The organism is Syntrophomonas erecta subsp. sporosyntropha, from assembly GCF_055395365.1.
The window spans coordinates 2,017,997-2,075,667 of record NZ_AP042459.1 but is presented as its reverse complement, the minus strand read 5'-3'; the positions used below and the strand labels follow the sequence as shown (position 1 = coordinate 2,075,667).

Annotated in this window: 65 protein-coding genes (2 of these 65 running past the window's edge); 4 read left to right on the top strand and 61 right to left on the bottom strand. The window is 44.3% G+C overall.

Going from position 1 to position 57,671, the window contains the following annotated elements:
- The 8 genes from spoIIP to cmk all read right to left on the bottom strand — a co-directional run.
- Positions 1 to 259, bottom strand: the start of a protein-coding gene (gene spoIIP, locus ACZ5Q0_RS10090) for a stage II sporulation protein P (protein WP_446818110.1). Its footprint begins 794 nt before the window's first position; 259 of the gene's 1,053 nt are visible here — the first part of the coding sequence; it begins with the start codon at positions 257 to 259; the stop codon falls past the left edge of the window.
- A complete protein-coding gene (locus ACZ5Q0_RS10085) occupies positions 252 to 974 on the bottom strand; it encodes a DUF1614 domain-containing protein (protein WP_464827131.1) in 723 nt (240 codons plus the stop codon). The genes spoIIP and ACZ5Q0_RS10085 overlap by 8 nt, the downstream gene beginning before the upstream one ends.
- A gap of 223 nt (positions 975 to 1,197) precedes the next feature.
- Entirely contained in the window at positions 1,198 to 2,247 is a 1,050-nt protein-coding gene (gene fni / locus ACZ5Q0_RS10080; RefSeq protein WP_446818114.1) for a type 2 isopentenyl-diphosphate Delta-isomerase, read from the bottom strand.
- A complete protein-coding gene (mobA, locus tag ACZ5Q0_RS10075; RefSeq protein WP_464827130.1) occupies positions 2,244 to 2,792 on the bottom strand; it encodes a molybdenum cofactor guanylyltransferase in 549 nt (182 codons plus the stop codon). Before mobA ends, fni begins: the two co-directional genes overlap by 4 nt.
- A gap of 151 nt (positions 2,793 to 2,943) precedes the next feature.
- Positions 2,944 to 3,153, bottom strand: a complete 210-nt coding sequence (locus tag ACZ5Q0_RS10070) for an FmdB family zinc ribbon protein (protein WP_446818118.1) — start codon at positions 3,151 to 3,153, stop codon at positions 2,944 to 2,946.
- 20 nt (positions 3,154 to 3,173) lie between these two features.
- On the bottom strand, positions 3,174 to 5,171 hold the full coding sequence (locus ACZ5Q0_RS10065; protein ID WP_446818120.1) for a bifunctional 4-hydroxy-3-methylbut-2-enyl diphosphate reductase/30S ribosomal protein S1: 1,998 nt from the start codon (positions 5,169 to 5,171) through the stop codon (positions 3,174 to 3,176).
- Between the two features lie 57 nt (positions 5,172 to 5,228).
- Positions 5,229 to 5,822: a lysophospholipid acyltransferase family protein gene (locus ACZ5Q0_RS10060; protein WP_446818122.1), complete on the bottom strand. Its 594-nt coding sequence runs from the start codon at positions 5,820 to 5,822 to the stop codon at positions 5,229 to 5,231.
- Entirely contained in the window at positions 5,823 to 6,479 is a 657-nt protein-coding gene (gene cmk, locus ACZ5Q0_RS10055; RefSeq protein WP_446818124.1) for a (d)CMP kinase, read from the bottom strand. It lies immediately after the preceding gene.
- Between the two features lie 331 nt (positions 6,480 to 6,810).
- Between cmk and ACZ5Q0_RS10050 the strand changes: the two genes are divergently transcribed.
- A complete protein-coding gene (locus ACZ5Q0_RS10050; RefSeq protein WP_446818126.1) occupies positions 6,811 to 8,541 on the top strand; it encodes a methyl-accepting chemotaxis protein in 1,731 nt (576 codons plus the stop codon).
- Between the two features lie 7 nt (positions 8,542 to 8,548).
- Here ACZ5Q0_RS10050 and aroA read toward each other — a convergent pair whose 3' ends face one another.
- The 6 genes from aroA to trpB form a co-directional block, all read right to left on the bottom strand.
- Positions 8,549 to 9,838, bottom strand: a complete 1,290-nt coding sequence (aroA, locus tag ACZ5Q0_RS10045; protein WP_446818128.1) for a 3-phosphoshikimate 1-carboxyvinyltransferase — start codon at positions 9,836 to 9,838, stop codon at positions 8,549 to 8,551.
- 9 nt (positions 9,839 to 9,847) lie between these two features.
- Entirely contained in the window at positions 9,848 to 10,927 is a 1,080-nt protein-coding gene (locus ACZ5Q0_RS10040) for a prephenate dehydrogenase/arogenate dehydrogenase family protein (RefSeq protein ID WP_447182508.1), read from the bottom strand.
- An 11-nt stretch (positions 10,928 to 10,938) separates the two neighbouring features.
- Positions 10,939 to 11,946, bottom strand: a complete 1,008-nt coding sequence (gene aroF, locus ACZ5Q0_RS10035; RefSeq protein ID WP_447182507.1) for a 3-deoxy-7-phosphoheptulonate synthase — start codon at positions 11,944 to 11,946, stop codon at positions 10,939 to 10,941.
- Between the two features lie 474 nt (positions 11,947 to 12,420).
- On the bottom strand, positions 12,421 to 12,933 hold the full coding sequence (locus ACZ5Q0_RS10030) for a hypothetical protein (RefSeq protein WP_446818134.1): 513 nt from the start codon (positions 12,931 to 12,933) through the stop codon (positions 12,421 to 12,423).
- 134 nt (positions 12,934 to 13,067) lie between these two features.
- Positions 13,068 to 13,898 (bottom strand): 3-deoxy-7-phosphoheptulonate synthase, encoded by an 831-nt coding sequence (aroF, locus tag ACZ5Q0_RS10025; protein ID WP_446818136.1) that lies wholly within the window; start codon positions 13,896 to 13,898, stop codon positions 13,068 to 13,070.
- Between the two features lie 67 nt (positions 13,899 to 13,965).
- Complete coding sequence (trpB, locus tag ACZ5Q0_RS10020; protein WP_446818137.1) at positions 13,966 to 15,138, bottom strand: tryptophan synthase subunit beta; 1,173 nt, start codon at positions 15,136 to 15,138, stop codon at positions 13,966 to 13,968.
- Between the two features lie 927 nt (positions 15,139 to 16,065).
- Here trpB and ACZ5Q0_RS10015 point away from each other — a divergent pair.
- Positions 16,066 to 16,902 carry a carbon-nitrogen hydrolase family protein gene (locus tag ACZ5Q0_RS10015; protein ID WP_446818138.1) on the top strand — a complete coding sequence of 279 codons (837 nt, stop codon included), beginning with the start codon at positions 16,066 to 16,068 and terminating at the stop codon, positions 16,900 to 16,902.
- Positions 16,903 to 17,052: 150 nt separating this feature from the next.
- On the opposite strand, the gene aroH is transcribed toward ACZ5Q0_RS10015, so the two are convergent.
- The 15 genes from aroH to ACZ5Q0_RS09940 form a co-directional block, all read right to left on the bottom strand.
- Positions 17,053 to 17,415 (bottom strand): chorismate mutase, encoded by a 363-nt coding sequence (gene aroH / locus ACZ5Q0_RS10010; protein ID WP_446820774.1) that lies wholly within the window; start codon positions 17,413 to 17,415, stop codon positions 17,053 to 17,055.
- Between the two features lie 27 nt (positions 17,416 to 17,442).
- Positions 17,443 to 17,862, bottom strand: coding sequence for a HutP family protein (locus ACZ5Q0_RS10005; RefSeq protein WP_446818139.1), 420 nt, complete (start codon positions 17,860 to 17,862; stop codon positions 17,443 to 17,445).
- 28 nt (positions 17,863 to 17,890) lie between these two features.
- A complete protein-coding gene (locus ACZ5Q0_RS10000; protein ID WP_446818141.1) occupies positions 17,891 to 18,373 on the bottom strand; it encodes a hypothetical protein in 483 nt (160 codons plus the stop codon).
- 58 nt (positions 18,374 to 18,431) lie between these two features.
- On the bottom strand, positions 18,432 to 19,184 hold the full coding sequence (gene larB / locus ACZ5Q0_RS09995) for a nickel pincer cofactor biosynthesis protein LarB (protein ID WP_446818142.1): 753 nt from the start codon (positions 19,182 to 19,184) through the stop codon (positions 18,432 to 18,434).
- Positions 19,185 to 19,403: 219 nt separating this feature from the next.
- Positions 19,404 to 20,201: an ATP-dependent sacrificial sulfur transferase LarE gene (gene larE / locus ACZ5Q0_RS09990; RefSeq protein WP_446818144.1), complete on the bottom strand. Its 798-nt coding sequence runs from the start codon at positions 20,199 to 20,201 to the stop codon at positions 19,404 to 19,406.
- Positions 20,179 to 20,739: a 2-oxoacid:acceptor oxidoreductase family protein gene (locus ACZ5Q0_RS09985; RefSeq protein ID WP_446818146.1), complete on the bottom strand. Its 561-nt coding sequence runs from the start codon at positions 20,737 to 20,739 to the stop codon at positions 20,179 to 20,181. Before ACZ5Q0_RS09985 ends, larE begins: the two co-directional genes overlap by 23 nt.
- A gap of 1 nt (position 20,740) precedes the next feature.
- Positions 20,741 to 21,484: a thiamine pyrophosphate-dependent enzyme gene (locus ACZ5Q0_RS09980; protein ID WP_446818148.1), complete on the bottom strand. Its 744-nt coding sequence runs from the start codon at positions 21,482 to 21,484 to the stop codon at positions 20,741 to 20,743.
- Positions 21,481 to 22,539, bottom strand: a complete 1,059-nt coding sequence (locus tag ACZ5Q0_RS09975; RefSeq protein ID WP_446818150.1) for a 3-methyl-2-oxobutanoate dehydrogenase subunit VorB — start codon at positions 22,537 to 22,539, stop codon at positions 21,481 to 21,483. Before ACZ5Q0_RS09975 ends, ACZ5Q0_RS09980 begins: the two co-directional genes overlap by 4 nt.
- A gap of 4 nt (positions 22,540 to 22,543) precedes the next feature.
- On the bottom strand, positions 22,544 to 22,759 hold the full coding sequence (locus tag ACZ5Q0_RS09970) for a 4Fe-4S binding protein (protein WP_446818152.1): 216 nt from the start codon (positions 22,757 to 22,759) through the stop codon (positions 22,544 to 22,546).
- 27 nt (positions 22,760 to 22,786) lie between these two features.
- A complete protein-coding gene (locus tag ACZ5Q0_RS09965; RefSeq protein ID WP_446818154.1) occupies positions 22,787 to 23,452 on the bottom strand; it encodes a hypothetical protein in 666 nt (221 codons plus the stop codon).
- 186 nt (positions 23,453 to 23,638) lie between these two features.
- On the bottom strand, positions 23,639 to 24,481 hold the full coding sequence (locus ACZ5Q0_RS09960) for an HDOD domain-containing protein (protein ID WP_446818156.1): 843 nt from the start codon (positions 24,479 to 24,481) through the stop codon (positions 23,639 to 23,641).
- Positions 24,482 to 24,492: 11 nt separating this feature from the next.
- A complete protein-coding gene (locus ACZ5Q0_RS09955; RefSeq protein WP_446818157.1) occupies positions 24,493 to 24,924 on the bottom strand; it encodes a hypothetical protein in 432 nt (143 codons plus the stop codon).
- Positions 24,925 to 25,015: 91 nt separating this feature from the next.
- Entirely contained in the window at positions 25,016 to 25,942 is a 927-nt protein-coding gene (locus ACZ5Q0_RS09950; RefSeq protein WP_446818159.1) for a nicotinate-nucleotide--dimethylbenzimidazole phosphoribosyltransferase, read from the bottom strand.
- Positions 25,942 to 26,499, bottom strand: a complete 558-nt coding sequence (locus ACZ5Q0_RS09945) for a cob(I)yrinic acid a,c-diamide adenosyltransferase (protein WP_446818161.1) — start codon at positions 26,497 to 26,499, stop codon at positions 25,942 to 25,944. Before ACZ5Q0_RS09945 ends, ACZ5Q0_RS09950 begins: the two co-directional genes overlap by 1 nt.
- A gap of 14 nt (positions 26,500 to 26,513) precedes the next feature.
- A complete protein-coding gene (locus ACZ5Q0_RS09940) occupies positions 26,514 to 27,227 on the bottom strand; it encodes a pseudouridine synthase (RefSeq protein WP_447182506.1) in 714 nt (237 codons plus the stop codon).
- 531 nt (positions 27,228 to 27,758) lie between these two features.
- Here ACZ5Q0_RS09940 and folE point away from each other — a divergent pair.
- A complete protein-coding gene (folE, locus tag ACZ5Q0_RS09935) occupies positions 27,759 to 28,331 on the top strand; it encodes a GTP cyclohydrolase I FolE (RefSeq protein WP_446818165.1) in 573 nt (190 codons plus the stop codon).
- Between the two features lie 57 nt (positions 28,332 to 28,388).
- Here folE and ACZ5Q0_RS09930 read toward each other — a convergent pair whose 3' ends face one another.
- The 20 genes from ACZ5Q0_RS09930 to ACZ5Q0_RS09835 all read right to left on the bottom strand — a co-directional run bounded on the left by ACZ5Q0_RS09930 (position 28,389) and on the right by ACZ5Q0_RS09835 (position 47,476).
- A complete protein-coding gene (locus tag ACZ5Q0_RS09930; RefSeq protein ID WP_446818167.1) occupies positions 28,389 to 30,056 on the bottom strand; it encodes a formate--tetrahydrofolate ligase in 1,668 nt (555 codons plus the stop codon).
- 113 nt (positions 30,057 to 30,169) lie between these two features.
- Entirely contained in the window at positions 30,170 to 31,312 is a 1,143-nt protein-coding gene (gene grdD / locus ACZ5Q0_RS09925; protein ID WP_446818169.1) for a glycine/sarcosine/betaine reductase complex component C subunit alpha, read from the bottom strand.
- A gap of 4 nt (positions 31,313 to 31,316) precedes the next feature.
- Positions 31,317 to 32,864, bottom strand: a complete 1,548-nt coding sequence (gene grdC, locus ACZ5Q0_RS09920; protein WP_446818170.1) for a glycine/sarcosine/betaine reductase complex component C subunit beta — start codon at positions 32,862 to 32,864, stop codon at positions 31,317 to 31,319.
- A 90-nt stretch (positions 32,865 to 32,954) separates the two neighbouring features.
- On the bottom strand, positions 32,955 to 34,262 hold the full coding sequence (gene grdB / locus ACZ5Q0_RS09915) for a glycine reductase complex selenoprotein B (protein WP_446818172.1): 1,308 nt from the start codon (positions 34,260 to 34,262) through the stop codon (positions 32,955 to 32,957).
- A gap of 24 nt (positions 34,263 to 34,286) precedes the next feature.
- Complete coding sequence (grdA, locus tag ACZ5Q0_RS09910; protein ID WP_446818174.1) at positions 34,287 to 34,757, bottom strand: glycine/sarcosine/betaine reductase complex selenoprotein A; 471 nt, start codon at positions 34,755 to 34,757, stop codon at positions 34,287 to 34,289.
- Positions 34,758 to 34,782: 25 nt separating this feature from the next.
- Complete coding sequence (locus ACZ5Q0_RS09905) at positions 34,783 to 36,066, bottom strand: glycine/sarcosine/betaine reductase component B subunit (RefSeq protein WP_446818176.1); 1,284 nt, start codon at positions 36,064 to 36,066, stop codon at positions 34,783 to 34,785.
- Positions 36,067 to 36,081: 15 nt separating this feature from the next.
- A complete protein-coding gene (gene trxA / locus ACZ5Q0_RS09900) occupies positions 36,082 to 36,402 on the bottom strand; it encodes a thioredoxin TrxA (RefSeq protein ID WP_446820775.1) in 321 nt (106 codons plus the stop codon).
- Positions 36,403 to 36,434: 32 nt separating this feature from the next.
- The gene (gene trxB / locus ACZ5Q0_RS09895) at positions 36,435 to 37,652 is read right to left on the bottom strand and encodes a thioredoxin-disulfide reductase (protein WP_446818178.1); all 1,218 of its coding nucleotides are present in this window, start codon (positions 37,650 to 37,652) and stop codon (positions 36,435 to 36,437) included.
- 17 nt (positions 37,653 to 37,669) lie between these two features.
- Positions 37,670 to 38,047 (bottom strand): GrdX family protein, encoded by a 378-nt coding sequence (locus tag ACZ5Q0_RS09890; protein ID WP_446818180.1) that lies wholly within the window; start codon positions 38,045 to 38,047, stop codon positions 37,670 to 37,672.
- A 180-nt stretch (positions 38,048 to 38,227) separates the two neighbouring features.
- Positions 38,228 to 38,857: a cyclodeaminase/cyclohydrolase family protein gene (locus ACZ5Q0_RS09885; protein WP_446818182.1), complete on the bottom strand. Its 630-nt coding sequence runs from the start codon at positions 38,855 to 38,857 to the stop codon at positions 38,228 to 38,230.
- Between the two features lie 10 nt (positions 38,858 to 38,867).
- Entirely contained in the window at positions 38,868 to 39,770 is a 903-nt protein-coding gene (gene ftcD, locus ACZ5Q0_RS09880) for a glutamate formimidoyltransferase (RefSeq protein ID WP_446818184.1), read from the bottom strand.
- Between the two features lie 271 nt (positions 39,771 to 40,041).
- A complete protein-coding gene (locus ACZ5Q0_RS09875; RefSeq protein WP_446818185.1) occupies positions 40,042 to 40,578 on the bottom strand; it encodes a spore maturation protein in 537 nt (178 codons plus the stop codon).
- A 1-nt stretch (position 40,579) separates the two neighbouring features.
- A complete protein-coding gene (locus tag ACZ5Q0_RS09870) occupies positions 40,580 to 41,173 on the bottom strand; it encodes a nucleoside recognition domain-containing protein (RefSeq protein WP_446818186.1) in 594 nt (197 codons plus the stop codon).
- Positions 41,174 to 41,274: 101 nt separating this feature from the next.
- The gene (gene ytfJ / locus ACZ5Q0_RS09865) at positions 41,275 to 41,703 is read right to left on the bottom strand and encodes a GerW family sporulation protein (protein ID WP_446818187.1); all 429 of its coding nucleotides are present in this window, start codon (positions 41,701 to 41,703) and stop codon (positions 41,275 to 41,277) included.
- Positions 41,615 to 42,328 (bottom strand): DUF2953 domain-containing protein, encoded by a 714-nt coding sequence (locus ACZ5Q0_RS09860; protein WP_446818188.1) that lies wholly within the window; start codon positions 42,326 to 42,328, stop codon positions 41,615 to 41,617. The genes ytfJ and ACZ5Q0_RS09860 overlap by 89 nt, the downstream gene beginning before the upstream one ends.
- A 48-nt stretch (positions 42,329 to 42,376) precedes the next feature.
- Positions 42,377 to 42,943, bottom strand: a complete 567-nt coding sequence (locus ACZ5Q0_RS09855; protein WP_446818189.1) for a DnaJ family domain-containing protein — start codon at positions 42,941 to 42,943, stop codon at positions 42,377 to 42,379.
- Positions 42,944 to 42,946: 3 nt separating this feature from the next.
- On the bottom strand, positions 42,947 to 43,459 hold the full coding sequence (scpB, locus tag ACZ5Q0_RS09850; protein WP_446818190.1) for an SMC-Scp complex subunit ScpB: 513 nt from the start codon (positions 43,457 to 43,459) through the stop codon (positions 42,947 to 42,949).
- 1 nt (position 43,460) lies between these two features.
- Complete coding sequence (locus ACZ5Q0_RS09845) at positions 43,461 to 44,180, bottom strand: segregation and condensation protein A (protein WP_446818191.1); 720 nt, start codon at positions 44,178 to 44,180, stop codon at positions 43,461 to 43,463.
- 55 nt (positions 44,181 to 44,235) lie between these two features.
- A complete protein-coding gene (locus ACZ5Q0_RS09840; RefSeq protein WP_446818192.1) occupies positions 44,236 to 44,856 on the bottom strand; it encodes a site-2 protease family protein in 621 nt (206 codons plus the stop codon).
- A complete protein-coding gene (locus ACZ5Q0_RS09835; RefSeq protein ID WP_447182505.1) occupies positions 44,840 to 47,476 on the bottom strand; it encodes a CBS domain-containing protein in 2,637 nt (878 codons plus the stop codon). Before ACZ5Q0_RS09835 ends, ACZ5Q0_RS09840 begins: the two co-directional genes overlap by 17 nt.
- Before the next feature lie 235 nt (positions 47,477 to 47,711).
- Here ACZ5Q0_RS09835 and ACZ5Q0_RS09830 point away from each other — a divergent pair, with 235 nt between their 5' ends.
- A complete protein-coding gene (locus tag ACZ5Q0_RS09830; protein WP_446818194.1) occupies positions 47,712 to 48,206 on the top strand; it encodes a DUF2889 domain-containing protein in 495 nt (164 codons plus the stop codon).
- Positions 48,207 to 48,231: 25 nt separating this feature from the next.
- On the opposite strand, the gene lysA is transcribed toward ACZ5Q0_RS09830, so the two are convergent.
- The 12 genes from lysA to ruvA all read right to left on the bottom strand — a co-directional run.
- A complete protein-coding gene (gene lysA / locus ACZ5Q0_RS09825) occupies positions 48,232 to 49,527 on the bottom strand; it encodes a diaminopimelate decarboxylase (RefSeq protein ID WP_446818195.1) in 1,296 nt (431 codons plus the stop codon).
- Between the two features lie 188 nt (positions 49,528 to 49,715).
- Complete coding sequence (locus ACZ5Q0_RS09820) at positions 49,716 to 50,015, bottom strand: LapA family protein (RefSeq protein ID WP_446818196.1); 300 nt, start codon at positions 50,013 to 50,015, stop codon at positions 49,716 to 49,718.
- A 263-nt stretch (positions 50,016 to 50,278) separates the two neighbouring features.
- Positions 50,279 to 51,118: a protein translocase subunit SecF gene (secF, locus tag ACZ5Q0_RS09815; protein WP_446818197.1), complete on the bottom strand. Its 840-nt coding sequence runs from the start codon at positions 51,116 to 51,118 to the stop codon at positions 50,279 to 50,281.
- Between the two features lie 12 nt (positions 51,119 to 51,130).
- Entirely contained in the window at positions 51,131 to 52,336 is a 1,206-nt protein-coding gene (gene secD / locus ACZ5Q0_RS09810) for a protein translocase subunit SecD (RefSeq protein WP_446818198.1), read from the bottom strand.
- Positions 52,337 to 52,363: 27 nt separating this feature from the next.
- Positions 52,364 to 53,023: an HD domain-containing protein gene (locus ACZ5Q0_RS09805; RefSeq protein ID WP_446818199.1), complete on the bottom strand. Its 660-nt coding sequence runs from the start codon at positions 53,021 to 53,023 to the stop codon at positions 52,364 to 52,366.
- Positions 53,023 to 53,298, bottom strand: a complete 276-nt coding sequence (gene yajC, locus ACZ5Q0_RS09800) for a preprotein translocase subunit YajC (protein ID WP_446818200.1) — start codon at positions 53,296 to 53,298, stop codon at positions 53,023 to 53,025. Before yajC ends, ACZ5Q0_RS09805 begins: the two co-directional genes overlap by 1 nt.
- Before the next feature lie 72 nt (positions 53,299 to 53,370).
- Complete coding sequence (tgt, locus tag ACZ5Q0_RS09795) at positions 53,371 to 54,477, bottom strand: tRNA guanosine(34) transglycosylase Tgt (protein ID WP_446818201.1); 1,107 nt, start codon at positions 54,475 to 54,477, stop codon at positions 53,371 to 53,373.
- Between the two features lie 191 nt (positions 54,478 to 54,668).
- Positions 54,669 to 55,715, bottom strand: coding sequence for a tRNA preQ1(34) S-adenosylmethionine ribosyltransferase-isomerase QueA (gene queA / locus ACZ5Q0_RS09790; protein WP_446818202.1), 1,047 nt, complete (start codon positions 55,713 to 55,715; stop codon positions 54,669 to 54,671).
- 12 nt (positions 55,716 to 55,727) lie between these two features.
- Complete coding sequence (locus tag ACZ5Q0_RS09785) at positions 55,728 to 55,955, bottom strand: DUF2905 domain-containing protein (protein WP_446818203.1); 228 nt, start codon at positions 55,953 to 55,955, stop codon at positions 55,728 to 55,730.
- A gap of 4 nt (positions 55,956 to 55,959) precedes the next feature.
- Positions 55,960 to 56,523, bottom strand: coding sequence for an epoxyqueuosine reductase QueH (locus ACZ5Q0_RS09780; RefSeq protein WP_446818204.1), 564 nt, complete (start codon positions 56,521 to 56,523; stop codon positions 55,960 to 55,962).
- 45 nt (positions 56,524 to 56,568) lie between these two features.
- The gene (gene ruvB, locus ACZ5Q0_RS09775) at positions 56,569 to 57,594 is read right to left on the bottom strand and encodes a Holliday junction branch migration DNA helicase RuvB (RefSeq protein ID WP_446818205.1); all 1,026 of its coding nucleotides are present in this window, start codon (positions 57,592 to 57,594) and stop codon (positions 56,569 to 56,571) included.
- 15 nt (positions 57,595 to 57,609) lie between these two features.
- On the bottom strand, positions 57,610 to 57,671 hold the end of the coding sequence (ruvA, locus tag ACZ5Q0_RS09770) for a Holliday junction branch migration protein RuvA (protein ID WP_446818206.1). The gene runs 535 nt beyond the window's last position; only the last 62 of its 597 coding nucleotides appear in the window; the start codon falls outside the window, past its right edge; its stop codon occupies positions 57,610 to 57,612.

Genomic DNA, 57,671 nt, shown 5'->3' with positions numbered 1-57,671 from the left:
GTAAACGCTCCTGCCCCTGGTATACACAACGGGCCGTATCACCAATAACCTCTACCACCTTATAGCGAGAATTATCCGTGCTTATATATTCATCACCTTCATAAACATGCATTCCCGTCTGATGTATTACATTACTGTTTTCATCTACCAGAGTGTAATATTTGCCCCCCGACATTTCTTCATGCCCGGCTAACCCCACCGAACAACTGGTGAAGAAGAATACTCCCGCTAATATTATAACCCATAGCTTTTTAATCACCCTGCTCACCTCCCTCTTCGGATTCCTCCTGAACCGGTTTTCTGGCTGGTTCTGGCTCTTGTAGATTTTTAATCAATTCCTCCGGCCTACCCTCGACAGCAGGACCACCCTGTATCCGTTCCAGGGTCTCACCGATTAACTCCGCTAATAATACGGCCAAAATTCCGGCTAGGATCAGAGAATCAAAAGCCCCGGCTCCTCCAACATGTACTGTTCCCCGTACCCCAGTTCGGACCAAGTAAATATATTGCCCGACATCAAGTGCAAGTACCCCCATAACCGCCGCAAAAAATGCCCCTCGTCGGGATCTCCCGGCCAGATAACCAACCACACCAGCTACCAGCGGATAAATATAAAGAGGATCAATAAATATTTCTTCTGGCTCCGCTCCCAGGAAACGCCCCGCTAAAAATAAGGCTAAAGCAGTTACAGCCGCTGCCAGTATAGCCCGTATCTTTTCATAAGCAGTACCTGCTCCCACCAGAAGATAGATAGCTAAACCTACTGCAATTAATCCCCCCAGATTTATGGTCACCCGTCCTCCCAGAGGGATATCAATAAAACTTCCTACAATTATTAACGCAATAATCCCCAGAGCAGCCCGGTCAGATAAGCGTAGACGGTCTAGAACTCTATGAGCAACGCCAAAATATATAAGTATAGAAACAATAACCAATGCAATCAAACCAAAAGGGAAATTTGCCACTTTATCCACCCTTCCATTCGGATATTTGACAATAGATTTCCCTTTTGATCATCAAATATGTAATTTATTCAAAACAAAATCACGAGGAAGCAGGGGTACGGTCCCTTTACTTCCCTCACCTGGCATCTTCACAAGATCACATCCAAAAACAAGGGACGGTCCTTTCGCTTTCTTCCTCCTTAAAACGGAAAAAGAAAGCAAAAGGACCGTCCCTGCGCTTCCCCCGTGCTTCCTAACGTCGGGCCCATTGGCTTCTATCTATGCCCCGAGCGGTTAACCAATCGGCGGTTTCTCCTAGTATTACCAGCGGTTTTTGCCTTATCTGGTGGATATTAAGGGCTCCGCTCATTAAAAATACGGCTTTAAGACGGTATATAAACTCCTCCATACTTTTTTCTAGTTTTACCGCCCCATCCTGCAGAAGTATCTTTAAAAAAAGCCCGGCAATGCCTACTAGATCAGCCCCCATAGCTAATGATTTAACTGCGTCCAGAGCAGTACGAATACCACCTGAAGCAATTACCTGTACTGGTAACTTAAGGTCTAGAACTTCGGCCAGACTAACTGCTGATGGTATACCCCATACATCAAGTTCATGCCCAAAGTTTCCATCCCGGTTATCTTCAATTACTACAAAATTTGTTCCGCCTTTTCCTCCGGTATCAAAGACCCGTACCCCGGCCTCATACAACACCTGGATAGCTTCCCGGGAAAAACCAAAACCAACCTCTTTGGCTATTATGGGTACTGACGATAGGTCTACAATTCGAGCTACATTATCTAATAAGCCTTTAAAACAGCGATCACCTTCGGGCATAGCCATTTCTTGAGGAATATTAAAATGAAGCTGTAAGGCATCCGCCTGTATCATATCCACCGCCCGGATAGCTTCCCCGGACAAAGTCCCGGCACTGACATTAGCAATAATTAATCCCTGGGGATTAACATCACGTACTACAGTAAAAGTACCCGTAAGCCCGGGATCATGTAATGCGATAGTTTGCGATCCCACTGCCATGCCCATGCCAAAACAGCCGGCCAGCTCTGCCAGTACCGCATTAATACGCTCAGCCTGAGGAGTTCCACCAGTAAGGGCATTAATAATTAAAGGTATCTGTAAAGGTTTACCGACAAAGCTGGTGCTTAAGTCTATATCCGCCAGATCCAATTCAGGAACCGAGCAGTTAATCATATGAATATCTTGAAAACCGCTAGATGATGGACCGTCCTGAAGGCGAGCCGCAATGGCAATGTGCTCCGCTTTACGCTGACTACGAATCACAACAACCTCCCTGCCATTTTTTGGGCATCAAGCAAGGCATCTGGATCGTTAACATTAAAAAACAATTCCTGGATAGACCCAAATTGTTGTATTTGTTCTTTTTCTATAAGTACTAAATCCAATTCCTCTATTAAAAGGATAAGTTTAAGTTTGTCCTCTTCCAAACTCCTGGTAAAGGACGGCAGCGCCTTTTTACTGTATACCGCTGCTGTCGGTTGTAAACAGCCGTCAATTTTCGGAATAGCGCATTCATGGGTTCCTAATTGCCCTAGCATATAACGTATTAAGGATGGATTTATAAAAGGCATATCACAGGCTAAAATAAAAATTTTCGAATAAAGGGCATGGTGTAGACCTGCATGGATTCCGGCTACCGGTCCACGCCTAGGGTATACATCAGTTACCACCTTTAACCCTAAATGCTCATATTCTTCAGGATCATTACTTACGATTAAAATCTCGGCAAATAAAGCCTGGAATTTTTCAATAATAATTTCTATGGCGGTACTGCTACCAATGGGAGCAAAAGCCTTGTTAAATTTCATCCGGGAGCTCTTTCCCCCTGCCAATATTACTCCGCTTGCTCTCATTTTTACCTCTTTTCCTCTTATTAGGTTTTGTCTTTTACTTAAAGCTTATCCCACGCCTTTATAGGTATAAAAAAAGCTGCCCCCGGCAGCTTTAAAAACTCAGTCCTCATCCACCGCTACCACTGGCCCCGCATCCCGGGCGAGCACATGCTGGAGCAGGGCTTTTGGATCCCCCAGTGGTGCTAAACATAGACAAAAGCTGTTTTACATTAGATGCGCCACACTTCGGGCACCTAACCTTATCCTTATCTTTATTGGCAATCATAAGGTCAAATTTTTCCCCACATTCCCGGCAAGAAAAATCAAAAATAGGCATACCTTCACACTCCTAATAGACTATTCTTGATTTTGTATAAATTCATCCACTTCTTGCTGTTCAGCTTCTTTTTGAGCTTCACGGATAGATAACCCAATCCGTTTTGCTTCCGGATCCATTTTTAGAATTTTAACCTTAATCTGTTCCCCTACCTGCACGACATCCTCAGGTTTTTCTACCCGGCGATCAGCTAATTGGGATATATGAACCAGTCCATCCACACCCGGTTCTAATTCAACGAATGCTCCAAAGGGAGCTAAACGTACAACCGTCCCTTCAATAATGTCACCTTCATGGCACTGTTCCAAGACAATCTCCCAGGGACTCTTAAGCAGTTTTTTACGACTAAGTGAAACCCGTTCTTTCTCCCGATCAAGCCCCAAAACATATACATCCAGCTCTTGCCCTTCATGGAGGATATCAGAAGGATGTTCTACCCGACGATGATCCAGTTCTGACACATGCAACAGGCCCTCATATCCGCCTAAATCAATAAACGCACCATAATCTACTATACGCTTAACCTCACCCTTACGAGTTTGCCCCTCTTCAATACCAGACCAGAACTCCTCTTTCTTACGGGCTTTTTCCTGAGCCACCAATTCTTTACGAGATACCACAATTTGCGATCCCCGTCTCTTATTCCGGTTAAACTCTAAAATCTTGAACTGAAAGGTCTTTCCAATATATTCGTCCAAGTTTCTCACATAACCATCTTCGACATGGGAGGCCGGCAGGAATGCAACTACCCCTACATCTACCAGCAAGCCACCTTTGACACTGCCGGTTACGGTCCCTTCCACCAGTCTATCCTGGTTGAAGTCTTCCTCTAGCTGGTCGAGCATCTTTTTAGAGTCCACTTTTTTCTTGGACAGCAGGATAGTCCCATCATCATCCCATTTTAATACCAGCACCTCTATTTCGTCGCCAACCTCAACTATTTCGCGGGCTGAATCCAGGTCTTTCATAGATAGCTCACGTAAAGGTATAATACCCTCAGATTTTCCCCCTACATCAACCATCACCTCATCATCCCGGACCTCTATTACTTTTCCTTTTATAACATCTCCCCGCGAAGGAGTTGGAAAGTCAGCCATCTCCGCCTCCATCTCAGCGAATGATTCCTCAGTGCTGTTGACCTCCTGTTCCAGTGTCCCCTGGTTTTGTTCCTGGTTGCTTTCCTCAAACGCCGTCATCCTATCCATTACCTCCTTAATTATCCAATCCGGAGTAGAAGCCCCCGCTGTGATTCCTACCCGGGAAACTCCCTTTAACCAATCAGGCTCTATATCATCGGCATTTTGAACCCAAAAAACCGGTACTCCGGTATTTACACACTCTTTATACAGTGTGTTTGAATTGGAACTGGTGGGGTCACCTATTACCAGCATAAGGTCTACCCCCGCGGCCAGTTCCCGAGCCGCTTCCTGCCTTTCCCTGGTAGCAGCGCACAGGGTATTAAATACCCTCATTTCGCCGGTACCTGGTAGCATGGCATTTATCACTGCCAGATAGTCTTTTTCACTTCTGGTAGTCTGGCTAACAACTGCTAGTTTACGGGTTCCTGCCAGTTGGCTGGCCTCTTCAGGACTGCCTACCACCTTACCCCGGCCCCTACTCCAGCCAAGAATACCTTTGACCTCCGGGTGATTAGGATCACCAAATATTGCAATTTCATAGCCTTTTTCAGCCATCGAAGCTACCAATTCATGTACCCGTTTTACCCGGGGGCAGGTGGCATCTTCAATAAATATACCCCGTTTTTTAGCTTCATCAAAAACCTCAGGAGCTACACCATGTGAACGAATAATCAAAACACTATCCGTATTACCGGTTAACTCATCCAGGTTCTGCACCGGTTCAATACCCTGAGTGCGGAAGTGGTGAATTACAGCTTGATTATGCACCAGCGGTCCCAGAGTATAAACCTGGTTTTTACCGCCATATTCTCCGGCGATAGCAACTGCCCTTTTAACTCCAGTACAAAAGCCCGCCTTTTTTGCTATCTCAACCTGCAATTTTGCCGCCTCCACAAAATACTATATAAATTCGTATTATAATTGATAATTCCTGCTTTATTTTGACAAAAGATTGTTAATTTCCCCCATAATCTCACTACTTACCTCATCCAGCAAAGCTGAATTCAGTTTTTGCCCCCTATATTTTTCCAAACTAAGTGGTGTACCTATCCTTACTTTTAATGGACTAAACCATCCCATTGGTAATCCCCGACGGGTACCTACACAGGCTACTGGCACAACTGGACTTCCCGATTTAAGCGCCAACATAGCTACTCCCGCCTGGGCCTTCATATCCTGGCCAGATCGGTTACGTACCCCTTCAGGGAATATGCCCAGTACATTCCCCTGTTCTAAGACTTCCAGTGCTTGGCGAATAGCCGCCCGGTCCGCGGTACCCCTTTTTACCGGGAAAGCATTAGCATGGTTTAAAATCCAGGCCAGAATAGGGTTAGCAAATAGCTCGATTTTAGCCATAAAATGTACGGGACGATTCATAACCAGAGCTACCATAATCGGGTCCCAGTTACTGATATGGTTAGAGGCTATAATCACCGATCCTTTTTTAGGTAGGTTATGTAGTCCTTCGGATTTCAAACCTAGAAATAAAAATATTGCTCCTAAAAGACCCCTTGCAAAACTATAGAACATTTAGACCCCCTGGATCACAGCCAGTATAGAATTTAAAACCTCTTCTATATCCATATTAGTAGTATCTATAACAATCGAATCCTCCAGGACCTTAAGAGCACCTACTTCCCGGTGGGAGTCATTATAATCCCTATCCTGCAGTTCCTTTCCAATTATCTTACTGTCCACCGGGTAGCCCTTATCTTTTAGTTCTCGGATCCTTCTACGGGCCCGCTCCTCAAGACTGGCAGTAATAAAAAACTTATAATCAGCATCAGGAAGCACACATTCACCAATATCTCTTCCATCCATTACTACTGAGGAGGATCGAGCCAGGTTCTTCTGCATTTTAACCATGTATTCACGGACTTCAGGATGGGCAGCCGCCAGGGATACCTGGGCAGTAACCTGCGGGGAACGTATCGCTTCGGTCACATCCTGATCATCGCAAAAAATATGTTGTTCTCCGGAAATAAAGTGAAAATGAATGTGGGTAGTGCGGGCAATTTCACGGAGGGATTCCACATCATCAGTTGCAACACCTCTGGTTATAGCCTTCCAGGTCAGAGCCCGGTACATGGCTCCAGTATCAATATATGTAAATCCAAGCTTATTGGCCAGCATTCTGGCAATAGTACTTTTACCAGCACCAGCCGGTCCGTCGATCGCTATCCTCATGTCTTTACCACCTTGCCATATTCTTATATATTTTATCACAACCAGCTGTAATATAAAACAGACTTAAAAAAACCAAACCATCAATGATAAAAAATAGTGCCTATTTTAAATACCTTTATGGCAATAAGAAACTACTATGCCCCTCCTGCAGCCAAAGGGGTACAATTTTAATTATAAACTCTGTGAAAATTTTCCTATATCCTATACAAGATAAATGGCCTGCTATCGCAAAATTCCATTCAGATTATTCATTTCTTAATAGGTTGCCCATATTGTTACACAGGACTTTTAAGGACAGTAGTTTGAATAATAATTTTAGGAGGGTGTGTTGGTGAAAATTATACACAATATCAAAACAATGCCCAAATTGGTGGCTGCCTTCGCTTTAGTAGCTTTAATGATTGTAATCGGCGGTATCAGTACCCTTAACAATATGAATCACATTAACCAGGCCATGTTTACTATTTACCATGATCACTTACTACCACAATCCAGCCTTCTTTCTATTGCAGATTCAATGGGTTTTATCCGTGCCGACCTATGGCAGAGCATTTATCGGGAAGACTCCCGCTCCCACTCCCTAAAAAGTATAAAAACCCGTCTTAATTTAATTGAGCGCTCTCTAAATGAATACGACCAGGCTCACTTACAAAAACAAGAAAAGGAAATCTACCAGAAATTCAGCTCCAATTTTGATCTTTATTCTAATTCTTTAAGGAAAATCATAACCTTGGTGGAAGAAGGGCAAAATGAAGCAGCCGTAGCAGTTATAGAATCCGATCTGGTTTACAAAGGACAGGCCGCCCGGGATTCCCTTAACCTGCTTATAGAAATTCAACATCAGGGAGCCGAAAAAGCTAGCCGTGAGGGGACTAATCTTTACCATACTTCCCGGGATCAAACCCTGATCATAACCGTATTAGCTTTTTTGCTAGCCATATTTCTGGGCATTGTACTAGCTAGACATATAGCCCTGCCATTAGTGGCAGCAGCTGAACACGCTGGCCGGTTAGCCGCTGGTGACTTTACCGGTCAAATTCCGGCCTGTTTACGTAACCGGCGGGATGAGATTGGTATGCTGGGCTTATCTTTTGAAGACATGGGGCTAAATCTTAAAGAGCGTATAAAAAACACCTTGTCAGAAATAAATGATAATAGCCAGCAAGTTAATGAACTAAGCAAACAACTTAACGAACAGGGGGAAAATATTTCCCAAACTCTGGGGTATATATCTGAGGCAACTGAGGAAATTGCTACCCGTATGGAAGAAATTTCTTACTCATCTAACCGCATGAGTGCTTCCGGGGAACAAATTGCAAATGCTCTCTCCCGGGTAAAAGAACAGGCCGATGAAAACCAGGTACAGGCCCAAAACATAGCCGATCGCGCCGTTAAACTTCAATCTAATGCCCACTCATCCCAGGATGAAGCTATTAATATGTATAGTCGTATTCGTTCCGAACTACTTAAGGCTATTGACAATACCCGGGCAATAGAAAATATTTCTGTTTTAGCCCAGGACATTGCCGCAGTTGCCCGGCAGACTAACCTGTTATCCCTTAATGCAGCAGTTGAAGCCGCCCGGGCTGGAGATCAAGGCCATGGATTTGCAGTAGTTGCCGGCGAAGTAGGTAAATTAGCCCGTGATTCCGCCGCCACCGTGGTCAATATCCAAAAGCTGGCTGATCAGGCTCAAAGCGCTCTAGCTGATTTAATGGAATATAGCCAGGCCTTGTTAAATTTTATTAACGACCGGGTCATCACAGATTATGATTTTATGGTTGACATGGGTGAGCATTATCAAAAAGATAGTAACCTGATTATTGGTCTAACTGAAACTGTAAACGCTTATACCCTACAGGTAATGCAGGCTATGGAAGAAATGAACCAGGCTATTCAGACAACTGCCGCCAATATTACCGATGCCACGGCTCGCACCCAGGAGATAGCCAGTGCCAGCGAATCCGCTAACCGTGTCGCCATGGAAATCCATTCCGCCTCCAGCACTCTGAATGAAGGTTCGGAAAAGCTACACTGTATAATTAAAAACTTCAAAGTATAGTTACTGCCTAACTATTCAACAAATGGTGCAGTTGATCCCAAAAATCAGGAAAAGATATTGCCACCACCTCCGCCCGGGTAATACAAGTCTCCCCAGTAGCAACCAGTCCAGCTACCGCAAGGCTCATGGCAATACGGTGGTCTCCATGACTGTATACCCGGGCTGCCTTGAGCCCTTCCGGATGACCTTTTATTAAAAATCCGTCCTCCTGTTCCTGTATATCTACCCCCATACGGGTCAGTTCACTACAGATAGTTTTTATCCGATCAGTTTCCTTTACTCGGAGTTCCCCAGCATCTTTAACTAATGATTCTCCTTCTGCTACCGCCATAGCTACCGCCAGAACCGGTATCTCATCTATTAAAGAAGGGATTAGATCTCCGCTGATTTCAACCCCCTTAAGGGGTGATGCACAAACCCATACATCAGCTACCGGCTCACCGCCTACTACCTGCTCGTTTTCCAGCCGTACACAAGCTCCCATTTTTCGAAGAACTTGAATAATCCCGGCCCGGGTCGGGTTAACCCCCACCTGACGGATAAGTATTTCCGAACCTGGAATTATAGCTGCTGCCACTACAAAAAAAGCAGCTGACGATATATCCCCCGGGACTACAAAGTCCCGGCCAAACAAGTTGCCATCCGGATAGAGAGTAATAATATCATGGTTACTCTCTATCCGAGCCCCCATAGCCGCCAGCATCCTTTCACTATGATTGCGAGAAGGAGCCGATTCCTGTATTACCGTTTTACCTTCAGCCTGTAGACCGGCCAGTAAAATAGCTGATTTTACCTGCGCACTAGCTACCGGCATCTGATACTGGATTCCCTTTAGCTGTCCTCCCTGGATAGCCAAGGGAGGATAGCTGTTACCATGACGTCCAGCCATCCAGGCTCCCATTTGCTGCAGGGGATCAATAACCCTTTTCATGGGCCGGCGGTTTAAAGACTCATCTCCGCTTACCACGGAAAAAAACGGCCGCCCCGCCAATAGTCCGGTTAAAAGACGCAACGTAGTTCCCGAGTTACCACAGTCTAATACCTGTTCTGGTTCTCCAAGCTGGTTAATACCAGGGCTTTCAATAGTCACCTGGCTGCCTTTTATGTCAATATCAACCCCTAATTGCCCCAAACAATTACAAGTAGACATGGTATCATTGGCTACTAGAAAATTATCAACCTGACTAAACCCTTTAGCTAGGGCCGCAAACATAATTGCCCGGTGAGAAATGGATTTATCAGGAGCTACGCTCAATTCCCCCTTAAGAGGCTGTGATGGTTTTATCCACTTATCCATAGTATCCTCCTATCGTGCCCAAGCCTTTATCGAATGTCGTTGCAAAACCTTTACAGCAACTTCTGCATCATCCAGGGAGGGTACCCCCAGGCGTATAGTACCACCATCGCCTTCCCGAACCCGCAGTATTTCTATATCAGCAATATTTACCCGGGCCTGGCCCAGAATCATGCCCAGATCCCCGATAATTCCGGGCCGGTCCGGAACAATACAGATTACTTCATTTAGGGAGGGCATCAATCCTTTTCTGACCCGGGGAATATGGCACCGGGTTTCCTGAGCCTTTTTTAAATCATTAAAAAGGGCCATCTTTTCTCCTGCCATTAATTGTTCCTTAATTCTGGTCAGAATCTGAATATACCTATCCAGAGCATCTACCACCATAACCTGATTAGAAAATAAAATATCCTGCCAAAGACCGGGACTAGAAGAAGCTACTCTGGTAGTATCCCTGAATCCCCCCGCTGCCAGCATCAATAATTGCTCATCCCCACCGGTAAGGTTAACTAAAGCAGCAGCCGCCAGATGTGGTATATGGCTGACGGCAGCAACCATCCGATCATGTATTTCAGCAGTCATCAGCTTGATTCTGGCCCCAGTTACCTCCAGCAACTGTTGTAACATCTCCAGTTTCTCTGCTGCAGTATCTTCTCGTGGAGTAAGAATATAGACTGCATTTTCAAATAGATAGCGGTCAGCCCCATCAATACCCATTATTTCAGAACCGGCCATCGGGTGACCACCAATCGAACATACCTCCCGGGGAAGCCCTTCATACATTTTTAGCACCTGCTGTTTAGTACTGCCCACATCGGTAACCACCGTTCCTGGCTGAATATATCGGTTAATAGAATCAATAAGCCCGGCAAAGGTTCCCACTGGACTACACAGGAAAAGCACCTGCCCAGACTTAACCCCCTCTGCCAAAGATACTGCCCGATCAATGGCTCCCATATGGCAGGCTTTTTCTAGGGCTTCCCCATTGGGATCTACCCCCAGCACCTGATCCACCCAGGGCGATTCTTTAAAAGCCAGGCCCAGTGACCCACCGATAAGCCCAACCCCGATTATAGTAACATTTAGACCCATTATATATTCTCCTAACTGTGTAGTGCAGCCACCATCCTTTTTACCTTGCTCACCAGCTCTCTAAAATGTTCCGGGGTAAGTGACTGCGGACCATCAGAAAGCGCTTCACTAGGATTCTGATGCATCTCAACCATAATACCATCTGCACCAGCTCCAACAGCTGCCAAAGCCATCGGCTCAACCAGTTTCCATTTCCCTGTTCCATGACTAGGATCTACTATAATGGGAAGATGGGTAAGCTGCTTAATCAATGGCACTGCACTGAGATCCAGGGTATTACGAGTGTATTTCTCAAAAGAACGTATACCCCGTTCACACATAATTACCCGGGGATTACCGCTGGAAATAATATACTCTGCTGCCATAATCCATTCCTCCACCGTAGCTGAAGGTCCCCTTTTTAAAAGTACCGGTTTATTAACTTTCCCTAATTCCCTCAGCAGGAAAAAGTTTTGCATATTGCGGGCTCCTACCTGTAATACATCAACATAATCAGCTACCTCTTCAACCAGACGAGGGTCTACAATCTCAGTGACCACCGGTAAACCAGTTACCCGCCTGGCCTCCGCCAGAATCTTTAGCCCCTCCTTCTCCAGACCTTGAAAAGAATAAGGGGAAGTACGAGGTTTAAAAGCTCCCCCACGCAGCATAGTCGCGCCCGCCTCTTTTACTACCTGAGCTACCTCCAGGTACTTCTCCCGGCCCTCTACAGCACAGGGACCAGCTATAATCTGGATACTGCCATCCCCTACGACCTCATTTCCCACCGGGATCAAAGACTGCTGCTGCTGAAATACCCGAGATGCTAACTTAAAGGGCTGGACAATGGGCACTACCCTTTCCACCCCAGGCAGGGTTTCAAAAAGCTCCATCATCGCCTGGGTTTTTTCCCCCACAGCTCCCATAATGGTCCGTTCTACACCCTGGGATAAGTGAACCTTAAAACCGTTTTCTTCTAACCGATCATGGACCAGCTTAATCTGTTCCTGGCTAGCATTAGCCTCCATGACAATAATCATTTACTCTCCTCCCTTTCTTAACAGGGGTGAGAAAAGCAAAAACCATTAGTGAAGGAAATCACCAATGGTTATTCAACCATACTATTTTCCCACCATCCTGCCATACTACCCATGTAATTTTCATGTAATTTTTGAAAAATCCTACCATACTACACTATCAGCATAACACTTATTCAGACCATTTTACAATCAGCAATTCCCAGACAATAACTCACTATATCTAAAAACCTCTTAAAATACCATCTGGCCGGAAGGTGGATAAAGAGCAGGCCGTAACACCCGGCGAAGGTTCCCGGGCAGGCCGGGCTAAAAACAGGACGTTTGGAGGCGGTCGCGCCGCACGGGTGTGGCGTTGACCGGGTACCGACCTGACCGGGGAACTGAGCCGAAGGTGTTCCGCCCTGCGGAAGTTGGAGCAAGCGGTTTATACACCTTCCGGCCAGCAACGCCCGGTTAGATTAGCTCTCCGGGCCATTACTGAATCCTTATAGAAGAGCGCCCATAACCCCTATCCGCAATTCGGTCAATACCCACTGATAATACCTGCCATTGTAAACCCTGCCGGCGCATCAGCAGACGAGCATTAATAATATAATAGTTATCCTTACCAAAAGGACAAGCTTCCAGGTAATAAATACGCACACCAGATTTTATCACCTGTTTTTTGTAAACATAAACCTGATTTACTGCCAACTTAAAAGGAGAACTTTGCGCCTGCCTTAGCAGTAACCGGGACTGGGTATCCATATCCCGAGCTATTTCCAACTGCAGGTTCTCCGGATCAGATACTCCAACACTATTATTAGGAATACCACTCATTAAAACCCTGACCATAGTTAAACGGGCCACATAATCGGGAAAAAAACCGCCTCCTGACTCTTTAACCCACCAGCCTGAAAAGCATATGACCATAACTATTCCCGTCAAGGCTACCCGGGCAGTGAACAGGCTATTAAACATACGACAAATAATCCTGTGCTGATTCATAGCTGCCTCCGGGAGATTATTTACTATAGTATGATAAAACTTTGCTCCCCTAATACCACGGTTTTCATATACCCAGGTCAGTTTTAGACAAAAAAACACCCGGAAAAATGTCTCTGCAATTTCCGAGTGCTTTTTTAAATATTTTTATTTTCCAGAGCAGCTAATTTAACCACCTGTTCATACATCTGCTGGAAATGATCAAGAGTCAACGACTGCTTACCATCAGAAAGGGCCCGGTCCGGCTCCTGGTGAACCTCCACAATAATACCATCAGCCCCTGCCGCTACTGCCGCCTTTGCTACCGGGATTACCATTTTCCATCTGCCGGTAGCATGGCTAGGATCTACGATGATAGGCAGATGAGAAAGATGTTTAATCAGGGGAACAGCACCGATATCCACCGTATTCCGGGTATAAGGTTCGAAAGTACGAATCCCCCGCTCACATAAAATAACCTGGTCATTACCCCCACTGAGAATATACTCCGCCGCCAGCAGCCATTCCTCAATAGTTGCCGATAAGCCTCTTTTTAACAGAACCGGTTTGTCCACCTGCCCCAGTTGATCCAGCAAAGTATAATTTTGCATATTACGGCTGCCTACCTGGAGAATATCCACCTGATCATATAGCAAATCCAGATCACGTACATCCATAATCTCTGTGACTACAGGCAACCCCGTGATCTGACGCGCTTCCACCATAATAGCTAATCCTTCTTTACCAAGACCCCGAAAAGAATAGGGGGATGTACGCGGTTTAAATATACCGCCTCTTAAAATATGAACCCCGTATTTTCTCAAAGCGCAGGCAACGCTTAGGTAATCCTCCCGGTTTTCCACCGCACAGGGACCAGCAATAACCGTACAATACCCCTGACCGATACGTACTGTACCAGCAGGTGCAGGTATTTCTATTATAGTATCTTTATCCTTATTTTCTCTTGCTGCTAATTTAAATGGTTTCATGTCCCCCTCCATAACACCATTTTACAACAAAAGTTCAGTTGATATTAGCCCTTTCGTCATAATGGTTTTATATTAACTCAGAAACAGTTTCTACATCCTTATCCCCCCGGCCCGAAATATTAACCACCATAACCTGATCAGGTGTCATTTGGGCAGCTGCCTTTATAGCATAAGCCAGGGCATGAGCACTTTCCAAAGCCGGGATAACTCCTTCCAACCTGGAGACTAACAAAAAAGCCTGCAGAGCTTCTTCATCCGTAGCTGATGGATATTGCACCCGCCCACTATCCTTAAGAAACGCATGCTCTGGACCTACTCCCGGATAATCAAGACCAGCCGAAATGGAATAGGCAGAAACCACCTTCCCCTGTTCATCGGTAAGAATCCGGCTCCGAGTTCCATGTAATACCCCTGGCTGCCCCAGGTTTAGTGCAGCCGAATGCAAGCCGGTTTCCAGACCTTTACCAGCCGCCTCTACTCCAATTAATGCTACCTCATCATTTAAAAAAGCATGAAAAATTCCTATCGCATTACTTCCTCCGCCAATACAGGCTACTATGGCATCAGGAAGCCTTTCTTCCTCAGCAATAATCTGCTCTTTCAACTCCCTGCCGATTATCGACTGAAAGTGACGAACCATAACCGGATAAGGATGCGGACCTACAGCCGAGCCAATCACATAGTAAATATCCTCAGGAGTATTTGCATAAACCTCCAGCGCTTTATTAGTAGCATCCTTAAGCGTACCATCCCCATCAGATACTGGTACTACATCTGCCCCTAAAATCTGCATACGAAAAACATTCAGTTTTTGTCTTTCCATATCATGCCGGCCCATAAATACTGTACAATCCAGGCCTAATAAAGCAGCAGCAGTAGCAGTAGCTACCCCATGTTGTCCAGCTCCAGTTTCAGCTATAACCTTCTTACGGCCCATCCTCCGGGCCAGCATAGCCTGTCCCAGGCTGTTATTTATTTTATGAGAACCAGTATGATTCAAGTCTTCCCGTTTGAAATAGATTTTAGCTCCTTTACAATAGGTCGTAAGTCGATCCGCATAATATAATGGAGAAGGTCGACCTACATAATTCTTAAGCAGCCGGGAAAATTCTTTTTCAAATTCCAGGTCAGCAATAGCCCGCATAAACTCTTCATTTAATTCCTTTAGAATTCCCTGTAGCCTATCATTTACATAGGTTCCTCCATATTCGCCAAAATAACCGTTTATATCCGGATTCATCACTTCAACTCCTCGCCAAATTTTAACCTGCTAGTATATATTACGGACCAATAGCCCTTCTGTTTTCTGCAAATTCAATACCGTTAATAATTTCATTATTTGCACTGAGTTTTTCATAATCACATTTGTTATACTAATTGATAGCAAGATTCCCAGGCCTGAAATTTTTCATAACACTCTTTCATATGATATTATTATAATAATTTTTCGTCCAGTAAATCATACAACTTGGCTCCCAGAGTGAAAAATCAACACCACATCCGCCCCCCCGCACCCCCACACAGCAAACCTACCCTGTAAGCTATTACTAAGGCTAACCTTAATGGGGAGGAAAAGAGGTAAAGGCGATTCCAGAACCGTAATTAACCCCGTTACTAAAGGCAATAGCCTCAGAACCAAAACCAGGTGCCCACCACAAACTAGAGTCCGGGCTTTTCCAGAACATTCAGGTTAGCCTTACCCACACAACGACCTATCCAGCAACTAAGCTAAGGCTAACCTTAATGGGGAGGAAAAGAGGTAAAGGCGATTCCAGAACCGTAATTAACCCCGTTACTAAAGGCAATAGCCTTAGAACCAAAACCAGGTGCCGATCACTAACTAGAGTCCGGGCTTTTCCAGAACATTCAGGTTAGCCTTACCCACACAACGACCTATCCAGCAACTAAGCTAAGGCTAACCTTAATGGGGAGGAAAAGAGGTAAAGGCGATTCCAGAACCGTAATTAACCCTGTTACTAAAGGCAATAGCCTTAGAACCAAAACCTGCGCCCACCACAAACTAGAGTCCGGGCTTTTCCGGAACATTCAGGTTAGCCTTACCCCCGCACCCCCACATAGCCACATTACCCTGTAACTATCACAAATTTTATATGATAATAGTAATCAAAACACCATAAGATATTGTATCGAGAAAGGAGAATATCAGATGGGATCCACTATAAAACTAGGTATCTGCCAGATGCAGGTAGGACATAATAAAGAGCAAAACCTACAGCAGGCTGAAAAAATGATTAAATCAGCCGCATCCTCCGGTGCTGAAATCATTATCCTGCCCGAAGTTTTTAACGCCCCCTACCAATCTGATCTATTTCCCCATTATGCTGAACCTTATCCCGGGCCTACTACTACTTGCCTGTCTAATTGGGCACGCCAGTTAGGGGTATGTCTGGTCGGTGGGTCAATTATTGAACGGGATGAAAATAATCTTTACAACAGCAGTTTTATCTTTTCCAGCGATGGATCATTACTAGGTAGACACCGTAAAATCCACCTTTTTGATGTAAATATCTCCGGAGGAGTTACTTTTCAGGAGTCAGAAACTTTAAAAGCCGGCAATTTCCCGGCTATTTTCCAATATAAAGGAATAACTATAGGAGTTATTATCTGTTTTGATATACGTTTTCCCGAGTTAATCCGCTTAATGGCCTTGCAGGGGGTTCAATTGTTAGTAGTACCGGCCGCTTTTAACCTGACTACTGGACCGGCCCACTGGAAGCTTTTGATGCGCTGCCGTGCAGTTGACAATCAAATGTATGTAGCAGCTGCTTCCCCGGCCCGTAATCCATCCGCTTCCTACCAGGCCTGGGGACATTCCATGCTGGTTAACCCCTGGGGCGAAGTAGCGGCCGAACTAGATGAGAAGGAAAATATCATTATTACCGACATAGATGTAGCAAACACCAGCAGGGTTCGCCAGGAGCTACCTATACTCACCCAACGGCGCACCGATCTTTACCAGCTTACTTGGAAGAACAAAGCATAGACAAGCAGCTGGTGTTTCCCAGGTAGAGCGTGGAGCCGGAATATTCATGTATTCAAACTAACGCCATATACCTTTTTGGCAGTAAATTCTATTAGTCTTGTATAAGTGGGAATAACTAACGGAGCAGTCCCCGGGGCAGCATTCACATTATTAAGAGGAAGCCAGATCCGAACGGAGTTTTTGCGCATCTTTGAGATAAACATGTTTTATTTCATTCTGACTCCTATTCGTATTGACATGCAGCAAAACCCTGATGCAACGCGGCAGCGATCCAGGAACCTCGATTTCCTGAAAACACAGCAAAGGCACTTTGTCCCAACCAATCAGGCGAGCTGCCCGGGCAGGAAAAGCCGACCGTAAATCCGGAGTTACAGTAAATAGGGCACTGGCAATCTGGTCAATTTGTAGTTCGTTTTCCTTTAGAATAAAGAGAAGCAGTTCGCGGGTTGCTTCCAATACTTCCTCAGGGGTATCCCGGTTGACGGTAGTAGCTCCGCGTATCCCTCGCATCATCATGACTTCTTTTCCAACCTTTCGGCCTTAATCATGAACTGCCCTGTGTCCAAGGCCAATGGCCACCTCATCAAGATGCAGTAAACCAATACCCAGGAAAATCGCCACACTAACATGATCCTGGTGACGGGCTATACCTATCTTACCGCCTACATTAAGACCTAAGGCCTTAGGCATTATCTGGGCAATGGCTTCCCGGGTAGCTCCGGCTACGGCTCCTTCATCGGCATGAGTATCTTTAATTACCCCTTCGCGTTTAGAAGCTACTACGGCCCGTTCTACAATCTTACCTACCGAAGTAATAAACTCCCCGCCATAATCTACCGCTACCGCTTTTACCTCCTCCTGCTCCAAAAGTACCCTTTTAAGCATGGTTTCTTCCTGGCGAGAGGATGTTAACGCCATCTTTATCGCTGCTGTAGCAACAACTTTACTTCCAATTTCCATATTTAATCCCCGCCTTACCTTTGTTAGTCTATTTTACTATAATTTTACCAATCATTACTATACTCTGGTCAGCAGTAAAGGTTTTACCTTTTTCAGGAAATGATAGGTTGTCTGAACTTTTACTTATACGGTATTCCACTGGAAAATTGTAGGAGGTGGAATCAATTTCCACCACATCTCCGGCCATCAGCTGCAGGGTAACTTCCCGTTCATTAAATACGGTCCGTTTCTCACCATTTACCAGAACCTCGGCCCGGGGCAGAGAAGAAAATTTGTCCATGGATATAGTCAGCACTGCATGAGGGGAATCAAATTCCAGGCCAGATTCAGGTGGGGATACTTTACCAGCAGCCGGATACTCTATCTGCTGTCCTTCCATACGTTCCCCCCAGCTTAAGAATAACCGCATAGAGTCACGAGTCATAAAGCCTTGAACCACAACCAGTGCCACCAATCCAATCACAATGGCCCGAAAAAGAAACTTTTCCACCTGGTTGACCAATCTCCGCACAGAGGATCACTCCCGAGGCAAGTTTTTTCTTCTCTATCTTATGCCCACCTCCGGGAGTTTATCCATGAATTGAACAAAGTATAGCATAAGCCATCGCTGCCGCCCCGTATCCATTATCAATATTAACTACGGCTACACCGGGAGCACAACTATTCAGCATACCTAACAAGGCTGCTAATCCATGAAAACTAGCCCCATACCCTATACTGGTAGGAACAGCAATAACCGGCCTCCTGGTAAGGCCTCCCACCACACTGGCCAGGGCTCCTTCCATGCCTGCGATAACTATAACTACCTGGGCCAGGTTAATCCGGTCTACTCTGTCCAGCACACGATGAATTCCGGCCACCCCTACATCAAAGATACGGTCAACCTTGGCTCCCATAGTTTCCAGGGAAATAGCCGCCTCCTCAGCTACCGGAATATCAGATGTACCTGCCGTTACTACCGCTACACTACCTTGTACTTGGGTTACCTTCCCCCGGCGATAAATCAAACCGGCCGTCTGGTGGTATTCAAGGTCAGGCACCCGCTTACGGGCAGCTGCAAAACAATCGGGATTAGCCCTGGTTCCCAGAATATTTTCACCACCTGCCGCCAGATGTTCCATTATTAATGCCACCTGTTCCGGAGTCTTACCCTGGCAGAAGACTACTTCTGGAAAGTTATCCCGCAGGTTACGGTGATCATCAATGTTGGCAAATCCAAGATCAGTATAGGCAGCTAAGGTTAACTGTTTAGCCGCTTCCTGTATTTCCAGGGTACCCGCTTTAACCCCGGCTAGAATTTCCAACAACTGATCACGTTTCATAAAACCTACTCCTATCTCAATATTCAGAAACATATATCAATGGATTTCACCATAAACCCAGCGGACTTTACAGGCTTGGTCCTGCATGTGGTACACTTGATATTCTCGATGGAATACCTATCTTGGACTTGTTCCCAGTTCACTCCACCGATAAGTTCTATTACCCACATGTGGGGTTAATGTCAAGTCCGCGATCATTGGTAGTAGAGTTATACGGCTTTAATGATTATTCCTTCCCGGAGGGTAGCCGGCTAAATCCAGTGATAGATTAGTAAACCCCTGTTGCCGGGCCATTTCCAACAGTATTTCCCTATTAGCAAAGGCCATGTTTATCTCCCCAGGAAGTACTTCCAATCTAATTTCCTCATAACTATAACGGGCCCGCACCAAAGATAACCCTAAATGTTTTATTCCCTCTTCCAGCGATTCCAGACGTTGTAAAATAGTCGGATCAATACGCTGACCCGTTTTAATGCGAGTGGCCAGACAGGATTCCGGTTGATAATCTTTAAAGGGCAGTCCGTAGTCTACACATAGATTATCTATATCCTGACTAGTTAGACCTGCTCGTAACATAGGGCTGTGAATACCCAATTCCTCTACAGCCCTCATTCCAGGCCGGTACTGTCCCAGATCATCCCGATGTGACCCTTCCAGGATAGGAATTTGCGGATAGCTTTGCAACAGAAAACGAAACCTTTTACGCTTGCAATAATAGCAGCGTAAAAGGTCGTTTTGCAGAAAATTTTCATCATTAAACTCGGGAGTATCCACAAAGTGGTGATTTACTCCTACCAGGTCAGCAACTTCTTGGGCCCGTCCAGCCTCCCCATGGGAAAAACTATCTGAACGAAAAGTTACTGCTGTAATATGGTCTGATTCTATAACCTGGCTGCAGGCCCAAAGCAGAAAAGAACTATCCCTACCACCTGATAAAGCCACCACCACGGAGCTAAACCGGCCAAGAATTCGCCTTAACTCCTCTTGGCAGACCTTACTTCCAGTTTTTGCGGGCATATTCCACCCCGGCCAAAAAGGCTTCTTTATTTTTGGCGATTACTGATTCCTTTTTGCCTTTAAAAATTACATCAAAATATTCCAGGGCCTGGTCGGGATCAACCACCCCGGTCTTTTCCAGATAAGCCCCGATCAATATCATATTAGCCCCACGGGCATTCCCGACTTCCTCCGCTAAACGGTTTACCGGCAATTCCAGAACCGTAAGATCATCCCGTTCCGGCTTGCGGTCAATCAATGAGGTGTTTATTACCAGAGTCCCATTAGGTTGAATTTTATCTTCAAACTTATCCAATGAAGGGCGGTTAAGAATAACAGCCGTGGAAGGATGTTCAGTTAGCGGTGAGCTAATCTCCTCATCAGCTATAGTAACCAGACAATTAGCCGTTCCTCCCCGCATTTCCGCACCATAAGAAGGAACCCAGGACACATTCTTACCCGTACTAAGTGCCGCATGGGTTAAAAACTGACCCATGGAAAGTACACCTTGACCTCCAAAACCTGCAAAAAGAACCTGTTTTTCCTTATCTTTTTCCATCCTACTTTTCCTCCTTAACCTTAAACTCACCCAGAGGATAATAAGGAATCATATTATCTTCCAGCCATTCCAAGGCTTTTACCGGGCTGAGTCCCCAGTTGGTTGGACAAGTTGATAAAACTTCCACCATGGAAAATCCCAACCCTTTCATCTGAGTCTGTATGGCTTTTTTTATCGCCTTTTTAGTTTTAATTACATTAGCCGGATTATTTACAGCGGTTCTGCATATATAGGCCGCTCCTTCATTTTGGGATAAAATCTCAGCCATTTTTAATGGATAACCCGTCTGTTCTACCTTACGTCCATATGGTGATGTAGTAGTCACCTGACCAATAAGGGTGGTAGGTGCCATCTGTCCGCCAGTCATCCCATATATAGTATTATTAACAAATATTACACTAATATTTTCTCCCCGTGCTGAAGCATGCACAATCTCAGCCATACCAATGGAAGCCAGGTCTCCGTCACCCTGGTAGGTAAACACATACCGATCAGGTAACATACGCTTTATCCCGGTTGCAATAGCCGGAGCCCGTCCATGGGCTGCCTCCAGCATATCACAGTTAAAATAATCATAAGCCAAAACCGAACACCCTACCGGACAAATACCAATCGTGTTTTCCCTGATATCCAGCTCATCAAGGCATTCGGCCACCAGGCGGTGAATAATACCGTGGGTACATCCAGGGCAATAGTGAAATTTAGCATCAGTTAAGCTTTCCGGTTTACTCGCTACCAGTTTCATAGCCATCCCTCCCTGTGAGCAATATCCATTATCTGAGCAGTTATCTCGCCTGGACCCGGAACTAAACCAACCCGACCATAAAGCTCCACCGGCACCCGGCCATTAACTGCCAGGCGAACATCTTCAATCATTTGCCCCATACTAATTTCTGCAGTGAGAACCCGTTTCGCATTTTGGGTAGCCTGGCTTACTATTTCGGACGGGAAAGGCCAAAGGGTAACCGGCCTGATTAAACCAGCTTTCACCCCATTGCGTCTGGCTTCCATCACTGCTTTTTTAACTATACGGGACATAAGTCCAAAAGCAACTATAACCAGATCGGCGTCTTCTACTAAAAAAGTTTCCCCGCGACTTTCCTTTTCCCCAATCTCTTTATATTTATTCTGTAGGTGTATATTTCTCTGTTCAATTTCATCAGCACCCAGATGCAGGGTGTTTACAATATTAGGCTTACGTCCCCGGCAACCAGTTGTAGCCCAGGGCTTATCGGGAAACTGGGTTACCTTTTCCCGGGGAATAACCGGTTCCATCATCTGTCCCAGGGTTCCCTCCGCCATAAGCATTACCGGAATACGGTAATGATCAGCCAGTTCAAAACTCTCCATAGCCAAATCCATCATTTCCTGTACACTGGAGGGCGCCAGTACCATTATGCGGTAATCACCATGCCCTCCACCCCGGGTAGCCTGAAAATAATCAGACTGAGCCGGCTGAATTCCTCCCAGTCCCGGGCCTCCCCTGGAAACATTAACAATCAAACAAGGCAGTTCAGCTTCTGCAATAAATGAAATACCTTCCTGTTTTAGGCTAATACCAGGACCCGATGAAGCGGTCATAACCCTCTTACCAGTAGCCGACGCCCCGTAAACCATATTGATGGCAGCTAGTTCGCTTTCCGCCTGAAGAAATGTTCCCCCGATAAGCGGGAACTTGCGGGCCATATATTCGGCAATCTCACTAGAAGGAGTAATCGGATACCCAAAAAAAGCCTCGCACCCGGCTCTTAATGCTCCTTCAGCAAGTGCTTCATTTCCTTTCATAAGTACTTTGTTCATCATGTCACTCCTTTTCTACCACTATGACCAAATCCGGGCACATAAGCGCACAGGTACCGCACCCTGTGCAGCTTTCCGGCTTAACAACTGACACCGGGTGGTAGCCAAGACTATTAATGGCGGTTATATCAAGAGCCAGCGTTTCACGCGGGCAGAATTTCACGCATAGTCCGCACGCTTTGCATCTTTCTGTGCGAAAGGTTACCCTACCTTTTGCCATCCTGCATTCCTCCCCTTGCTGAATAAACTACAACCACTCGGGCCGCAAATAGAGCTGTATTGCTTTTACTATCGGTCCGAACTCCTCTTTGATAGCCTGGAAAAATTTTTGCTCTACAGTAAGGTAATCAATATCTAATCCCAGCGCCTGTCCATATTCTACCACCCTGCTGTGCCCCGCCCGGATAACCTCGACATTGGTTTCCTCAACCAAATTAGGATTACTTATAATACCTGTAAAGCTCATATGAGTAGCCCTTTCCAGCATCTCCTTAAGGGTCTGTACACTCTTAAGATCGCGGGCAAAAGGCCGATAGGGATTTAGTACCAGGTACAGTTCTAAAGTATCCCTGCCCACCAGATACTGATTCAAGTAACCAAGCACCAGCGCTCCCACTTCATCACCAGCCAGATCAATAAACAACCGGTTGTCCCGCTGATTAAGACAGGTGAGAATTTCTCCGGGAACACTGGGGACATCACCAAAGGCTAAATCTCCTCCTGGTGCCAGTAACTTAATCCCCCGATTTTCCAGCAACCCCTTCATCTCCCGGGAGGAGAAAAAGGGGTTGACTAAATCCAGATCTGCCAATATTTTCTGCCCCCCCGATTGACCGGAGTTTAGGGCATAATTAAGAGCTATTTCTGTTTTTCCACTGCCGTATCCACCGGCAAAAATGGTTATACTGCCCATATATCTTCACTTTCCAGACCATTTGCTTATATTGAGTAATGTATACCAGAGCGCCAGGAAAATCAACCTGAAATTTATTTAAAAACAAAAAATTATCAAGAACCAAATTAAAACAGGCAAGAAAAAACAGCCCTTCTAGGCTGTTTAGGGCTGCAATAAGCATCAACTCTTCTGACGGTAGATTAGCTAAAAACTTTGCTGATCACAACATATATCAACCATTTCTGAAATCGTACCCTCTATAATTGATTCATCTATACCCAGAACTTCCAGGGCCTGCGGCGATACAGGGTAGAGCATTCCGTCTATTCCAATACCGATTCCCATAGAAACACAGATCACATCCGCCACATGTACCAAGGAAGTAAGTTTGATATTACAGGCTGCCTGTTCTGGATTATGATGTAAAGCTATCGCTTCCACCAGGTCAGGAGGAAGGTTCCATTTCTCCGCCACCCGGGACCCCACTATAGCATGGTTAAAACCCAACACTTTATTTTCAGCCACCATGAAAGGTATATTATCATTTTTCACCTGGTTTACTACCTCATGATAACACTCTTTCATGAAATGGTTTAATATCACTTTACCAATATCGTGCAGTAAAGCAGCAGTATAAGCTAAATCTACCGCTGGAAATTGAACTTTTCGGGCTAAGAGACGGGAAATCATGGCTGCAGTCTGGGAATGCTTCCACAACTCACCATACTCCAGAGCATAACCCTTCATTTCTCGGCTTAATATATCACTTACCGAAGCTGCCAGAACAATACTGCGGATAGTTTTAAAACCCAGCAACACAATAGCATCTGTGACTGTGCCAATCCGACGCGGAAATCCATAAAATGCTGAGTTAGCCATACGTAAAACCTTAGCCGTCATCCCTTGATCCTGGCATAAAATATTATTTATGTCCTGAGCGGTGGAATCCGGGTCCTCGGTTAATTCCATAACCCTTACCACCACCTGTGGTAAGGCAGGAAGATCGTTGACAATCGATACGATAGAATCTAGTGAAACCCTACCCATTTTCACTCCTCCTATTTCCAGGTATCCATCTTCCTTTCCAGATAGATTCTGAAGTTTACCAGCTCCTCGCTGACTTTGAGCAGTAATCTTTCCGTTTCAATTTTAGAAAGGGTAATTTCCTCAGGTTCCAATACTTCAACAGTACGGAATTCCTCTTTCATGGTAAATTTTATAGCATCTTCCACCGAATCAGCCGTAAATGTAATCGATACCGGGGCATAACTAACCACTTTACCAGTCACTTCATCAAAAACCGAATAAATTTCCTGGCTCATTTCTATATCTTCTATGTGAATACCTTGGATGGGAACATTGCGTATCAGAGAAACTTTATTCTGCCGGATTTCTTCACAGACCTCTTCACCACTTTTCCCTCCGAAAAGTTTGCCGCTTTTTCCCCGGCCCATATAATCAAACCGCACTTTCATTCTGAGCCTGCCCAAGTTTTTAAGCCTCCTATCCTGACAAAATACCTGCTGCATCAGCTGGTTTAACTAAACTTTATCCGGAACAAGCAGAAATCATCCTACTTGCCTATACTGTAATACAGAAATATCCTGTTATCATATCGGCTAAAGATAATCCAATGGCAGCAGCCAATCCTTCTCCGTAGTTTAGTTCCAGATCAAGTACCGGGTATTTCCCCAGTTGTTCTAAGACTAGACTATGCCCCGGTTCTAATGACTGGCTGGGAACAATAATATAGTCAATTACCTTTCGGTCTATTTGGGCTGCCAGCATCGCTGCCACCGCCGTTACAAATCCATCCAACATGATCATTTTGCCCATCTGGGCAGCCCGAATTATAAACCCGGTCAAAGCCGCTATTTCCAACCCGCCGAAACGCACTAAATTATCTACCGGGTTTTGGGAATCCGGCCCACGTATTTGTAACGCCCTGGAGATAATATCGATTTTTTTCGAGATTACTTTATCTTCACTCGAACCACGTCCTACTACCCGGGCCGGCTCAGCTCCAGTAATTACTGTCGTAATGGCAGCAGCACACAGGGTATTACCGGGACCAATTTCTCCTACACCTATTATATCAAAGTAATTTCCACTTATTTCATCCCATACCCTGCTACCATATTTAAAAGCCTTCTCCACCTCCCGAGCTGTTAAAACATCTCCACCTAAAAAATTGCCCGTGCCCAGCTTAATTTTATAATCTAGACATCCTGAGGGGGTGGGACTACATATTCCTACATCAATTAAATATTCCGGTTTACCTATTCTTTTAAGAAAATAGGCGGTTGGGGCCAGCCCCTTAAGATGCTGATCAATAATTTCAGCCGCACTACCAGGGGGATAAGCACTGGTACGTTCCCGGCAGATGCCATTATCAGCCGCAAAGAGTACTACTGCATAGTTATTGGCCTCTGATATGTCCCCTTTAATTTTTTCATAAAACCTGGTCAGTTTTCCCAATCCCCGCAAGTTTATAGCCTTATCAGCCATTAATAATCTATCCCCCGTTTAGCCATGACACCTTCTTGAAATGGGTGTCTAACTAGGTGCATATAAGTAACCAAATCTGCCTGATCCATTAGGATGTCCGGACAACTTCGTCCAGTTATAATCAGATCCACCTCTGGCGGACACTGTTTCATAATAGACAGAAGAAAATCGATACTTTCCGGTAATAACTGGCAAAGGTTAAGTACCTCATCCAGAATAACTACATCCCAGCACTCTGAATCTATCGCCTGAGAAGCTAACTTTAAACCCTTTTCCGCCCGCTGGCGGTCCCGAAGCAAAAAATCACCCGGTTTGACCAGACATTCCCTTTCACCGGGACAGCAGATCTGCCCAGGATAAGGACATTTTCTCCCCAAAGAAATCATCTGCAGATCTGGAGAAGCAATTTTTTTTACTGCATATCCTTCTCCGCTTACTGACTGATCCTTTAAAAACTGCAGTATCAAGACCCTTTTTCCATGCCCCCATGATCGTAAGGCTGTTCCTACCGCACCGGTAGTTTTACCTTTGCCTTCTCCGGTATAAATGAGGATCACTTTATCCCGCCTTTTTATGGTTTCGCCTGTTTAATAAGACTATTTACCTCACTAGGTGTAAGATAGCGATATTCTCCAACTGATAACCCTTTCAGGGTAAGAAAAGCAAAAGCGGTTCTTTTTAAACTCATAACTGGATGACCTACCGCAGCACACATGCGCTTTACCTGCCGCTTTCGCCCCTCATGTATCTTAAGTTCGATTAAAGTTTTATTATTCTTATATTTCAGAATACGAACCCGGGCCGGTGCCGTCCACCCGTCATCAAGTAAAATACCCTTTTCTAAATCTTTGATCACCTGCGAAGCCATTTTCCCTTCCACCCAGGCTTCATACTTTTTTATAATCCGGTGGCGGGGATGAATCATCAAATTGGTAAAATTACCGTCATTCGATAACAATAAAACCCCTTCAGTATCCAGGTCCAGCCTGCCTACTGGATAAAGTCTTCCCGGTATATCTCCAATCAGGCTTAGTACGGTAGGACGACCCTGGGGGTCAGAAACAGTCGATACATAACCAGCTGGCTTATATAACAAAATATAAATCGGCTTGGCTAATTCAACCTTTTTCCCCCGGTATAGGACCAAGTCTAGGGCAGGGTAAATCCTGCGCCCCAGATCTTTTACAACCTCACCGTTAACCGTTACTTTTCCTTCTAAAACCAGTTGCTCCGCTTTGCGGCGCGAAGTCAGGCCAGCCTGCGCTAAAAACTTGGCAATGCGCAATCAAAATCCCCTTCCAATTTAGTGGCTTTTTATATAATACCAGTATAACCAGTTATTATGCTTTCCCTGTATTTCGCCATAAGACTTCATAAACCTCTTTATACTAATTGCTGGGAAACAGGGGGATGGTAAGCTATGTGGTGCTGAAGAATTGTATCAGCCCCCTATCACAGTACAAATACATAATAATGCAATTAACAGCAGGGTTTTAAGGTTTTACACAGCCTATCGTTTTCATATTCCTCCCTGCAACGTATTTTCTATAGTCCTGGGGAAACACTATTGGTAATACGGTTTCTATCCACCTACTTTCAAGAAGCCCGTTCACCATTTATATGTTTATCCCATCCGTTTCGTCCTGGAGTATATTTCCGCCATATGCTTATACTCGCCACTGATTACTTAGTGCTTTTAAAAGCCAAATGGATTATAATTTTTCATTAGTGACCTAACAATTAATTTTTATATCTCATAAAAATTAATTTTTTTTGGTATCATAACCCTATGAATGTCATAAAGCAGGTGAAATAAATGAATAGCCAAAATATAGATAAAGAAAAAATCAAAAAAGCGGTTTTAATGATCCTGGAAGCTATTGGAGAGGACCCTAATCGCGAGGGTCTGGTCAATACCCCAAAACGATTAGCTAACATGTACCAGGAGATTTTTTCCGGACTAAATACTGAACCAAAAGATTATTTACAGGTATGTTTTTCCGAGTACCATGATGAACTGGTTCTGGTTAAAGATATTCCTTTGTATTCTATGTGCGAACATCATTTACTGCCTTTTTACGGTAAAGCTCATGTAGCTTATATTCCCCGGGGAGGCAAAGTAGTAGGTATAAGCAAACTGGCCCGGGTAGTGGAAGCGTATGCCCGCCGCCCTCAGCTTCAAGAACGCTTAACCTCCCAAATAGCAGATTGCATTAATGACACTTTATGTCCGCAGGGCGTAGGCGTAGTCATTGAAGCAGAACATATGTGCATGACTATGCGGGGAATACGCAAACCCGGTTCTTTAACCGTTACATCAGCTGTAAGAGGTTTATTTGAAACCCGGCCTGAAACCCGAGCGGAAATGTTATCACTGATATATAAATAATTTATAAAAATTAAAGCAAAACCCAGCCATATGGCTGGGTTTTTAAGCAAATTTATTTTAAAACAAGCCTAGGATTTCACCATCTGGTTTAATATCGATTTTCTCAGCCGCCGGTGTCTTACCCAGTCCCGGCATAGTCATAATGGCTCCGGTAAGTGCTACCACAAAACCGGCCCCGGCCGATAACCGTACCTCACGAATAGTGACTTCAAAATTAGTAGGCCGCCCTTTAAGATCAGGGTTATCAGATAGTGAATATTGGGTTTTGGCATTACAAACAGGCAGATTACCATAACCTAATTCTTCGAACCTGTCTATCATCCTGCTCGCTTCTGGAGTATAATTAACCCCACTAGCTCCATAAATCTCCCGGCAAATAGTTTCAATTTTACTTTTTAAAGGTTGATTAAGTTCGTATAAAAACCGGAAATTATTAGGCTGTTCCGCAGCTTTTATAACCTTTTGGGCCAGTTCCTCACCTCCGGCCCCACCTTGTGCCCATACCTTGGATAAAGCTACTTCAGCACCAAGAGCCTGACATTTATTAATAATAAGGTTAATTTCTTCCTGGGTATCGGTAGGAAATTCGTTGAGAGCAACTACGACTGGTACACCGAATTTTTTTATGTTTTCCAGTTGCTTTTCCAGATTTTCAGCCCCGCGATCCAAAGCTTCCAGATTAGGTTCATTTAAGGCGTCTTTAGGTACACCGCCATGGTTTTTTAAAGCCCTTATAGTAGCCACCAAAACCACTGCATCAGGTTTAAAGCCAGCATAACGACAGACTATATTCAAGAATTTTTCCGCACCCAGATCAGCACCAAATCCAGCCTCGGTAACGGTATAGTCGGCCAGCTTTAGACCAATTTGGGTAGCCATAATACTATTGGCCCCATGGGCAATATTAGCGAAAGGACCGCCATGCACAAAAGCTGGTGTGTTTTCCAGGGTCTGTACCAGGTTAGGTTTTATGGCATCTTTCATCAACAGGGCCATAGAACCTGCTGCTTTCAGATCATCAGCCGTAACCGGCTTACCTTCGTAGGTATAAGCTACCACTATGCGTTTAAAACGTTCTTTTAAGTCCATGAGATCACTGGCCAGACATAATGCCGCCATTACTTCTGAGGCTACACTGATATCAAACCCAGATTCCCGGGGGACCCCGTTTACCTTTCCTCCCAGACCTATTACGATATTGCGCAAAGCCCTTTCATTAAGATCCATAACCCTTCGTAATACTACTTGACGCGGATCAATGTTTAGCCGGTTTCCCTGGTGCAAATGGTTATCAAGCAAAGCTGCTAAAAGGTTATGGGCGGTAGAAACAGCATGAATATCACCCGTAAAATGGAGGTTAATATCCTCCATCGGTATTACCTGGGCATATCCGCCTCCAGCCGCACCGCCTTTTACACCAAAACTGGGACCTAATGAAGGTTCCCTGAGGGCAATAATTGCCTTTTTACCCAGACGATTAAGAGCCTGCCCTAATCCTACTGTAATCGTAGTTTTACCTTCTCCAGCCGGGGTAGGGTTAATGGCAGTAACTAGTACCAGTTTCCCTGATGGCTGCTTTTTTAACCTTTCCCAGACATGCAAGGAGACCTTAGCCTTATACCGGCCATACAACTCTAGATCCTCCTCAGCTAGTCCGATAATACTAGCAATTTCAGTGATAGGCTTCATTGCTGCTTCCTGGGCTATTTGGATATCGCTCTTCATTGCAGTCCTCCTTCGCCTTTTTTGATGCCAACTGATCTAAAGCAAGGGTCTTTTTTTGAGCTACTACTGTCATAAAATGCACCTTAAATGCTATTGGCCTTCGATGCCGCCATTTATAAATACTGGTTTTCCTCAAGGATGGCCACAGCCAGCTGTTTATCCTCAGCTGATACCATAATTACCGGGCCGGTGCATCCCATGCCACTGGCTGCATATATACTATGTTTCCACAAAACCTTTACCGCATCCTCCATTTGCAGGATATCAATTCCTGATATCTGAGTATCAGTTGGTTTTGCAGGAGGTGCTGCTACTTCTTGATCAGCGTTGGCCGGACGTTGCTGCACTTCTATTTGCCATCCTGCCTGGTAAGCCTGTTTAAATTCCTGATTTTTAACCATGTTAAGCCGGCCCCGGCTTACTGAGGCACAAAATTCAATGGCACCTGTCACTACTGGAGTACCGGAAGCCCGAGAAAGAATACAAATCAGCCGTTCAAAATTCTCCCCTACCCCTGGTCCATAACCACTGCCGACCACTTCATAATCCCCTCCACTGGTGTAGGAACTAAATAGTTTCATAAGGATATTACCGGTAAGGGTATCGGTAACCACTACATCTACACTGCCCATAATTAAATCATTTCCCCGCAGGATAGGTCCACCGTCAATCCTTTGGGATTCCCCCCATTGAAACTGGTAACCCCGAGATTGCATAGCTAAAAGATGTCTTTCCACCTGCCGGGCCCCTTCAACATTTAGAATACCAACCCGGGGATTTTGAACTCCATCAGCTTTAGCTACCGCTACTCCATATACCGCATTTTTAACCATAGCCTGAATTCGATTAACATGGGATGTGCCGGTAGTAGTAGCAATATACATAGGTTTGCCCCGGGCCGGGGTAATTACTTTACCTACCGTAGAAACACCTATCGGAAAGGGATAATGCATAGTAACTACCCCATTTAAATCGCCATTATCGAGCAGCTTTTCTAAAAGCTCATGAACCTCATCTTCTTTTTGTAAGGGATAATTTTTTAATTCACTTTCGCCATTATCCGGTCCTATTATTACTACCTCCAACCCCGGATCCCGGCTCATAGCTATTTGGGCTCCTTTAATTAGATCTTTTATCTCCACTTCCGTACCTAAAGTTGTTAAGCCAATCCGGATAGGTAGACTGGTTAGACCGGTTTTTAGTACCTGGGCAGTTTCTAAAAATACCTCCCTGGTTAATTGCCGGTAATCACTCACCAGATCACCTCCTACCCAGCTTTTCAGCCGCATCTTCCAGGGCCTCAGCTATCATATTTCTAATCTGTTGTTTTACTTCATCATCCCAGACCGGTTCGGCTTGTACTGCTGTACCTGCATTTTTTTCTATAATGAAACTGACCCCATCAAAAAGATCGGTCATTCTTCCCAAAAACAGACTACCCTTACCAATAATCATGGCCCTTTGTATTTCTCCGGCCTGCATCATTTCCATAATATGCCCCACCAGAGGAACTCCTGAAGGGATATGTCCCTGGGTAGGAGCAAAACCTATCACCCCATGTTTTTGCGTAAAATCTACCAGGTCTGTTTTGGCAATTTCCCCGCGTTTTACTGCCATAGCCCCAATCATTTTATAGTTAGCCAGTGGTACATCACCTGCCCCGGCTGGTACAGTTATTTCCGGATTTTGCAATTCAGGAGCGTATACATCAATATCCGTAATTTTAAGGTTGTTTTTTTCTAAAGGATCTACTACAATGGCCTGAATCACTGCCTGGGGTGATGAACCGGAAGATATTTTGTGCTTACCCAAAATGTCAGTCCGTATTACCGGACTGTGCCCATCATTCTCACTTATAAGCAGGGCATATCCACCTACCACGTCTTCCAGAACCGGCATCCCTTTGTTTACATGATCGCGGCTGTTCATTCCCAACTTGGCAGAAGATCCACCGGCTAAAACCGCCACATTCTTAAAAATCCCTGCCTGTACTAGAGCAGCAGCATTGAGAATACCATGGGCAGGCCCGGCGCAAAAGGCACGCATATCAACACCGGTAGCGTTATCACAACCACCAATTTCACCAATGGCTTTGGCCAGGTTCCCGCCACCACGCTGATTCATATCCCCAATAGCCTCTTCCGAGGTTTCAATAATATAATCAATTTCTGAACCAGACAGATTGTTTTTCAGCAGCAAATTCTTAAGGGCTATAACGGCAGAAGCTTTGGATACCAGATTTTCAAATACTACATGAGCAGCCAGATTAGGATCAGTTTCATGGGCTTCCCGCACACAACCTACCAGTTCCCCATCCAGGTAAAAACCTTCCGCCCGACCGGAAGCTACCAAGTTTTTCACTTCAGCCGCTTCCCGGAATTTATCCAGCATTGATAACTGTTTTTCATTAAACATATTCCCCTGAGTTAATTTTTCTTTAATAGCGGCCGCAAACTCCCCGGTCAATTCAACCAGATTAAAACTGTCTACTATTTTCATGACCCCGTAAAATTCTGATTCTTCTACAATCTCGCCAAATCTGCCCTGTTTATTACCATCAACCCCGTTTTTATACCAGGGGGACGATAATTGAGCCAGTTGATTAACACCGATATTTCCTATATAAACCTGGTTAGGAGGATAGTTAACCGCCTCGGCAAAAGAGCGAACCTGAGTGGGCAGGGCCTTTAAATAATCAGATTCAGGATTTTTCATTCGTTCCATAGTCAGGGTAGTACCATGTTCAAGCATAATATTAGGAGCATGAACCAAGATATAGCTCGCTGCTCTGATCACTGGAAAACTCACCTATGGGGCCCTCCTTTATAAATGGTTTCCCTCCCGTCAAGTAAATGCTTCTTTTTAAGGAGCCTTAATTATAAGAGTTTTTAAAAACCTTTAGAATACAGTCTGCTCAGACACATTAGCAGCCAAAGCCTGCAGCGATTTTTCCACAATTGACCGGCGCAGGGCCAGCTCTTCCTGATGACTGATGTGGGGATTGCCTAAAGGATGAGGAATAGCTACGGCCGGGGCTATACGGTTAGCCCCTACCGTTAAAGATATAGGCACTACCGTACATACATGTACTGCCGGCACATCCACTACTTCTTCCAGCTCTTTGATCATCGTTGCACCGCAACGAGTACATGTTCCTCAGGTCGAGGTAAGGATAATCCCGTCAATATTTTCCTTTTTTAACTCTTCCCCAATGGCCCGGGCATATTTTTTCGCATTGGCCACCGAAGTACCATTGCCTACTGTAGCGTAATAAATATTATGCAGGCTGCCGATAACCCCTTCTTTTTCCAGCTGGCGCAGGACATCAACCGGCAATATCCGGTCAGGATCTTCATTAGCATAAACCGGATCATATCCCCCATGAGCAGTTTCATATTGATCACTAGTTAAATCATTAACACCAGTTATATCATAGCGTCCAAACTTAGACGCACTAGATGATTCTATATGGTCAGGATTACCATGGGGAACTATTCCCCCGGAAGTGACCAGGGCTATTTTGGCCCGGCTAATATCGGCAATAGCCGGCCGGGGTGTGACCCGATCAAAAACCGGCATAGGATATTCCGTTTTAAATTCCTGACCCTTTATCTTTTTAATTAGCATTTCCACCGCCCGAGCCGATCCCCGTTTTTCATGGAACACATTTTGGCGGATTCCACGGGGTAAATAACCTTCATCATCTGGACTTCCGATCTCCTGATGGTAGGCCAGCTTTTTCGCCAGGCGGGCCATAATCGGAATAGCTTTTCTCATCTGAGCAGCAGAATTACCTGTCCGCACTATATAAACATCTTTTTTAAACATATCAGCACCGGGATTTTCTTCATACATCCCGGTTAGCACCGGAATATTTAGCCGCTCACTAACCGACTTACATATTGCACCACAGGCCATACCATAACGTCCTGCATTAAAGGCCGGTCCGGCAACTAGCAGATCAGGTTTAAAACTAGCCACCATCTCAATAACCTGATCAGTGGCCACGTCCAAATTTTCATTAAAATAAGTATCACCACAAATTACGGTACCCACAATCTTTAGATCGTCCCCCCAGGCACCTTGAAAAGCTGTTCCTGGACCTACTGCTCCCTCTTTTTTCAGGGGAGTTTGATCAGCTTTTTCCTCTCCCCCAATCTGACCAAAAAACTGGTTTAGATAATGAACTACCCGAATTCCTGGCATATCTTCCCCTTCCTTTCCCTATTTTTAACGTTCCTGATACTGCCGCCTGATATTATCCATTTCCGCCTTAATTTCATCTACATCCAGAACCATTTCCATCATACTAATCTGGTCTTCATAGACCTGGGGATCAATTAAATCTTTAATTTCGAAAATATGGAACACAGGTAATCCCAGTTCGACGTTGGTAAGCGGCCCGGCATAGGTAGGATCACCCATCATAACCGTCTCTGCAGTTAAACCGGCTGATTCAGCCTCAGCTCCTCCCAGAATAACTACTACATTATCAGATCCATACTTTTCCGCCGTTTCTTTAATACGCCCCTGATTGGCCATATCCATGGCCCCAGCAGCAGTTCATACAAAACATTCCGTACTGGTAAATAGAATGTCTCCCCCTACCGTTTTCATACATTCGGCAATAGCCGGCCCAGGAATACCATCCCGGTCTCCCAGGACACAAATCTTTTTATTGGCAAAAAAACTCTTGTCCATTTCATATCATCCTTTCATTATTTATTTATAAACCAACTGCACCCATGGGGTTAAATCCCAATTCATTGGTGGCCCCTGTTATAGCCTGAATCTCTACCGTAATCGAACCATCCTCAGCCAGGGCTCCATCAAAGCCCCCTGCAATAACATTAACTGCCTCTGGATATCCCACCACCTTATCCATGGGAGGCAAAACAATAATCTGGTTAGCATTACCGGCACTCACCACTGCATCAGCGGCCTTGTCACCATCAGCCAGGGATTGGGAAGCACCATCCCGACCCGCATACTCATCAGTAACCAATACGGTTTTAATACCTAAAGCCTCAATCTTTTTACAATTCATAATCAAATCGGCATCCGGATTTCCGAATCCCTCCTCACTAATGATTACCCCGTCTACACCCAGGCTTTGCACCAGTTTGGCACAGAAATTAGAACTTCGTTCTTTATCTAACAAGGTTACATTTTCATTAGTTGCTACCACCCCGATAAAATTAAGTTCTTTACCATGCCGTTCATACAAATCATAGATAATGGGATTATTCATATGGTGATAGCTGGTATTTTTGTCACAGGCCGAAACACAATTGCCACTGATAATAGCTCCATCCATTACTTCGGTGGGATATAAAAAGGTGGGCAGGATCTTTTTAACATCTATCCCATACAGGTAGGTATCGTGTAAAAGCCCCTGGGTTTGAAGCATGTAAACATAGGCTACTTTAGGTAAATCCGGGTACATCTTAATCTGCTCCGGAATGGGGCTCGTTTCAAAAACCTGCACCTGATCAGGTTTTACAGAGCGGGCTGCCTCAGCAATATAGCGCGTTGCCTTTAGACCGGCATGACGGACCGCATCTTCATGTTCATGCTGTTTAAGTCCTTCTACCTTGTCACAGGTCAATATTAGATTTATAGTACGGGAAAAGGGGGTATAATCAGCTCCTGGGCCACTCATGTCAATAATCCCTTCCTGAAAGCCTACAATTTTCCCTACCGTTAAAACCGTCATTCCTTTTAAAACATGAGTACGTCCTTCTCCCACCATTTCCGTATTACCGAAATAACTAGGAAACACCTGCCCGCAACCAGATACTTTAACCCTGGGTTCCAACACATCTTTAACCGGACAGATCCGGACCTTATCACCCGGTCTTACTATTTGCGCATCTACTAGATCTAAACGTTCATCAACCAATTGTTGCAGTAATTCAGTTTTATTAACATATACAACACCTTGTTTGTACTCGGTGCGATCACCAAACTGGACATCTTTAACATGAAGGTATCCTAATTCAAGGCGCATTATAATCCCTCCAATCTAATCAGCATGCTTTTTAATTTTTTCCTCTATATCTTCCGGCATGATCTCCTGACCTGATATTTCGTCTATCTTTTCCCCATTTTTATAAAAAAGAATGGCCGGTAACCCCAACACCTTTTGCCCGATGGCCAACCTACGGTTACCGGAAGTATTAACTGAACAAAACTTAATTTTATCACCATACTTTTGGGCCAGTTCCTCTACATGGGGCATCAACTCCATGCAACGCTCACATTTTGGCCCCCACCAATCTACCATTACTACACCAGACGCACTGATAACCTCCTGCTCAAAATTATCTTTATCAACTTCAACCATCATTATTTCGGCTCAACTCCTTTCATATCCGTTCATATCCTGGTTAATTCCCGGAGATTTTCTACACTTATTTCATGAGAGACACCTTGTAGCTCTCCTTTAACAAACAAATGCATAAGGGGTAATTTATTCCGATCAATACCATACCGCCGCTCCACTAATTCATTACGGGTAGCATCTACTTTAACTAGTGATAATCTGTCCTGGTGCTCCCGGACAAATTGATCTACTACCCCGATTTTTTCTGTTCCGGCCATATCGGTAGGATCATAATAAGCTACCAAAACTGGTTGTTCGGCTTTGAGTACCTCTTTATCCCATATCTCGGTTTCATGAACATACTTCTCTGCAGCTACAGCAGCAATAGCCCCATCAGCAGCAGCCGTAATCACCTGGCGAAGATACTTGACCCTTACATCTCCAGCCGCAAATACCCCTTCGGCACTGGTAGCCATTTTTTCATCCGTAATAATATACCCCTGATCATTTAATTTAACCTGCCCTTCTATCTGGCCGGTAATAGGCGTAGTTCCTATATAAATAAAAATCCCATTGGCAGGATAACTAAATTCCTCCCCGGTCTTAATATTTTTAAGAGTAACGCTTTCGACTAGCTCATCACCGTTAATACTTTTAACGGTGGAATTCCATATCCATTTTAGTTTAGGGTTCTTAAAGGCTCGTTCAGCCGACACACGATTGGCATCTACCTTACCTTCATCATGAATAACTACCACCGTAACCTGCTCCGCAAATTTAGTCAGGTATTCAGCTTCCTCAATAGCTGCATCCCCGCTACCAACTACCAGTACATCCAGTTCCTCAAACAAATCCGCATCACAGGTAGCACAATAAGATACCCCTTTACCCCTTAACCTGCCTTCACCCTCCACTCTTAACATGCGGGGCTCAGCTCCCAGGGCATAAATAATTGCTTTACCGCAATATTCTCCTTTTCTGCCTACCACTTTGCGAGGAGATGAAAAAAGATCTAATGACATAATGGTATCCTTGATAAATTCAGCCCCAAATTCCAGGGCATGGTCAGCCATAGCCTGGGTCAAACCAGGTCCGGTAGTTCCTTTCCTAAAACCAGGGTAATTCTCCAATTCCTCAGTAGTAGCAGCCTGTCCCCCAGGTCTTCCCTTCTCAATAATGGCCGTCTTCATCCGCGCCCGGGCACCATATACCCCCGCTGCCAGGCCAGCCGGCCCGCCACCTAGTATTAAAAGATCGTATACATTATCCATCTACATTCACCCACCTCTTATATAAATGCTTCCAGGGCACTGGCTAACAGACTTTGATCAATAACCTGTAAATCTTTATAAATAGGTTTTTTGTTAATCCTGCATCCCCCTTCCACCATGTTTTCCATCTTTTCTAGACTTCTATGCAATACTGCTATCTCACTCTGGTTAACCTGACCTTTTTCCTGACTTACCAGGATTGATTTGAATGGATTCTGATCAGGCTTAAGGCTTCCTGCCAGAGGATGTGATAATAACCGGTGCCCACCGGCCACCTTATTTAGAGTCTGGTATAGTACCTCCCTGCCATCACCATCTATAAAGGACACTTTAATATCACTCATATTTTTAACCATTAGGTTGTTGGTTATGACCAAAATTTCTCCCCGCTTCAATGCCAGGCTCCTCCTTTAATAAAATTAGGAATAAAAAAACAGAGAAAAAGGATAATCCTTCTCCTCTGTTAATTAATTTACATCCCCGAAAAACTAACATCCCGTTATTTGAGCCCTATTATCAAATAGTAACCGACTCATTTTAATATTGATCCGGGCTTGATAAGTAATAGAATCTTTTTACCTGCCTAATTTTTTATTTACCTGTTGAGATATTTGGTCTCTTAAATCAGCTGCTTCAGTTAATATCTTCTCCAATTGCAAAGTTCTTAATTTAACATATTCTTCATCCTTAATGGAAGGTAAATTTATATTTACATTCATAATGGCACTTTCCACTCCCGCATAAGCTGTATAAGCGGCTACTCCAATATCACTTATAGCATTAACATTAGCCTGGTCCACTAAGGGAAAGGCCAGTTTAAGAACCTGACAACATTGACTGGCAATATCAAAAGGCACGTCCGCTGCTATGCGGTAAGCAGACTGAATAGCTGCAGCCCGTTTTTCCTGTTCACCGGGATTTTCCTTAGGCATCTTAAAGGCTTCTAGTACCCTGGTAAAAGCCTGGGCATCTTCATCTACCAGTTCCAGAAGCCGCTGGCGAAGTTTATCACTCTCCGCTAAACTGACCTTTAAGTCTGCCCACGATTGTTCATATCCTTTTTTCCCAATAGTCAGATGACAAACCATAGCAACTAGACCAGCACCTAAAGCTCCGGATATGGCGGCAACACCTCCACCACCTGGAGCAGGTAAATTTGAAGCTAGATCAGCCATAAATTTTTGAATCGTTTTTTCGACCTGCACTGGTAACCTCCTATATCCCCACTAGGTGGTTTTCAATAATCTGATCACGGTTAAAGTTTTCTAAACGAAGATAATACTCTGCACAACTAATCAGAGCCTCCTGGGGAAGAGCACCGATAATCTGGGTCCCAACTACTGGTACACCATAGCGTCGGGCCTCATTTTCAATCAAATTGAACGCACGGTAAATAGGAGTTTTTTTAATATCAAGCATATTCATTGAAACAGCCACCTGGGCTCTTTCTTCAAAAAACAAACCAATAGAACGAACTGTACTAAAGCCACCACTAGGTCCTCTAACTGCCATGGCAATATTCTTAGCTATACTTAAATCACTAGTCCCTAAAATTACATTGAAGGCTACCAACCCATAACTGGCTGAACTTACTATAGTTGCTCCTGCCGTAGGATGTAGAGCAGGCTTGCCTATATCCGGAACCCGTTCCGGCCTAGTTATTAGCTCTTTTAGCCCCTCATATTGACCTTTACGGATAAAATCCAGACTCTTACGGTGTTCATTACGGGCATTTTCCCCGCTAAAATATACTGGAACTTCATAGCGATCATAAATTTCCTGGCCTAATTCCTCCGCAAATTTCACACATTCCTCCAGACTAATATTAGCCAGAGGGAAAACAGGTATAGTATCAACCGCCCCTATACGGGGATGGTCACCCTGCTGTTCATTCATATCAATCAACTCATAAGCTTTGCCGGCCATATTTAGCAGTGCCTCTTTTAGTGGTTCCGGTTTACCGATAACTTCAATAACCGTACGGTTAAAATCGGGATCTGGGTAATGATCAATCAACTTTACACCATCGACATTCCGAAGTTGATCAGTAATGGCCTCGATCACCTCTTTACGACGGCCTTCACTGAAATTAGGTACTGCATGGATAAAATTCGACAACAAGTTGTCCTCCTTCCAGAATTTCAGGTAAAAGGGATCACAGGAAAAACATAATCCCTTTTCTATATTATCCTTCTTTATCCATGAGAGCAACCGGCCGTACCACTATTTCATTTACCATATTTGGGGGTATTTACATAAAGGGCCCTCATCCGCATTAAAAATTATAAATTTTATTTCATCATTTATATAGCCTTATTTTCTCTTTAAAAATCCCTTTTATGCACTAAAACCGAAACTCAGGAAGCAAAGGGGCAGTCCTTTTGCTTCCTTAGCGGAATAAGAGGTTACATATGTAAAGAGAAGCGATAAACCCGGTGATATCAGCAGTTAAACCAGTTGCAATACAGTAGCGGTATTTTTTTATACCTACTGACCCAAAATAAACGGTGAGCACAAAAAAAGTGGTATCAGTAGTACCCTGCATCACAGATGCCACCCGCCCTATAAAAGAATCGGGCCCATAAATCCTCATTAACTCCGTTGCCATACCCAGCACCCCACTGCCGGAAAGAGGCCGCATAAGTGCTAAGGGAAGTACTTCAGAAGGTGCCCCCAAAGCTGAAGTAATAGGATTAAGCACCTGGGATAGATAATCCATGGCCCCAGATGCCCGGAAAACTGAAATAGCCACCATCATCCCTACCAGAAATGGAATAATTTTCACAGCCGTGGTAAACCCTTCTTCAGCCCCCTCCACAAAGCTTTCATAAACTGGTACCTTTTTAAGATACCCATATACAGGTATTACCAAAAGAAGAGAGGGTATGGCCCATTTGGAAATTAAAGTCAACAGGGAATAAAGCATTTTACCTGCTCCCTCCCCAACGGCTGTAGGTTCGGAACCAGTAGTCAAGGGAAACGGCGATGATCATGGCTATCGCAGTAGCAAATATACAGGGGCCAACTATTTCGGTTGGATTGCTAGACCCAAAAGACAGGCGGACACCAATCATGGTAGCCGGTATGAGGGTAATACAAGAAGTGTTTAGAGCTAAAAAGGTACACATAGCCGTTGAAGCTTCATCACCATCTTTATTAAGGTTCTGTAGTTCCCGCATAGCCTTCATGCCAAAAGGAGTAGCGGCATTGCCCAGCCCCAGCATATTAGCACTTAAATTTAATATTATGGCTCCCATAGCAGGATGATCAGGAGGTACACTGGGAAAAAGCCTTACCATCAGAGGACGCATCAAGTTGGCGATAGCTCTTACTAGTCCGCCTTTTTCAGCGATCCGCATTATTCCCAACCATAAGGCCATAACCCCAATTAAGTCAAAACATACTTCTACAGCTCCTCGGGCAGCACCTAAAGCTGCCTCAGTAACTATTTCCACATTTCCATTAAGGGCGGCTACAACCACCCCAGAAGCCAGTAAAAAAAGCCAAATAAAATTAAGCACACTCATCCCCCACCCATAAAACCTTTGTTGAAGGGTATGATTATGCACAAAAAATTAGAACAGCCCTCTACTGTGGGACTGTTCCAGATGGCTGTTTTCGCTTATATTTCATATTCTTCGGTTACTTTTTTCTTCTGGGCCTTTTTTTGCATAAGACTATCCAGTTTATCCATTATCTGCGGAGCCAGATCAACTACTCTTTCTGCCAGAGGATTTCCGTTTACTGATATTAAACGCACATCATTCATCCGCACTACCAAAAAACCTACTGGCTTTACCGATACTCCGGCACCGCTCCCGCCTGCAAATGGCGTGCCTGGTTTTTTATTAGGATCTGATAATTCATATTCCCCGCCGCCGGCAGCAAAACCACATGCTACCTGGGAAATAGGGATAATTACCGACCCATCATTAGTTTCTACTGCATCACCGACTACCGTATTAACATCCACCATTTCCTTTATGCTTTGCATGGCCGTCTTCATAAGACCTTCGATGGGATGACTTCCATTTGCCTGTTGTGATTCCATTTAAATACCCCCTGATTGCCTTAGCAAGTATATATGGTCCTACTAGGATAATATGCACCATCCTCATTCTGGCTATACAGTTTATTTGACTACTCAGCCGGCGGTTAGAAAAATCAGGTTCTACTAAAAGTTTGATTTTTTCGATAGGGCTGTATGAGCTTAGCCAACTGATTGCGGTCCCCTTTACCGCCCATAAACTACCACTGACCAGTGCCGTTTCCATGGCATTTGCCATCCCCACATTTGTGCGCCATTCCAGGGTTTCTATTACCAGATGCCGCAACACCCGCTTAGTCCTTCGATAAGCCCGCCTAAAATTAGCTAACAGTTCCATAGCCCCGGGATGATCCCGGCTATAACTAGTATTTACTATATCGGATTGAGAACTTGTGGCATCTATTTCTGACATAGTTAGTAAACCGTTAAAATTTAACGGTAGTTGGTTATACACATATCTATATTCTCTTTTTATTAGTTTAGTAAAATATACTTCAATTATTATCACCAGTTGCCCGCTATCACCCTGACTCTTAAACTCGCTTCTAAATTCCCATTTAGCCTGCCACCACCATAATATGAAAAACAGGATGATTATAATGGCAAAAAATATATAAAAAAACTGCATGGCATATTTCTCCTTATAAAGGTTATTATTACCATGCAGCTAACTTGCTTATTCACTTTCCGTTGTGCCGGCCTCATCTATAGCCTTTTCAATTATTGATATTACCCGATACATTTCATCGTCAACGGTAATATTAGCCCGCCCTACTTGGTAAGTAGGGCAATGCAGATTATAATCAAGTATCTTTTTATTTATTTCTTCCAGCCTTAGACGACTTTCAAAATAAAAATGAGCCCGTTTCTTTTCATAGCGTTTATAGGCCTGGGTATTACGTCTTTCCCGGTAAAAAATGCTGGTATAGCGGGCAAAGTAATCAACATCACTCCAAAGTTTATCCAGAGCAGCATCTATTTCCTTACCTAATTCAATCCAATAAGGTGCAAAATCATTATCTTTAAGAATTTTAAACATCATGCGCAATTCAGGTGGTTCAAAAGGATTTTCCTGTAAATTAAGAGGCTGTCCGGCCCCTGGCAAACTATTAAATTTCCCTTCCTTTTGGGCCTTTTCAATCTGCCTCTCTACTAAATCTTGAGTGCTGCTCATATAACGCGCCAGTTTTCGTGACTGCTGGGCTTTGATTTTTATTTCTTCTTCCAGAGACTTTTCTTTCACCTGCTATGCCCCCTCTATATCCGGCAGGTCTTTTAAACTGGTTAACCCAAATACGCGCAAAAATTCCGGACTAGTTCCATAAATAACTGGTTTGCCTACTGCTTCTTTATACCCGCGTTCCTCAATGAGTCCCTTTTCCAACAGATTATTTATTACTTTATCAACTTTTACCCCCCGCACCCGTTCAATCTCCGCTCTAGTTATAGGCTGCTGATATGCTATTACTGCCAGGGTTTCCAGGGCCGCCTGCGAAAGCCTGCGATGTACAACCTTTTTGGACCGGGATAAAAGGTCGGCATATTCGGGCCGGGTACACATTAGATAACCCTGATCTACAGGTACAATTTGAATACCCCGTTTATGTTGATTATACTCCAGGATGAGCTCCTGCATGATCAATTTCAAATCGGGCAGGGGGATATCTAATATTTCCACCAGCTCATCTGCAGTCACTATTTCACCGCGGATAAATAATAAGGCTTCCACCGCCGCTTTAATTTCTTCGCGCATTAACATTTTAATCCACCCGCATATAAACATGAATATTGGCAAACAAACTCTCCTGTACCGCCAGGGCTTTTTGCATGCGAATTAATTCCAACAAGGCCAGAAACAAGGCCAAAACTTCTCTCCGGCTGCCGGCTTCCGCAAATAGGTCTTGAAAACATATCCCCTCTTGGCCTGCATCCTGCAAAGCACGTAAAATCTCCTCTATCTTATCCCCTACGTTTACATCCCCTGCCGGTACCTTATAAGAGGGATGCTCCGATGAAAGACGCCGCAGTATGTCCCGGTAGGCCCTAACCAGGCTTCGGGTATCTGCCACTAAGTGCTCACTCACCTGACCAGGGGTAGCCGGACGATAATATACCCGGGGCAGACTACCGACTTCCATTTCTTTAAATATTCCTGCGGCCTCTTTATATTTCTTATAGTCAAGCAGCTTTTTTACCAACTCATCACGAGGGTCAGTCTGGGTATCTTCTTCATCTTCAGCCAATTGGGGCGGCCGGGGTAACAGCATACGAGACTTTATATTTAAAAGGTAGGAGGCCATCACCAAAAAATCGCCCATGCGATCCAGGTTAAAATCACCGGTACGGTTCAGATATTCTATATATTGGTCGGCAATTACTGCAATAGGAATATCATAAATGTCGATCTCGTTTTTCTCGATTAAATAGAGCAGTAAATCCAGAGGCCCATGAAATTCTTCCAGGTCAACCACATAAGACATGACCTTTCCTCCTGTGGTAGGTTCAGGTAAAACCTAAACTGGTCTTATTAAGCCATTAAAAGACTATCGTATAAATAATCCCATACATGAAATTAGCCAGCGGCCATAGAATCTTTCCGGTAATACCAGTTACAATAAGCAGCAATAAAATAAGCATACCGTACTGCTCCATCTGGTAGATTAATGCTGCTCCCCGATCAGGAAGCAGGCCGGCCAGTATTTTAGCTCCATCCAGGGGCGGAACCGGTATAAGATTAAAAGCGGCCAGAATAAGGTTAATTTGAATCAGGGGGTATAACAAGGCAATCGCCATTTGCCCCCATTCCATTGCCTGATAAGGTAAGAGCCATTTCAGTATTATCATACCAATAAAGGCCAGAAGTATGTTCATCCCCGGTCCTGCCAGCGATACCAGCATCATGCCCTGCTTAATACCAGTTTTTTTAAAATTATATGGGTTTACCTGTACAGGTTTAGCCCAGCCAAATTTAAACAGCAGCAGCATTAAAAAACCTACCCAATCAATATGGGGAAAAGGATTTAAGGTTAAACGCCCCTGATAATAGGGGGTGTCATCACCTAAAAAGCTAGCTACCCGTCCATGGGCATATTCATGAAAAGTTAAAGCTATTAAAATGGCCGGCAGCCATATTAGAGTTTCAGCTATCCAGGACATGGGCAAATTTTTCCTCCTTAATCCAGATTTTAACCTGTTGCAGTTCTGCCTCGCGATTTTTCAGTAGTCCATTTAGTTTATTCCGATATAGTTCATCAAGAATCATCCGGTAGATAGGGCCCTGTTTCAGTCCTAATCTTTTTAGATCATGGCCGGTAATTTCCACTTTAGTCTGATTCCTAGCATCTAAATAGCGAACAACAGCTTCCCAGATATCCTCGTCTCTAATACAAAGCAGCAAATAGACTATCCCCTCATCAGTCCAGTTGTGTAAAACATCATGTAATTGACTGGGTAATAGCGGGCTGCTGTTAAACCACTTAAGTAATTCAGGGATTTGCAAGGATTCAGCTATACACCGGCGTGCATAGCTATCCAGAGCATAACGTTCTATTATCTCGTTTACCTGTTCTTCATCAAGTGAAGATAAAATGATCATTATATATACCAGCCAGCTTTTTAAACTGGTTTGATGGTAACGTTCCAACCACCAGCTGGTAACTATCGGGGGGCGTTTAAGCATAGTCCGGCTTACATCTTCCAGCTTAACCTCCGGCAGTATATACTTTAAGACTCCAATATCTTTCATTCTTTCCAGTGCCGGCACCGGATCCCTTTCACTGAGAATTAAAATTAGTTCTTGCAGTATACGCCGGTAAGACAATTTACCCAGCATGTTGCGGTCAATAGCATCACGGGCAAAACGCAGGGTGTCTTTTTCGATGGTAAATTGATAACGCTGCTCAAAGCGAATAGCCCGCAAAATACGGGTAGGGTCTTCCACAAAGCTGAGGTTATATAATATACGAATACAACCGTTTTCCAGATCCTTGCGCCCCCCGAAATAGTCAATCAAGTTGCCAAAGCGGTTATGATTAAGACATATAGCCAGGGTATTAATCGTAAAATCCCGCCGGTACATATCTTCACGTATTGAGGATTTTTCTACTGTGGGCAGGGCAGCGGGAAATTCATAATATTCAGTGCGGGCAGTTGCCACATCAATTTTAGTCCCATCAGGTAAATCTACCACGGCAGTCTTAAACCGTGGATGAATACGTTCTTTTCCCCCTAATCGTTGTGCCAGGCCACGGGCTATGATTTCCCCATCACCTTCTACAACCAGATCCAGGTCAAAGTTAGGCACTTGCAAAAACAAATCCCGGACAAAACCACCTACACAGTAAATAATACTACCATGCTGATCAGCCAATTCCCCAGCTAAACGCAGCATAGAAATTAAGCGGGCCGGCAGTCTTTCCTGCATTAATTCCGCACAATTTTCTACTTCCTCACCTGAAAGTGAATATAGCACCTGATGATCCTCGGGATAATCTTCCCCATGCAGGGTACGCAGAATATCAGTACGGGATACAATCCCCACCAGGCGTTCACCGTCTACCACCGGTAATCTTCCAATATCATACTCTACCATCAACCGCTGGATTTCGCTGACAGTAGTCTCCGGGGTAACTGATAGTACCGATGTAGTCATAAAACCTTTTACCGGGGCATGTCCCAGCTGGTGAATGCGAGCTTTGTCAACATCACGGCGAGAAATAACCCCGACCATTTTCTCGCCCTCTACTACCGGCATACCGGTATGACCATAGCGCAGCATAATGCGTCCTGCCTCTTCCATGCTGATATGCTTGGGAACAGATTTTACCGGAGTTGACATAATGTCTTGGGCTAATAATCCGGGGTTTACATGTTCACCTAACTGTTTTAATACTAGATCGACAACTTCGCCAGTAGTTACCCCTTTGGTAGCTGCGGAGGCAGCTTTTTCATGCCCCCGCCCTCCCAAAGTTTTTACAATTTCATTAATACGCACATTACTGGTACGGCTGCGGCCTACGGTATGAACTTTACCTTGCATTTTCGCAATGACAAAAACCGCATCACAATTTTCCATCTCAAACAGCCGGAAAACTACCGCATCCAGACCAGGTATAAAGTCATCTCCCTCCAGGGTAGCTAAAACTACATCAACATCCTTGACCCGGTAGTGACGAGCCGAATTCAATAATTCCTGTAAAATATGACGCTGCTCCCCTGAAAATGGTTGATCCATAAAATTCGCCACTACACCCAGATTAGCACCCCGGCTTAATAACCAGGCAACTGCCGACACATCCCGCGGTGTAGTAGACGAAAATAGCATGCTGCCGGTATCTTCATATATTCCCAAGGCCAGAATAGTAGCATCAAATGAACTTATATCAATGTTTTTTTCGATAATTTTTTCCACCAATATAGTAGTAGCTGCTCCGACCTTATGAATTTCAACCACCGGTCCAGTCAGGTCGTGGGCAGCAGCGGGATGATGATCATAAACATAAAATTCCATACCGGTTTTTAAAGCTAGATCCTTTAACTTTCCTAATCGGTAAGGGTTAGCCGTATCGACCACAATCATCCGGGTAACCTTATCCTGATTGATTTCTTTCGGAGTTCTTATTATGAGAGAATCTTTGTAAAGGGCCATAAACTGCTTTACATTTTTAGAAAGAGTCCCACAAGAAACCTTTACTGCTGATGGGTATAGTTTACCTGCTGCCACCATAGCAGCCAATCCATCAAAATCAAGTGCATTATGCGAAGTTATTATATCCACACATATTCTCCCCCATTTTAGATACCTGAATTATATCATACCTGCCGGGGTGGTAGTACTTTATGGAATTTCATCTAATCCGAATCAGTATTTTCTATACACCAATAATATTAAAATGTTATTATCAATGGCAACAGCAATTAGTTAGACTACGAAAAAAGTCGGCCCATGACTGGCATCTCGTCCCGTTAATAGTTTCATCCGGGCTACTCCGGTATATTAGGAGGAAAATATAATGTATGAACAAATTGAAAGATATCAAGTAAGGGATATTCCCAAAGTAGGCTATGAAATATTAGGTGAATGGAAAGATGATGTGCACCATCTACAAACCCGCCTGGTTTTTAATTATTACACTTTTCAGATAGATGAAGCTGAAGCGCGGGGATTAGGTACCCCCTTTGACATTTGTCACCAGGGGCTAAATAGTATTACTAATATAATCGGCCAACAGGTAGGCCCGGGATTTCATCGGGTGTTAAACAGGAAGGTAATAGGACCCCAGGGTTGTATGCACCTGGCTGATATGATCCTTAACTCCATTAAAGCAGCTCTCCAGGCCGCATCCCGGGAGATTCCGGACTGGGTAGAAAAGGACGATTATGCTAACCGGTGGGCTAGTTGGGATATTCTTTTTAAAAATAAATGCATATACTGGTCCCAACCCGGGGTTTATGAAGATTCTGTTAACCAGGTGCAAAGGAGCTTCATGGAAAAAAAGCATAAATAAAATAGAGGTGGTTTATGGGCCACCTCTATTTTTTTAACCTGGCGGGAATTATATCATTTCTTAATATATCTTCATAGGTTTCCCGGCGCAGTATAAGATCGGCTGCCCCCTCATTTACCAGAACCATCGCGGGACGAGGCAGACGATTGTAGTTACTGGACATAGTATAACCATAAGCACCAGTGGCAAATACCGCCAGTACATCACCGGCTGCTACCCGGGGAAGGTTTACATCCCTTATCAACATATCCCCTGACTCACAACATTTCCCTGCAATCGATACTACTTCTTCACTATCCTGATCAGCCTTGTTAGCCACTATGGCTGTATAACAAGCCTCATAAAGTGCTGGTCGAATATTATCAGTCATGCCACCATCTATAGCAACATATTTACGTATCCCAGGTATTTCTTTAGATGAACCGATAGTATATAGTGTGATTCCTGCCGGCCCACAGATAGCTCTTCCTGGTTCTACTATCACCCGGGGTACTGGAATATTAAGTTCCCGGGCTTTTTCCTGGACAGTTGGCATTACTGCCTCAGCCCAACTTACCGGATCAGCAGGTTCATCCCCGTAACAGTAAAAAATACCAAAGCCGCCGCCCAGGTCTAGTTCGGAAAACTCATGACCGGTATGCTGTTTTACTTCCCCCATAAAGTCCATCATCAGACTACCGGCATGGCGAAAAGAACCCATATCAAAAACTTGTGAGCCTATATGACAGTGTAAACCTACCAAATTTACTCCGGGAGTATCCAGAGCAGCCTGTACCGCCTTTAAGGCCTGACCATCAGGCAGGGTAAAGCCGAACTTGGAATCTATTTGGCCGGTTTTAATAAACTCGTGGGTATGGGCTTCCACACCAGGAGTAATTCGTAATAATATATCCTGTGTATAATCTTTAGCCTGACATATTTGACTTAAAAGTTTCAATTCATAGAAATTATCCACAACCATCCGCCCGATACCTGCTTCCAATGCCATTGCAATTTCCGCCGGGCTTTTGTTATTACCATGAAAATATATTTTTTCAACCGGGAAACCGGCTTGCAGAGCAGTATACAGCTCTCCGCCAGACACCACATCCAACCCCAGGCCTTCTTGAGCAGCCATCCTACAAATGGAAGTATTACTCAAAGCTTTGCTGGCATAAACTACCAGGGCATCCCCCATCTTCTGAAATGCTTCCTTAAAACTGCGACAGTTCTGGCGAAATCCCTGCTCATCTATAACCCATAAAGGCGTACCAAAATCCTTAACCAGATCCAGCACATCGATTCCGCCTATTTCTAGATGTCCCCGGCTGTTTATTTTCATGCTCCCGGTAAGATGCAAAGCCAGTCACTCTCCCTTTAAAACATCGTAAATCGTGGTTATTTTAACACTAATTTTCGACAAACGTCAATGTTACTATCATGGTTATACATTATACAATAGTTAAGATGAAACAGGAAAGTTCCCCTTTACAGCTTATCCAAGCATATCTTTTAGTACCCATTATTTTCTCAATTATCCAGATTGCTGCGCCCGGCCAATTCTTTTTCTAAGCCGGTTATTTCATCCTGCAGCTTTTTATTTTTATTAATCAGGTCTTTCATCTGCCGGGCTACTTTAAAATAGCGAAAACTCTCCACCAGGAAGGTGATTAAGGCACCGGCACAAACTGCCAGCAATACCACTATCGCCAACGAAACTTCCGGTGAAACCCAGCTTATAAAATGAACCGTTACAGGAGAGGTATTTTGAAAAACAAATATGACTAAACCTAGTACAAATGCCAATGCACCTAGTAAATAAGCTGTCATTATCATTCCTCTCTTCTATATTGTTTTATTTCATAATTCGCCTCCCGGTAAATAAATCCTCTTAATTAGTCGGAAGCAGGGGGACGGTCCCTTTGCTTCCCTCTCCTGGTATCTTCACAAGATCATACCTAAGGGAAGCAACAGGAACGTCCCTGCTTGGCACTAGGGACTTTCACCCGTTACGCCCATGCCGGACGTACAACGAAAAGGGGCTTCGTCGAAAGACGAAGCCCCTTTTTGGTTTAGCTTATTAAATTCCTGGATTAAGCCCGGTTTTTAAGATCGTACCATACCGGGCTGGCAATAAATATAGAGGAATAAGCCCCTACTATAAAGCCTATCAGCATGGCCAAGACGAAAATCTTTATGGTTACTCCGCCAAATAGGTAAAGCGTAATCAGAGGAAAGATCGAGGTTAATACCGTATTTACAGAACGGTTAAGGGTTTGCATAATACTACGATTAAGCAGATTAATATAATCCTCTTTCTTCTTCATGCGCAGGTTTTCTCTGACCCGGTCGAAAATAACAATGGTATCATTTATAGAGTATCCGATAATCGTCAGCATAGCTGCAATAAAGGCACTATTGACTTCCCAGTGAAAGATCGAAAATAAGCCTAAAACAATCAGAACATTATGGATAATACCTACGACAGCAGCTACCCCAAATGTCCATTCAAAACGTACGGTAATATAAATTAACATCAATACCGCCGCTATTAATAAAGACAATACCGCATTACGAGTTAATTCACTGCCTATGGTAGCTCCTACACTTTCCGCACTTAGAAATTCAACCTGCCCAAACTTTTCCCGCAGGACGGACATCAGATTATTAGTTTCTTCCTGATTTAACTCCTGGGTACGAATATAGAATTCATTACCACTTTTTTGTACTTCGGATTTACCAAGCTCCAGCCCTTTTAATGTGGTCCGCATATCAGCCGAGGTTACAGTAGACTCCATTCTAATATGAAGTATCGAACCACCTTTAAAGTCTATACCCAAGTTTAACCCCTGCATGAGCAAGGAGATTAAACCTGGAATGATAATCACTAATGATAGAATATAAAACCATTTTCTCTTCTGAATGATCTGCATGGGTCCCCCTCCTTACACGCCGTACAGTTTCTGATTCTTGGTGATATTCCCAAACAGAACCAGCATATACCGGGTAAATGTCAACGCAACCAGCATACTGGCGATAATACCAATCGAGAGGGTTACCGCAAAGCCCTTGATGGGGCCCGTCCCAAAGTACATGAGAACTCCCGCCGTAATCAAAGTAGTAATATTAGCATCAAATATAGTCCAGAAGGCCCGCTTAAATCCGGAATCAATAGCCGAATGAAGTGTTTTACCCAGCCGCAGCTCTTCTTTTATACGCTCATATATGATGACATTAGCATCCACTGCCATACCAACTGATAGTGCAAAACCCGCTATACCAGGTAGGGTTAGAACCGCCCCCAAAAGTGACATAGTTCCTAAAACCAGTAAGGCATATACTATCAACGATATATCGGCTACCACTCCCGGTAGACGGTAATAACCGATCATAAATATCAAAACGGCAATAAGACCGATTAATCCTGCCTTAACACTCTTTTCCAAGGAATCAGCTCCTAGCGTAGGACCTATAGAGCGCTTCTCCATCACATTAAAGGTGACTGGCAAGGCACCTGAACGTAATAGTACCGCCAGATCTTGAGCTTCTTTCGAGGTAAAATTTCCCTCGATTACTGCATTACCATCTGTAATAGGTTGGCGTACCGTAGGCGCACTAACGATTTCCTTGTCCAGTACAATCACTAGTGGTTTGCCCACATTAGCCGCAGTTGCTTCCGCAAACAGCTGGGCCCCTTCTTTATCAAACTCCAGTAGAACCTCAGCCATCTGCGTATCCTGACGCATTCTTGCCTCAGCATTTTTTAAGTTTTTTCCGGTTAAAAGAACCTGTCCACTCTCATCCCAAAACTCTAATTGGGCAGTGTTTTTAAGTACATCAACTGCTTTTTCCGGATCCTTTTCCCCAGCTATTTCGATAACAACCCTTTTGTCACCCTGCGGGTACAATGTAGTCTCTTTAACCCCCAGGTTATCGACACGGTTGCGTAAAATTCCTACTGCTTTTTGAACAGTATCAGGGGTAATTTTCTCCCCTTGTTTTTCTTGTGCTTCCAATACCACACGTAGTCCGCCCCGCAAATCCAATCCTAAATTAATATTGTTTAAAATAGGCTGGTTGATAAAATATACCAGCAGGCCAAGGGCTACTATGATGGCAGCTACAATAGAAATACTGGTATTCTTTTGCACTACCTAAAGTCCTCCTTCCAACAACTCCTACAAAAGTTTTGCCCCGTTGATGATAAGCTCGAACTCACAACCGAGAAAATTAGCAGCCCTGCGGCACATCAACATTCGGCTCAGAAAAATTTCAAAATACTCCATAACCGGACAAATGCTAGTATCAATAGCCAATTTCATTGTAATGATTTTAGCATCTTCGTCAACTAGTAGAGATGAATCTTCTACTGCATAATTAACCCTGTCATGGATATCAAAGGTAGCCACATCCTGATTACGAACCCGGTTACGGTGAACATGTGACTTATCGGCCAGTATAAGTGCAGCAGCTACTTCGTTTACAGGATGCCCACTTCCCTCATCGTGATTACCTATCGCACCACCAATAATAGCAACTTCACGAGAATCCATGCCAATACGTCCCAGTATCTCCATAGCCATTAAGGCCCCACTCTGGCTGTGCCCATTACGATTAATTACATTACCAATATCATGCATATAACCGGCTATGCCAGCCAGCTCAGCCGTACGCTGATCATAGCCTAGTCTGATCATAATTTCCCGGCTAAGATAACTTACCAGGGATAGATGAAGATGCCCATGATCAGTAAACCCCATTACCCCTAAATGCTCGTTACCTTTGTCGATAAAGCTATTTATCAACGGGTTATTTTTGATATCCTGAAGGGTGATCATTATTCATCCTCAACCCGGTAAGCAATCGCTTTTTTCAGAAACTCAATTTCGGTATTATCATTAACCCGAATCATTATGGTTTCATCTTTAATCCGGGCAACTTCACCCTTCATCCCACCTATGGTAACTACCTTCTCACCTTTTCTTAAGCTGCCCAGTAAATCCTCATGTTTCTTATCCTGTTTCTTCCGGGGCAGAATGATAAAAAGGTAGAATATTCCCAGAAACACGCCGAAATAAATTAATACCGTATACCAACCTTGATTGCCCTGCATTTTTAATAAATCACTCCTTTAAAAACATCAAAACTTTATACGATTTCGCCCTTTAATGCTAAAATCCTTTTGTTAAAACCTGTATTGTTGAAAAAAGTTATGGTAAAAGCTTGCGAAATCGCCTTTCCTGATTGCACTTCTTATATTTTCCATCAACCTGACCAGAAAGTAAATATTATGATAACTTAGCAATCGTGCTGCCAGAATCTCTTCCGCTTTGATAAGATGCCGTAAATAGGCCCGGGTGTAATTTTTACAGACATAACAATCACATTTATTATCAATTGGAGAAAAATCTTCCGCATAGGCGGCATTGCGTACAGTAATCTTACCTTGATGGGTATAAGCAGTCCCATGCCGGGCTAGACGGGTAGGTAAGACACAGTCAAACATGTCTACCCCTCTCTTTACCCCTTCAACTAAATCCTCTGGTTCCCCTACTCCCATCAGGTAACGAGGTTTATCCCGGGGCAGAAGCTGATGGGTTATTTCCAGAATCTCATACATTTTTTCCTTTGGTTCCCCTACACTTAGCCCACCGATGGCATAGCCGGGAAAATCCATGGCTACAAGATACCGGGCACTTTTTTCCCGCAGGTCAGGAAATACATTCCCCTGAATTATACCAAACAAAGCCTGGTCTTCTCTCTTATGGGCTTCCCGGCACCGGCCGGCCCAGTTGCTAGTTCGTTCCACGGAATTCAGAGCTTCCTCATAGGAACATGGGTAGGGAGCACACTCATCAAAACACATGGCTATATCAGCCCCTAACCTTTGTTCTATTTCCATCACCCGCTCCGGGGTTAAAAAATGGCGGGAGCCATCAATATGGGACCGAAACTCAACCCCCTCATCGGTAATTTTGCGCAGTTTACTCAGGCTAAATACCTGAAATCCACCACTATCTGTTAAAATGTTCCCCTTCCAGTTCATAAATTTATGCAATCCACCGGCTTTTTCAATTAAATCCTCCCCGGGTCGCAGGTAAAGGTGGTAGGTGTTCGATAATATAATACCTGCTCCAATATCATCCAATTCCTCCGGGGTAAGGGTTTTAACAGTGGCCTGCGTACCAACCGGCATAAAGATAGGCGTTTCCACCTCACCATGGGTGAGCTTAAGTCTACCCAGGCGAGCCGAAGTTTCATTATCTTGGCAGGTAACGGTAAAATGCAGCAAATTATTTCCTCCTGATCATGCTTAAGTTCTATTTAATAATAACGTATTTAATCCAGCTAACATGGGACCAGACACCCTGAACCACTTTTCATTACTATACCTGTCAGAATATTTCCACCAAACCTGCTGACATCGTCAAATATCGTAGGCATGCCTACCAATCCGCAGGTTTCACAATAAAGTTTTAAAGGTTATTTAATCAGCATGGCATCACCATAACTAAAAAAACGATACTTTTCTTCTACCGCATGCCGGTAAGCTTCCCGGGTCAAATCCAAACCAGCCAGGGCAGCTACCAGCATAATTAAGGATGAGCCCGGCAGGTGAAAGTTAGTTATCAACCAGTCAATAGCTTTCATAGTATACCCTGGATAGATAAATTTAGCTGTTTCCCCTCTACCTGCCACGAACCCCTTTTTTTGATCATAGATCGATTCCAGGGTTCTTACTACTGTAGTACCTACTGCCACAATATGCCCCCCGTTTTGCCGAGTTTCATTTAGCAGCTGGGCAGTATGATCATCAACTTCATAATATTCGGAATGCATCTGGTGCTGACGAATATCCTGACTGGTAACAGGACGAAAAGTGCCTAGTCCCACATGAAGAACTACTGTGGCCAGATTTACGCCCTTGCCCTGTAAATTTTTAATAAGCGTTTCAGTAAAATGCAGCCCTGCTGTAGGGGCTGCTGCTGATCCCGTCTGCCGGGCAAAAACGGTTTGATAACGCTGGTTATCGTACTGATCAGCTTCCCGGTTTATGTATGGTGGCAGGGGCATATGCCCCACCTGATTTATAAAAGCATCTTCATCCGGACAGTGATTAAAAGCAATTAACCGCCCCCCGTCTATTTCTAAATAGTCGATGATTTCAACCTCTACCATGCTATCCGGGAAAAATACTTTAGTCCCCTTTTTAAGCCGTTTAGCCGGACGCACCAGGGCCTCCCAACCCTGCAGACCTCGCCTGAGCAGTAATATTTCCACCCGAGCCCCGGTATCCTTAAATCCATACAGCCGGGCCGGAATTACCCTGGTTTCATTAAGAACCAGGGTATCACCTGGCTTAATATAAGCAGTAATATCCCGGAAAACAGCATCGGTAAATTGCCTGGATTGCCGATCCACCACTAACAGGCGGGCACTATCCCGAGGTTCAACCGGATACTGAGCTATTAATTCCCGGGGCAGGTCATACTGGTAGCTGTTCAGATCATATATTTTTTCGGTAATCACTTTCATCTCCTTTTAACGGCGCCCTAGTAAGTTGAACAAAATTGTAAGCACCAGGCTGATGAGTAACATGGTAGTTATCGGGAAAAAGAAGGTGAAGTTCTCCCGGCGAATATATATATCTCCCGGAAGCCTAAATCCAGTAACCCCTAAACGGGACAGCCCCAGTAAAATTATTCCCATTACCAAAATAAACAGGCCGATATAAATAAGAAGCCTAGCCAATCCTTCCATATGACCCATACCATCACCCCGTATGAAAAACATTTTTAACTAGTTCCCGGGGGGCATAGCGTTCCATTTCACTATATAAGCAGCCACAATACTGTTGACGATAAAGCCCCATTTCCCGGGAACGGGTTACGGTATCCTTAAATCCTTCCCGAAAATCATGGTATAAAAAAGGTACCCCGTATTTTTCCCCTACCGCTTCCCCCACTTCCCTTATGAGGTTATGCTTTTGATATTTGCTTACCAGCAAAGTAGTGGTAAAAAAATCGAACTTACCCTTTTTGGCAATATGAGCCGCCTGCTCCAAACGCATCTGGTAACAAAACAGGCAGCGTTTTTTTTCCCGGTAAGCGATAGCCTGAAAATATTCCACTGGATTATAACGCTCATCCACGATTACCTTAAGGTCTACCTGCCGGGCATATTCCTCCAGGGCTTCCCGGCGCCGGACATACTCAGTATAAGGGTGAATATTTGGGTTATAGAAATAGCCCATAACAGTATAGCCTTGTTCTCTTAACCAGGGTAAAGGATAAGTAGCGCAAGGTCCACAACAAATATGCAATAATACTTTGGGCATAATAATCACATCCTAAAAATCCCTCTACCCACTATCTGGTTACAACTATTCGAAAAGGCCACCTTCCTCAGTCTTAGCTCCATAGGGTAACCCCAGGTGCTGAAAAGCACGTTCAGTAGCAATTCTACCCCGGGGTGTTTTTTGAATCAACCCCATTTTTAACAGGTAAGGTTCGTATACATCACTTACTGTATCATGTTCCTCTGAGACTGCTGCTGCCAGAGTTTCAAGTCCCACTGGTCCACCTGCAAATTTGACAATTATAGCCTCTAATATCATTCTGTCCACGGTATCCAGGCCCCATTCATCTATTTCCAGCATCTGCAAAGCCTTTTTAGCTGTGGCCCGGGTTATCGTCCCCCCGGCTTTCACCAGAGCATAATCTCTGACCCTGCGCAACAAGCGGTTAGCTACCCGGGGGGTTCCCCGGGAACGCACCGCTATTTCATAAGCCCCTTCAGGTTCAATTGCAATCCCTAAAATCGTCGCCGCCCGGGTAATAATAGCAGCCAGATCTTCGGGTGAATAAAAATCTAAACGACTTATGATACCAAATCGATCCCGTAAAGGCGAGCTCAATAATCCGGGACGAGTAGTAGCACCGATTAAGGTAAAGGGAGGCAAATCCAGACGCAAAGTACGAGCGGCTGGGCCTTTACCAATGATAATATCAATAACGAAATCCTCCATGGCCGGATACATGATTTCCTCCACGGCCCGGTTTAAACGATGAATTTCGTCTATAAATAGAATTTCCCCCGGTTCCAGATTAGTAAGAATAGCGGCCAGATCTCCCGGTCTTTCAATAGCTGGCCCAGAAGTCTTACGAATAGGATTACCTAATTCATTAGCAATAATTGCTGCCAGGGTAGTCTTTCCTAGCCCAGGCGGACCACTTAATAATACATGGTCCAGACTCTCCCCTCTTTCAAGAGCAGCAGAAATAAATATTTTTATGTTCTCCTTAACCCGATCCTGGCCTATATAATCATCTAGTTGTAATGGTCGGATAGTGGTTTCAGCCATATCCTCTTCCAATACATTCGCTGAAATTAATCTTTCTTCCGCCAATTTTCCCTCCCCTTTCTATCGGGTTGACCGGGCCTTTAGTTTCAGTACTAATTTAATATTATCCTCCACTGACTCAG

Bases quoted from the DNA above. Each gene is read 5' to 3' on its own strand.
- ACZ5Q0_RS09845 (WP_446818191.1), bottom strand. From the start codon at position 44,180: ATGTCTTATGTGGTTGACCTGGAAGAATTTCATGGGCCTCTGGATTTA.
- ACZ5Q0_RS09830 (WP_446818194.1), top strand. From the start codon at position 47,712: ATGTATGAACAAATTGAAAGATATCAAGTAAGGGATATTCCCAAAGTA.
- ACZ5Q0_RS09980 (WP_446818148.1), bottom strand. From the start codon at position 21,484: ATGAAACTGGTAGCGAGTAAACCGGAAAGCTTAACTGATGCTAAATTT.
- ACZ5Q0_RS10015 (WP_446818138.1), top strand. From the start codon at position 16,066: ATGGGATCCACTATAAAACTAGGTATCTGCCAGATGCAGGTAGGACAT.
- ACZ5Q0_RS09965 (WP_446818154.1), bottom strand. From the start codon at position 23,452: ATGGGCAGTATAACCATTTTTGCCGGTGGATACGGCAGTGGAAAAACA.
- mobA (WP_464827130.1), bottom strand. From the start codon at position 2,792: ATGAAATTTAACAAGGCTTTTGCTCCCATTGGTAGCAGTACCGCCATA.
- trxA (WP_446820775.1), bottom strand. From the start codon at position 36,402: ATGGTTGAAGTTGATAAAGATAATTTTGAGCAGGAGGTTATCAGTGCG.
- trxB (WP_446818178.1), bottom strand. From the start codon at position 37,652: ATGGATAATGTATACGATCTTTTAATACTAGGTGGCGGGCCGGCTGGC.
- ACZ5Q0_RS09860 (WP_446818188.1), bottom strand. From the start codon at position 42,328: ATGCAGTTTTTTTATATATTTTTTGCCATTATAATCATCCTGTTTTTC.
- ACZ5Q0_RS09975 (WP_446818150.1), bottom strand. From the start codon at position 22,539: ATGAACAAAGTACTTATGAAAGGAAATGAAGCACTTGCTGAAGGAGCA.
- larB (WP_446818142.1), bottom strand. From the start codon at position 19,184: ATGAAACGTGATCAGTTGTTGGAAATTCTAGCCGGGGTTAAAGCGGGT.
- ACZ5Q0_RS10005 (WP_446818139.1), bottom strand. From the start codon at position 17,862: ATGGAAATTGGAAGTAAAGTTGTTGCTACAGCAGCGATAAAGATGGCG.
- ACZ5Q0_RS09960 (WP_446818156.1), bottom strand. From the start codon at position 24,481: ATGGGTAGGGTTTCACTAGATTCTATCGTATCGATTGTCAACGATCTT.
- aroH (WP_446820774.1), bottom strand. From the start codon at position 17,415: ATGATGCGAGGGATACGCGGAGCTACTACCGTCAACCGGGATACCCCT.
- ACZ5Q0_RS09930 (WP_446818167.1), bottom strand. From the start codon at position 30,056: ATGAAGAGCGATATCCAAATAGCCCAGGAAGCAGCAATGAAGCCTATC.
- ACZ5Q0_RS09875 (WP_446818185.1), bottom strand. From the start codon at position 40,578: ATGCTTTATTCCCTGTTGACTTTAATTTCCAAATGGGCCATACCCTCT.
- secF (WP_446818197.1), bottom strand. From the start codon at position 51,118: ATGCAGATCATTCAGAAGAGAAAATGGTTTTATATTCTATCATTAGTG.
- scpB (WP_446818190.1), bottom strand. From the start codon at position 43,459: ATGTTAATGCGCGAAGAAATTAAAGCGGCGGTGGAAGCCTTATTATTT.
- ACZ5Q0_RS10040 (WP_447182508.1), bottom strand. From the start codon at position 10,927: ATGGGTCTAAATGTTACTATAATCGGGGTTGGGCTTATCGGTGGGTCA.
- ACZ5Q0_RS09780 (WP_446818204.1), bottom strand. From the start codon at position 56,523: ATGCCCAAAGTATTATTGCATATTTGTTGTGGACCTTGCGCTACTTAT.
- ACZ5Q0_RS09950 (WP_446818159.1), bottom strand. From the start codon at position 25,942: ATGGCTGATAAGGCTATAAACTTGCGGGGATTGGGAAAACTGACCAGG.
- aroF (WP_447182507.1), bottom strand. From the start codon at position 11,946: ATGATTATTGTCATGGAGGCTAATGCTAGCCAGGAACAGATTAAGCTG.
- ACZ5Q0_RS10070 (WP_446818118.1), bottom strand. From the start codon at position 3,153: ATGCCTATTTTTGATTTTTCTTGCCGGGAATGTGGGGAAAAATTTGAC.
- aroF (WP_446818136.1), bottom strand. From the start codon at position 13,898: ATGAAACCATTTAAATTAGCAGCAAGAGAAAATAAGGATAAAGATACT.
- larE (WP_446818144.1), bottom strand. From the start codon at position 20,201: ATGCCCGCAAAAACTGGAAGTAAGGTCTGCCAAGAGGAGTTAAGGCGA.
- ACZ5Q0_RS09785 (WP_446818203.1), bottom strand. From the start codon at position 55,955: ATGGGTCATATGGAAGGATTGGCTAGGCTTCTTATTTATATCGGCCTG.
- cmk (WP_446818124.1), bottom strand. From the start codon at position 6,479: ATGAGGATAGCGATCGACGGACCGGCTGGTGCTGGTAAAAGTACTATT.
- ACZ5Q0_RS09820 (WP_446818196.1), bottom strand. From the start codon at position 50,015: ATGACAGCTTATTTACTAGGTGCATTGGCATTTGTACTAGGTTTAGTC.
- folE (WP_446818165.1), top strand. From the start codon at position 27,759: ATGAATAGCCAAAATATAGATAAAGAAAAAATCAAAAAAGCGGTTTTA.
- ACZ5Q0_RS10030 (WP_446818134.1), bottom strand. From the start codon at position 12,933: ATGAATCAGCACAGGATTATTTGTCGTATGTTTAATAGCCTGTTCACT.
- ACZ5Q0_RS09840 (WP_446818192.1), bottom strand. From the start codon at position 44,856: ATGTCCTGGATAGCTGAAACTCTAATATGGCTGCCGGCCATTTTAATA.
- ACZ5Q0_RS09985 (WP_446818146.1), bottom strand. From the start codon at position 20,739: ATGGAAAAAGATAAGGAAAAACAGGTTCTTTTTGCAGGTTTTGGAGGT.
- ACZ5Q0_RS09970 (WP_446818152.1), bottom strand. From the start codon at position 22,759: ATGGCAAAAGGTAGGGTAACCTTTCGCACAGAAAGATGCAAAGCGTGC.
- ACZ5Q0_RS10060 (WP_446818122.1), bottom strand. From the start codon at position 5,822: ATGTTCTATAGTTTTGCAAGGGGTCTTTTAGGAGCAATATTTTTATTT.
- ytfJ (WP_446818187.1), bottom strand. From the start codon at position 41,703: ATGGAATCACAACAGGCAAATGGAAGTCATCCCATCGAAGGTCTTATG.
- ACZ5Q0_RS09905 (WP_446818176.1), bottom strand. From the start codon at position 36,066: ATGCGCCTTGAATTAGGATACCTTCATGTTAAAGATGTCCAGTTTGGT.
- yajC (WP_446818200.1), bottom strand. From the start codon at position 53,298: ATGCAGGGCAATCAAGGTTGGTATACGGTATTAATTTATTTCGGCGTG.
- aroA (WP_446818128.1), bottom strand. From the start codon at position 9,838: ATGGATAAGTGGATAAAACCATCACAGCCTCTTAAGGGGGAATTGAGC.
- lysA (WP_446818195.1), bottom strand. From the start codon at position 49,527: ATGAAAATAAACAGCCGGGGACATCTAGAAATAGGCGGAATCGATGTG.
- ACZ5Q0_RS09805 (WP_446818199.1), bottom strand. From the start codon at position 53,023: ATGATCACCCTTCAGGATATCAAAAATAACCCGTTGATAAATAGCTTT.
- trpB (WP_446818137.1), bottom strand. From the start codon at position 15,138: ATGAATCCGGATATAAACGGTTATTTTGGCGAATATGGAGGAACCTAT.